The sequence below is a fragment of the Streptomyces achromogenes genome (assembly GCF_030816715.1).
Taxonomy (GTDB): Bacteria; Actinomycetota; Actinomycetes; order Streptomycetales; family Streptomycetaceae; genus Streptomyces; species Streptomyces achromogenes_A.
Genome location: NZ_JAUSYH010000001.1, coordinates 3,949,079 through 4,006,749, shown reverse-complemented (window position 1 = coordinate 4,006,749; position 57,671 = coordinate 3,949,079). Strand labels below are relative to the sequence as shown.

General features: G+C 73.8%; 44 protein-coding genes and 3 pseudogenes (2 of these 47 running past the window's edge). 32 read left to right on the top strand and 15 right to left on the bottom strand.

From position 1 onward, the window contains the following. The 12 genes and pseudogenes from QF032_RS17835 to QF032_RS17780 form a co-directional block, all read left to right on the top strand. On the top strand, nucleotides 1-2,830 hold the 3' portion of the coding sequence (locus QF032_RS17835) for an FAD-binding and (Fe-S)-binding domain-containing protein (RefSeq protein WP_307056546.1). It extends 182 nt beyond the left edge of the window; the window shows 2,830 of its 3,012 coding nt (coding positions 183-3,012); its start codon lies off the left edge, out of view; it ends in the stop codon at nucleotides 2,828-2,830. Between the two features lie 119 nt (nucleotides 2,831-2,949). Then, entirely contained in the window at nucleotides 2,950-4,074 is a 1,125-nt protein-coding gene (locus tag QF032_RS17830; RefSeq protein WP_307056543.1) for a lipid II:glycine glycyltransferase FemX, read from the top strand. Nucleotides 4,075-4,228: 154 nt separating this feature from the next. Further along, nucleotides 4,229-5,197: an EamA family transporter gene (locus QF032_RS17825; RefSeq protein ID WP_307056541.1), complete on the top strand. Its 969-nt coding sequence runs from the start codon at nucleotides 4,229-4,231 to the stop codon at nucleotides 5,195-5,197. Between the two features lie 112 nt (nucleotides 5,198-5,309). Further along, nucleotides 5,310-5,750 carry a hypothetical protein gene (locus QF032_RS17820; protein WP_307056539.1) on the top strand — a complete coding sequence of 147 codons (441 nt, stop codon included), beginning with the start codon at nucleotides 5,310-5,312 and terminating at the stop codon, nucleotides 5,748-5,750. A 114-nt stretch (nucleotides 5,751-5,864) separates the two neighbouring features. After that, the gene (locus tag QF032_RS17815; protein WP_307043893.1) at nucleotides 5,865-6,659 is read left to right on the top strand and encodes a TIGR03084 family metal-binding protein; all 795 of its coding nucleotides are present in this window, start codon (nucleotides 5,865-5,867) and stop codon (nucleotides 6,657-6,659) included. Beyond that, on the top strand, nucleotides 6,656-8,350 hold the full coding sequence (locus tag QF032_RS17810) for an acyclic terpene utilization AtuA family protein (RefSeq protein ID WP_307056538.1): 1,695 nt from the start codon (nucleotides 6,656-6,658) through the stop codon (nucleotides 8,348-8,350). The genes QF032_RS17815 and QF032_RS17810 overlap by 4 nt, the downstream gene beginning before the upstream one ends. Next, nucleotides 8,347-9,946: pseudogene (locus QF032_RS17805) on the top strand (acyl-CoA carboxylase subunit beta). Before QF032_RS17810 ends, QF032_RS17805 begins: the two are co-directional and overlap by 4 nt. Before the next feature lie 5 nt (nucleotides 9,947-9,951). Then, the gene (locus QF032_RS17800; protein ID WP_307056536.1) at nucleotides 9,952-11,799 is read left to right on the top strand and encodes an acetyl/propionyl/methylcrotonyl-CoA carboxylase subunit alpha; all 1,848 of its coding nucleotides are present in this window, start codon (nucleotides 9,952-9,954) and stop codon (nucleotides 11,797-11,799) included. Nucleotides 11,800-11,853: 54 nt separating this feature from the next. Continuing rightward, nucleotides 11,854-12,993, top strand: a complete 1,140-nt coding sequence (locus tag QF032_RS17795) for an acyl-CoA dehydrogenase family protein (protein ID WP_307043884.1) — start codon at nucleotides 11,854-11,856, stop codon at nucleotides 12,991-12,993. Nucleotides 12,994-13,067: 74 nt separating this feature from the next. Continuing rightward, nucleotides 13,068-14,636: a 4-coumarate--CoA ligase family protein gene (locus QF032_RS17790; RefSeq protein ID WP_307043882.1), complete on the top strand. Its 1,569-nt coding sequence runs from the start codon at nucleotides 13,068-13,070 to the stop codon at nucleotides 14,634-14,636. Continuing rightward, a complete protein-coding gene (locus tag QF032_RS17785; protein ID WP_307056535.1) occupies nucleotides 14,633-15,382 on the top strand; it encodes an enoyl-CoA hydratase family protein in 750 nt (249 codons plus the stop codon). Before QF032_RS17790 ends, QF032_RS17785 begins: the two co-directional genes overlap by 4 nt. Continuing rightward, complete coding sequence (locus QF032_RS17780) at nucleotides 15,370-15,978, top strand: TetR/AcrR family transcriptional regulator (RefSeq protein ID WP_307043879.1); 609 nt, start codon at nucleotides 15,370-15,372, stop codon at nucleotides 15,976-15,978. Before QF032_RS17785 ends, QF032_RS17780 begins: the two co-directional genes overlap by 13 nt. Before the next feature lie 73 nt (nucleotides 15,979-16,051). On the opposite strand, the gene pdxH is transcribed toward QF032_RS17780, so the two are convergent. Next, the gene (gene pdxH / locus QF032_RS17775; protein ID WP_307050159.1) at nucleotides 16,052-16,681 is read right to left on the bottom strand and encodes a pyridoxamine 5'-phosphate oxidase; all 630 of its coding nucleotides are present in this window, start codon (nucleotides 16,679-16,681) and stop codon (nucleotides 16,052-16,054) included. 337 nt (nucleotides 16,682-17,018) lie between these two features. On the opposite strand from pdxH, the gene QF032_RS17770 reads away from it, so the two are divergent. Beyond that, complete coding sequence (locus tag QF032_RS17770; protein ID WP_306951241.1) at nucleotides 17,019-18,119, top strand: citrate synthase 2; 1,101 nt, start codon at nucleotides 17,019-17,021, stop codon at nucleotides 18,117-18,119. Between the two features lie 65 nt (nucleotides 18,120-18,184). Here the strand turns inward: QF032_RS17770 and QF032_RS17765 are convergent, their stop codons facing one another. Then, complete coding sequence (locus QF032_RS17765; protein ID WP_307043877.1) at nucleotides 18,185-19,237, bottom strand: isopenicillin N synthase family dioxygenase; 1,053 nt, start codon at nucleotides 19,235-19,237, stop codon at nucleotides 18,185-18,187. Between the two features lie 835 nt (nucleotides 19,238-20,072). On the opposite strand from QF032_RS17765, the gene QF032_RS17760 reads away from it, so the two are divergent. Further along, a complete protein-coding gene (locus tag QF032_RS17760; protein ID WP_307056533.1) occupies nucleotides 20,073-21,569 on the top strand; it encodes a PAS domain-containing protein in 1,497 nt (498 codons plus the stop codon). Between the two features lie 59 nt (nucleotides 21,570-21,628). On the opposite strand, the gene QF032_RS17755 is transcribed toward QF032_RS17760, so the two are convergent. Then, nucleotides 21,629-22,375 carry an SIS domain-containing protein gene (locus QF032_RS17755; RefSeq protein ID WP_307043873.1) on the bottom strand — a complete coding sequence of 249 codons (747 nt, stop codon included), beginning with the start codon at nucleotides 22,373-22,375 and terminating at the stop codon, nucleotides 21,629-21,631. A 316-nt stretch (nucleotides 22,376-22,691) separates the two neighbouring features. Here QF032_RS17755 and QF032_RS17750 point away from each other — a divergent pair, with 316 nt between their 5' ends. After that, nucleotides 22,692-23,384: a metal-dependent transcriptional regulator gene (locus QF032_RS17750; protein WP_057579021.1), complete on the top strand. Its 693-nt coding sequence runs from the start codon at nucleotides 22,692-22,694 to the stop codon at nucleotides 23,382-23,384. A 507-nt stretch (nucleotides 23,385-23,891) separates the two neighbouring features. Then, a complete protein-coding gene (locus QF032_RS17745; protein WP_307056531.1) occupies nucleotides 23,892-24,794 on the top strand; it encodes an alpha/beta fold hydrolase in 903 nt (300 codons plus the stop codon). Nucleotides 24,795-24,941: 147 nt separating this feature from the next. On the opposite strand, the gene QF032_RS17740 is transcribed toward QF032_RS17745, so the two are convergent. The 3 genes from QF032_RS17740 to QF032_RS17730 all read right to left on the bottom strand — a co-directional run bounded on the left by QF032_RS17740 (nucleotide 24,942) and on the right by QF032_RS17730 (nucleotide 28,133). Then, nucleotides 24,942-26,519: a transporter gene (locus QF032_RS17740; RefSeq protein WP_307050157.1), complete on the bottom strand. Its 1,578-nt coding sequence runs from the start codon at nucleotides 26,517-26,519 to the stop codon at nucleotides 24,942-24,944. A 113-nt stretch (nucleotides 26,520-26,632) separates the two neighbouring features. Beyond that, nucleotides 26,633-27,403, bottom strand: a complete 771-nt coding sequence (locus tag QF032_RS17735) for an ABC transporter ATP-binding protein (protein WP_306951251.1) — start codon at nucleotides 27,401-27,403, stop codon at nucleotides 26,633-26,635. Nucleotides 27,404-27,470: 67 nt separating this feature from the next. After that, on the bottom strand, nucleotides 27,471-28,133 hold the full coding sequence (locus QF032_RS17730) for a bifunctional DNA primase/polymerase (protein WP_306951252.1): 663 nt from the start codon (nucleotides 28,131-28,133) through the stop codon (nucleotides 27,471-27,473). 332 nt (nucleotides 28,134-28,465) lie between these two features. Between QF032_RS17730 and QF032_RS17725 the strand changes: the two genes are divergently transcribed. Continuing rightward, nucleotides 28,466-29,851, top strand: coding sequence for a transcriptional regulator (locus QF032_RS17725; RefSeq protein ID WP_307056529.1), 1,386 nt, complete (start codon nucleotides 28,466-28,468; stop codon nucleotides 29,849-29,851). 224 nt (nucleotides 29,852-30,075) lie between these two features. Continuing rightward, a complete protein-coding gene (locus QF032_RS17720) occupies nucleotides 30,076-31,965 on the top strand; it encodes a hypothetical protein (protein ID WP_307056527.1) in 1,890 nt (629 codons plus the stop codon). Nucleotides 31,966-32,074: 109 nt separating this feature from the next. On the opposite strand, the gene QF032_RS17715 is transcribed toward QF032_RS17720, so the two are convergent. After that, nucleotides 32,075-33,409 (bottom strand): ABC transporter substrate-binding protein, encoded by a 1,335-nt coding sequence (locus tag QF032_RS17715; protein ID WP_307056525.1) that lies wholly within the window; start codon nucleotides 33,407-33,409, stop codon nucleotides 32,075-32,077. Between the two features lie 118 nt (nucleotides 33,410-33,527). On the opposite strand from QF032_RS17715, the gene QF032_RS17710 reads away from it, so the two are divergent. Both QF032_RS17710 and purU read left to right on the top strand, forming a co-directional pair. Continuing rightward, nucleotides 33,528-34,028: an SCO4402 family protein gene (locus QF032_RS17710; protein ID WP_306951259.1), complete on the top strand. Its 501-nt coding sequence runs from the start codon at nucleotides 33,528-33,530 to the stop codon at nucleotides 34,026-34,028. Nucleotides 34,029-34,123: 95 nt separating this feature from the next. Next, the gene (purU, locus tag QF032_RS17705; protein ID WP_307056523.1) at nucleotides 34,124-35,008 is read left to right on the top strand and encodes a formyltetrahydrofolate deformylase; all 885 of its coding nucleotides are present in this window, start codon (nucleotides 34,124-34,126) and stop codon (nucleotides 35,006-35,008) included. A gap of 59 nt (nucleotides 35,009-35,067) precedes the next feature. Here purU and QF032_RS17700 read toward each other — a convergent pair whose 3' ends face one another. Next, the gene (locus tag QF032_RS17700) at nucleotides 35,068-36,600 is read right to left on the bottom strand and encodes a zf-HC2 domain-containing protein (RefSeq protein ID WP_307056521.1); all 1,533 of its coding nucleotides are present in this window, start codon (nucleotides 36,598-36,600) and stop codon (nucleotides 35,068-35,070) included. Further along, entirely contained in the window at nucleotides 36,597-37,187 is a 591-nt protein-coding gene (locus tag QF032_RS17695; protein ID WP_306951265.1) for an RNA polymerase sigma factor, read from the bottom strand. Before QF032_RS17695 ends, QF032_RS17700 begins: the two co-directional genes overlap by 4 nt. A gap of 343 nt (nucleotides 37,188-37,530) precedes the next feature. Between QF032_RS17695 and QF032_RS17690 the strand changes: the two genes are divergently transcribed. Both QF032_RS17690 and QF032_RS17685 read left to right on the top strand, forming a co-directional pair. Then, a complete protein-coding gene (locus tag QF032_RS17690; RefSeq protein WP_306951267.1) occupies nucleotides 37,531-37,911 on the top strand; it encodes an STAS domain-containing protein in 381 nt (126 codons plus the stop codon). Between the two features lie 177 nt (nucleotides 37,912-38,088). Then, a complete protein-coding gene (locus QF032_RS17685; RefSeq protein ID WP_306951268.1) occupies nucleotides 38,089-38,601 on the top strand; it encodes an EF-hand domain-containing protein in 513 nt (170 codons plus the stop codon). Here QF032_RS17685 and QF032_RS17680 read toward each other — a convergent pair. Beyond that, nucleotides 38,580-40,121: a class I adenylate-forming enzyme family protein gene (locus tag QF032_RS17680; protein ID WP_307056519.1), complete on the bottom strand. Its 1,542-nt coding sequence runs from the start codon at nucleotides 40,119-40,121 to the stop codon at nucleotides 38,580-38,582. The two genes, QF032_RS17685 and QF032_RS17680, sit on opposite strands and share 22 nt — an antisense overlap. Before the next feature lie 185 nt (nucleotides 40,122-40,306). Between QF032_RS17680 and QF032_RS17675 the strand changes: the two genes are divergently transcribed. The 4 genes from QF032_RS17675 (at nucleotide 40,307) to QF032_RS17660 (ending at nucleotide 44,612) form a co-directional block, all read left to right on the top strand. Further along, nucleotides 40,307-41,503: an amidohydrolase family protein gene (locus QF032_RS17675; protein ID WP_307043861.1), complete on the top strand. Its 1,197-nt coding sequence runs from the start codon at nucleotides 40,307-40,309 to the stop codon at nucleotides 41,501-41,503. A 33-nt stretch (nucleotides 41,504-41,536) separates the two neighbouring features. After that, nucleotides 41,537-42,673 carry an acyl-CoA dehydrogenase family protein gene (locus tag QF032_RS17670; protein ID WP_306951273.1) on the top strand — a complete coding sequence of 379 codons (1,137 nt, stop codon included), beginning with the start codon at nucleotides 41,537-41,539 and terminating at the stop codon, nucleotides 42,671-42,673. A gap of 10 nt (nucleotides 42,674-42,683) precedes the next feature. Continuing rightward, nucleotides 42,684-43,565, top strand: a complete 882-nt coding sequence (locus QF032_RS17665) for an acyl-CoA dehydrogenase family protein (protein ID WP_306951274.1) — start codon at nucleotides 42,684-42,686, stop codon at nucleotides 43,563-43,565. Nucleotides 43,566-44,117: 552 nt separating this feature from the next. Beyond that, on the top strand, nucleotides 44,118-44,612 hold the full coding sequence (locus QF032_RS17660; RefSeq protein ID WP_307050153.1) for an ATP-binding protein: 495 nt from the start codon (nucleotides 44,118-44,120) through the stop codon (nucleotides 44,610-44,612). A 505-nt stretch (nucleotides 44,613-45,117) separates the two neighbouring features. Here QF032_RS17660 and QF032_RS17655 read toward each other — a convergent pair. Beyond that, a complete protein-coding gene (locus QF032_RS17655) occupies nucleotides 45,118-46,044 on the bottom strand; it encodes a cyclase family protein (RefSeq protein ID WP_306951275.1) in 927 nt (308 codons plus the stop codon). Between the two features lie 102 nt (nucleotides 46,045-46,146). On the opposite strand from QF032_RS17655, the pseudogene QF032_RS17650 reads away from it, so the two are divergent. The 4 genes and pseudogenes from QF032_RS17650 (at nucleotide 46,147) to QF032_RS17635 (ending at nucleotide 50,807) form a co-directional block, all read left to right on the top strand. After that, nucleotides 46,147-47,062: pseudogene (locus QF032_RS17650) on the top strand (SDR family oxidoreductase). Between the two features lie 98 nt (nucleotides 47,063-47,160). Further along, complete coding sequence (locus QF032_RS17645; protein ID WP_307056517.1) at nucleotides 47,161-48,309, top strand: acyl-CoA dehydrogenase family protein; 1,149 nt, start codon at nucleotides 47,161-47,163, stop codon at nucleotides 48,307-48,309. A gap of 19 nt (nucleotides 48,310-48,328) precedes the next feature. Beyond that, nucleotides 48,329-49,378 (top strand): Zn-dependent alcohol dehydrogenase, encoded by a 1,050-nt coding sequence (locus QF032_RS17640; protein WP_306951280.1) that lies wholly within the window; start codon nucleotides 48,329-48,331, stop codon nucleotides 49,376-49,378. A gap of 121 nt (nucleotides 49,379-49,499) precedes the next feature. Then, nucleotides 49,500-50,807 carry an MFS transporter gene (locus tag QF032_RS17635; protein ID WP_307056515.1) on the top strand — a complete coding sequence of 436 codons (1,308 nt, stop codon included), beginning with the start codon at nucleotides 49,500-49,502 and terminating at the stop codon, nucleotides 50,805-50,807. Nucleotides 50,808-50,863: 56 nt separating this feature from the next. Here the strand turns inward: QF032_RS17635 and QF032_RS17630 are convergent, their stop codons facing one another. Continuing rightward, complete coding sequence (locus tag QF032_RS17630; RefSeq protein WP_307056513.1) at nucleotides 50,864-51,880, bottom strand: GlxA family transcriptional regulator; 1,017 nt, start codon at nucleotides 51,878-51,880, stop codon at nucleotides 50,864-50,866. A 119-nt stretch (nucleotides 51,881-51,999) separates the two neighbouring features. On the opposite strand from QF032_RS17630, the gene QF032_RS17625 reads away from it, so the two are divergent. Then, nucleotides 52,000-53,310, top strand: a complete 1,311-nt coding sequence (locus QF032_RS17625; RefSeq protein ID WP_373430475.1) for an MFS transporter — start codon at nucleotides 52,000-52,002, stop codon at nucleotides 53,308-53,310. Nucleotides 53,311-53,485: 175 nt separating this feature from the next. Further along, nucleotides 53,486-55,078 carry a multicopper oxidase family protein gene (locus tag QF032_RS17620; RefSeq protein WP_307056509.1) on the top strand — a complete coding sequence of 531 codons (1,593 nt, stop codon included), beginning with the start codon at nucleotides 53,486-53,488 and terminating at the stop codon, nucleotides 55,076-55,078. A 20-nt stretch (nucleotides 55,079-55,098) separates the two neighbouring features. Here the strand turns inward: QF032_RS17620 and QF032_RS17615 are convergent, their stop codons facing one another. The 3 genes and pseudogenes from QF032_RS17615 to QF032_RS17605 all read right to left on the bottom strand — a co-directional run. Then, a complete protein-coding gene (locus QF032_RS17615) occupies nucleotides 55,099-55,707 on the bottom strand; it encodes a flavin reductase family protein (RefSeq protein WP_307043847.1) in 609 nt (202 codons plus the stop codon). 61 nt (nucleotides 55,708-55,768) lie between these two features. Further along, nucleotides 55,769-56,623, bottom strand: coding sequence for an enoyl-CoA hydratase/isomerase family protein (locus QF032_RS17610; RefSeq protein ID WP_307056508.1), 855 nt, complete (start codon nucleotides 56,621-56,623; stop codon nucleotides 55,769-55,771). 91 nt (nucleotides 56,624-56,714) lie between these two features. Further along, a pseudogene (locus QF032_RS17605) lies at nucleotides 56,715-57,671 on the bottom strand (acetate--CoA ligase family protein); it runs 1,270 nt beyond the window's last position.

Here is a 57,671-nt window from a genome sequence, read left to right as displayed (position 1 = left end):
GTGCCGGTCGCACGCGGTGCCGGTCGTCGCGCGCGGCGGGGGCACGTCCATCGCGGGCCAGGCGACCGGGACGGGCGTGGTGCTGGACTTCACGCGCCACATGAACCGGCTGGTGTCGCTGGACGCGGGGGCGCGCACGGCCGTCGTGCAGCCGGGGCTGGTGCTCGACCGGTTGCAGGAGGCCGCGGCGCCGCACGGGCTGCGCTTCGGCCCCGACCCGTCCACGCACAGCCGGTGCACGCTCGGCGGGATGATCGGCAACAACGCGTGCGGGTCCCGTTCGGTGGCCTGGGGGACCACGGCGGACAGTGTGCGCGAGCTGTCGGTGCTCACCGCGCGCGGGGACCGGCTGCGGCTCGGACGGGGGTGGGCCGGGGCGCCGGACGGGCTGCGGGCGCTGGTGGAGGGGGACCTCGCGCGGCTGCGGACCGGTTTCCCGGACCTGCCCCGCCGTATCTCCGGGTACGCCCTGGACGCGCTGCTGCCGGAGCGCGGCGCGGACGTCGCCCGCTCGTTCTGCGGTTCCGAAGGCACCTTGGGCGTGCTGACGGAGGCGGTCGTCGCGCTCGTCGAGGCGCCACGCGCGCGTGCTCTCGCGGTGCTCGGGTACGCCGACGAGGGCGCCGCCGCCGAGGCCGCGGCCGGGCTGCTGCCGTACGGGCCGTTCACGGTGGAGGGCATGGCGGCCGACCTGGTGCCGCCCGCCACGGCGGTCGCCCTGCCGCGGGGCGGCGCCTGGCTGTTCGTGGAGACCGGCGGCGGTTCGGTGGACGAGGCACACGCGCGTGCGCGGACGATCGTGCGCGCGGCGGACGCCCTGGACGCGCGGGTGGTGACGGACCCCGCCGGGCAGCGGCTGCTGTGGCGGGTGCGGGAGGACGCCGCCGGCACGGCGACCCGGATGCCCGGGGGCGGCGGTGAGGCGTGGCCCGGCTGGGAGGACTGCGCGGTGCCGCCCGCCCGGCTCGGCGGCTATCTGCGCGACTTCCGCGGGCTGCTCGCGCGCCACGGCCTGCGCGGCACGCCGTACGGGCACTTCGGGGACGGCTGCATCCACGTCCGCATCGATTTCGATCTGCTGTCGGAGGCCGGTGTCGCCCGGTTCCGGCGTTTCTCGGAGGAACTGGCGGACCTGGTCGTGTCGCACGGCGGCTCGCTCTCCGGCGAGCACGGGGACGGGCAGGCGCGGGCCGAACTGCTGCCCCGGATGTACGGGGCGGAGCTCGTCGCGCTGTTCGAGCGGGCGAAGGGCGTGTGGGACCCGGACGACCTGCTCAACCCGGGGATGCTGGTGCGCCCCGCGCCCCTCGACGCCGACCTGCGCTTCTCGGTCCTGCCCCGCGAGCCGGTGGACGTGGCCTTCGGGTACCCGTCCGACGGCGGCGACTTCGCGGCGGCGGTACGCCGGTGCGTGGGGGTCGCGAAGTGCCGTACGACGGCGGGGGCGACGGGACCTGCAGGGGCTGCGGGTGGGGCGGACGCGGCGGGGGTGATGTGCCCGTCGTTCCGGGTCACGGGCCGCGAGGAGCACTCCACGCGCGGCCGGGCCCGACTGCTGCACGAGATGCTGGCCGGCGAGCTGGTGACGGACGGCTGGCGCTCCACGGAGGTCCGGGACGCGCTGGACCTGTGCCTGTCCTGCAAGGGCTGCCGCTCGGACTGCCCGGTCGAGGTCGACATGGCCACCTACAAGGCGGAGTTCCTGCACCACCACTACGCGGGCCGGCGGCGTCCGGCCGCGCACTACAGCATGGGGCGGCTGCCGGTGTGGCTGCGGTGGGCGGCGCGGTTGCGGGCGGCGGCGGCCGTGAACGCGCTGGCGTCCGTGGGACCGCTGGCCCGGCTCGCGAAGCGGGCGGCCGGCATCGCGCCGGAGCGGGCGCTCCCGAGGCTGGCGCGGGAGTCGTTCAGCGCGTGGTGGCGGGGGAGGGAGACGGGGAGCGGGACGGGGGCCGGGTCCGCCCCCGGGTGCGGGTCCGGTGATCCGGGCGACCTGGTCGTCCTGTGGCCCGACACCTTCACCGAGCACCTCTCCCCGTCCGTGGGCCGGGCGGCCGTGCGGGTACTGGAGGCGGCGGGGCTGCGGGTGGCGCTGCCGCCGACGCTGCGGATGCGGGGGCGGCCGGTGGGCGACGGCCGTTCGAGGAGCGCGGCCGCGCTGCTGACCGCCCGCCGGGGCCGGGTCTGCTGCGGGCTGACGTACGTCTCGACCGGCCAGCTCGACCACGCGCGCGTGGTGCTGCGCCGCACGCTCGACCTGATGGAACCGGTGCTGGAGACGGCCGTCCCGGTCGTCGTCCTGGAGCCGAGCTGTGCGGCCGCCCTGCGCACCGACCTGCCCGAGCTGCTGCACGACGACCCGCGCGCGGCCCGCCTGGCCGCCCGCGTCCTCACGTTCGCGGAGGCCCTGGAACGGCACGCCCCCACCTGGACCCCGCCCCGCCTGGACCGTCCGGCGGTCGGCCAGACCCACTGCCACCAGCACGCGGTCCTCGGCGACGCGGCCGACCGGCGGCTGCGCGCGGCAGCGGGTCTCACCGGCGACCTGAGCGGCGGCTGCTGCGGCCTGGCGGGCGACTTCGGCTTCACGGCCGGCCACTTCGAGGTGTCGGCGGCCTGCGCGGAGGAGCAGCTCCTGCCGTCCGTGCGGACCGCTCCGGAGGACGCGCGGGTCCTGGCCGACGGCTACTCCTGCCGCACCCAGCTGGAGCAGCTGGCGGGGGTGCGGGGGAGGCACCTGGCGGAAGTACTGGCGGAGGCTCTGCCGGAGACGCCGACGGGGGAGCCTACGGAGGGTTCCGGCGACGCGGGTGCACCCAAGCGCGCGTAGCGCACGGGGACACGCGGACGCGGGCGGCGTCAGGGCCGCAGGAGCGCGGTGCCGCAATCCTAGGGTGGCCGCAGCGGTCGTACGGCCTGCTGAACGGTCCCTCCCAAGGAGCTCCGCGTATGAGCCTGCGTGTCCAGCCCATCAGCCGTGACGAGCACCTGGCGTTCGTCGCGGGACGCCCCTCCGTCAGCCATATGCAGATCCCCTCGTGGGGCGATGTGAAGCCGGACTGGCGGGCCGAGAGCCTGGGCTGGTTCGACGGGACGGGTGCGCTCGTGGGGGCCGGGCTGGTGCTGCTGCGACCGGTGCCGAGGCTGCGCAGGTACCTGGCGTACCTGCCCGAGGGGCCGGTCGTCGACTGGCAGGCGCCGGATCTCGTCGAGCGCTGGCTGGCGCCGATGCTCGCGCACCTGAAGGGGCGGGGGGCGTTCTCGGTGAAGATGGGCCCGCCCGTCGTCGTACGGCGCTGGAGCGCGGCCGCCGTCAAGGCGGCGATCGCCGCCCCGGACGCCCACCGGCTGGGGGACGTCGAGCCGACCTCGTACGAGCAGGGCGCCCAGGACGTCGCCGACCGGCTGCGCCGGGCCGGCTGGCGGCCGGCCGCGCGGGGCGGCGAGGAGGGTTTCGCGGCGGGCCAGCCGCGCCACGTCTTCCAGGTGCCGTTCGCGGGGCGGTCGCTGGACGACGTCCACAGCGGCCTGAACCAGCAGTGGCGGCGCAACATCAAGAAGGCGGAGAACGCGGGCGTGAAGGTGGTCCGGGGCGGGGTCGAGGACCTGCCGGCGTTCTACGGGCTGTACCTCGAGACGGCCGAGCGCGACCGTTTCGTCCCGCGCCCGCTGTCCTACTTCCAGCGGATGTGGGACGCGCTGAACGCCGAGCATCCCGACCGCATGCGGCTCTACCTCGCGCACCACGACGGCGAGGTCCTCGCCGCGGCCACCATGCTGACCGTCGGCGAGCACGTCTGGTACTCCTACGGCGCCTCCACCGGGCGCAGACGCGAGGTCCAGCCCGGCAACGCCCTGCAGTGGCGCATGATGGCGGACGCCCACGAGCTGGGTGCGGCCGTCTACGACCTGCGGGGGATCACCGACACGCTGGACGAGTCCCATCACCTGCTCGGCCTGCTCCGCTTCAAGGTGGGCACGGGCGGCGAGGCGGTCGAGTACCTGGGCGAGTGGGACTTCCCCCTCAACAAGCTGCTGCACGCGGCACTGAGCCTGTACCTGGCCCGCCGCTGACGGCTTCCCCGTCCACTTGACGGCTTCCCGCCGCCCGGCCGTCTCAGAGCCCGAGACAGTGGCATAAAGGGTTCACACGCCTGACCTGGTCCATTACTCTGAACTCGACAGTGCATCGTGATGAACGAGCCCGAGCCGACCACCAGGACCGCCCGTGACGACCCCCGACACCGCCCCCGCGACCGCGAGCACCGCGGCTCCCCGGCTTCCTGGAGAGGCCCCGGGCCGGTTCGGCTCCCTCGGCCCCGTGGGACTGGTGCTCGCCGGCGGGATCTCGGTTCAGTTCGGCGGCGCGCTCGCGGTGACGCTGATGCCGAGGGCGGGGGCCCTGGGCGTGGTGGCGCTGCGGCTGCTGGTGGCCGCCGTGGTGCTGCTGGTCGTCTGCCGGCCGCGGCTGCGCGGCCACTCGCGCGCCGACTGGGGCACGGTCGTCGTCTTCGGCGTCACGATGGCCGCGATGAACGGCCTGTTCTACCAGGCGCTGGACCGCATCCCACTGGGCCCGGCGGTGACGCTGGAGGTCCTCGGCCCGCTGGCACTATCGGTCGTCGCCTCGCGCCGCGCGCTGAACCTGGTGTGGGCCGCACTGGCCCTCGCGGGCGTGTTCCTGCTCAGCGGCGGGGGCGGCGGTGGCGGTCACGGCGAGGGCGGCGGAGGCTTCGGCGCGCTCGACCCGGCGGGCGTCGCGTTCGCGCTGGGCGCCGGCGCGATGTGGGCGGCGTACATCGTCTTCAGCGCCCGCACCGGCCGGCGGTTCCCGCAGGCGGACGGGCTCGCCCTGGCGATGGCGGTGGGCGCGCTGCTCTTCCTCCCGCTGGGGCTCGTGGAGTCGGGCGCGAAGCTCGCCGACCCGGTGACGCTGGGCCTGGGCGCGGCGGTGGCGATGCTGTCCTCGGTCCTGCCCTACACCCTCGAACTGCTCGCCCTGCGCCGGCTGCCCGCGTCCACCTTCGCGATCCTGATGAGCCTGGAGCCGGCCATCGCCGCCGCCGCGGGCTTCCTCATCCTCGACCAGGCCCTGACCACGGTCCAGGCGGCCGCGATCGCCCTGGTCGTGGCGGCGAGCATGGGCGCGGTGCGGACCCAGGTCGGGCGGCGGAAGCGGGCGGTCCCGGAGGCCTGAGCGGCACCCGCGGGCTGCGGGCGAACGGCACGGGCGGGCGTTGGACGAGGCTTGACGGCGGCTTGACGCCGGCCTGGTGGGGGCCTTCGGCGGGCGGTGACAGCATGCGCCCATGAGCACGTTCTACGAATATTTCAGCGCCCCCGACGATGAGGCGGCGTTCACCGACCTGTTCTGGCGGCAGGTGGAGGAGCGCCCCCTGTCACCCCTGTCCGTGAAGGGCCTCGGCCCCTACGTCGAACTGGGCCAGGGCCAGAGCCTGCTCACCGGTGTGCCCTACGACGAGATCATCCGGCTGCCGCGCTTCTGCCGGTTCCTCACCGACGAGGCGTCGGAGCAGGCGCTGGTGACCGTGACCGACGAGCTGCGGGACGCCGTCGCGACGAGCACGCCCGACCGTTTCCGCGAGGTGGCCGAGCCCTGGTCGCGCATCGAGGAGTTCTCGCCCGGCTGGGACCCGGAATCCCTGGTCAAGTTCCTGACGGATCTGGCGGAGGTGGCCGTCCCGGCGCGCGCGGCGGGGCACCATCTCTACTGCGAGTTCTCCATGTGACGTCACTGCGCGTTCCTCCTGTGACGCCGTCACGGGGTGGCCGGGGCGCGGCCGGCCCATAAATTCATGCAAGCATGCTTGATTGTTTTTTGCGCCGCTGCCATGCTCCACCCCATGGCCGACCCCACCCCCGTACTCGACGACCTCCGTGCCGAAAGCGACGAACTCGACGGCCTGGTGGCCGAATTGGGAGCGGAGCAGTGGGCGCTGCCGACACCCGCGCCCGGCTGGACCGTCGCGCACCAGATCGCGCATCTCGCCTGGACCGACCGTTCCTCCGTGCTGGCCGTGACCGACGGGGACGCCTTCGCCCGTGAGGTCGAGAAGGCGCTGGCCGCGCCCGGCGACTTCGTGGACAACGGCGCCGAGGAGGGGGCCGCGCGGCCGCCCGGGCAGCTCCTCGCGGACTGGCGCGCCGGGCGCGACGCCCTGCAAGCGGCGTTGCGCGCCGCGCCCGCAGGAGCGCGCTTCCCCTGGTACGGCCCGCCGATGGCCGCCGCCTCGATGGCCACCGCACGGCTCATGGAGACCTGGGCCCACGGCCTGGACGTGGCGGACGCGCTGGGGGCGGAGCCCGTGCCCACCGACCGGCTCCGGCACATCGTGCGTCTCGGTGTCCGCACCCGTGACTTCGCGTTCGGCGTGCACGGGCTGCCCACGCCGTTCGAGGAGTTCCGCGTGGAACTGCGCAGCCCCTCGGGGCAGTTGTGGGCGTACGGTCCCGAGGACGCCGACGACCGGGTCACCGGCTCCGCCGTCGACTTCTGCCTCCTGGTGACCCAGCGCGCCCACCGCGCCGACCTCGGCCTGCGCGCCGAGGGCGCCGACGCCGACCGCTGGCTGGACGTCGCCCAGGCCTTCGCGGGGCCGCCCGGCGGCGGCCGTCCGCCGAAGGGGACGGCCGCGTGAGCGTGCTGCGCGTGGGCAACGCCTCCGGCTTCTACGGCGACCGCTTCGACGCACTGCGCGAAATGCTCACCGGCGGCGAGCTGGACGTCGTCACCGGCGACTACCTCGCCGAGCTGACCATGCTGATCCTGGGCCGCGACCGGCTGAAGGACCCCGCCGCCGGCTACGCCCGCACCTTCCTGCGGCAGCTCGAGGAGTGCCTCGGCCTCGCCCACGAACGCGGGGTGCGGATCGTCGCCAACGCCGGCGGCCTCAACCCGGGCGGGCTCGCCGACGCCGTACGGGAATTGGCGGACCGGATCGGCATCCCGGTGCGCGTCGCGCACGTCGAGGGCGACGACGTCGGCCCCCGGTGGCCCGGCAGCCTCACCGCCCACGCCTACCTCGGCGGTTTCGGCATCGCCGCCTGTCTGCGCGAGGGCGCGGACGTCGTCGTCACCGGGCGGGTCACCGACGCGGCCCTGGTCACCGGGCCCGCCGCCGCCCACTTCGGCTGGAGGCCTCGGGAGTACGACCGTCTCGCGGGCGCGGTCGTCGCCGGACACGTCCTGGAGTGCGGGACGCAGGCGACGGGCGGCAACTACGCGTTCTTCGCCGACGGCGGCGCCGGCCGTGACCTGCGCCGGCCCGGCTTCCCGCTCGCCGAGATCCACGAGGACGGCAGCTGCGTCATCACCAAGCACCCCGGCACGGGCGGCTTCGTCGACGTCGGCACGGTGACCGCCCAGCTGCTGTACGAGACGGGCGGCGCCCGGTACGCGGGCCCCGACGTCACGGCCCGGCTGGACACCGTCCGGCTCACCCAGGACGGCCCGGACCGGGTGCGGATCGACGGCGTGCGCGGCGAGGCCCCGCCACCGGCCCTCAAGGTCGGCCGCACCCGCCTCGGCGGCTTCCGCAACGAGGTCGTCTTCGTGCTCACCGGCCTCGACATCGAGGCCAAGGCGGCGCTGGTGCGCGAGCAGATGACCGATGCGCTCGCCAAGTCGCCTCCAGCACAGGTCCGTTGGGAGCTCGTCCGCACCGACCGGCCCGACGCCGACACCGAGGAGACCGCCGGCGCGCTGCTCCGACTCGTCGTACGCGACCCCGAACAGGCCGTCGTCGGGCGGGCGTTGAGCGGGGCGGCCGTCGAGCTGGCGCTGGCCAGTTACCCCGGCTTCCATCTGCTCGCACCCCCCGGCAAGGGCTCCCCGTACGGCGTGTTCGAGGCCTCGTCCGTCCCGCAGGGGGACGTCGAGCACGTCGCCGTCCTGCACGACGGCCGCCGCCTGACCGTCCCCGCGCCGCCCGCCGACGGCACCCGCCCGCTCGAGGCGGCGCCGGAACCCGGCCTGCCCGAGCCGCTGCCGCCCGGCCCCGTGCGGCGCGCGCCCCTCGGGCTGGTCGCCGGCGCCCGCAGCGGCGACAAGGGCGGCGACGCCAACGTCGGCGTCTGGGCGCGGACGGACGAGGCCTGGCGCTGGCTCGCCCACGAGCTGACGACCGACCGACTGCGCGAACTCCTCCCCGAGTGCCGCACCCTGACCGTCACCCGGCACGTCCTGCCCCGGCTGCGGGCCCTGAACTTCGTCGTCGAGGGCGTCCTCGGCGAAGGCGTGGCCGCCCGACACCGCTTCGACCCGCAGGCCAAGGCGCTCGGCGAATGGCTGCGCTCCCGCTGTCTGGACATCCCGGAGGCCCTCCTTTGACGGTCATCACGTCCGCCCTGGACACCCACGGCCCCGACTACCGCGCCCACCGCGACGCCATGCTCGGCAAGCTGGCCGGTCTCGACGCCGAGCACGCGAAGGCGCTGGCCGGCGGCGGCGAGAAGTACGTCGCCCGGCACCGCGCGCGCGGCAAGCTCCTCGCCCGCGAGCGCGTCGAGCTGCTCCTCGATCCCGACACGCCGTTCCTGGAACTGTCGTCGCTGGCCGCCTGGGGCAGCGATCACACCGTCGGCGCGTCCCTCGTGACCGGCATCGGCGTCGTCGAGGGCGTGGAGTGCCTGATCACCGCCAACGACCCCACCGTGCGGGGCGGCGCCAGCAACCCCTGGTCGCTGAAGAAGGCCCTGCGGGCCAACGACATCGCGCTCGCCAACCGGCTGCCCTGCATCAGCCTCGTCGAGTCGGGCGGCGCCGACCTGCCGTCCCAGAAGGAGATCTTCATTCCGGGCGGGGCCGTCTTCCGCGACCTGACCCGGCTCTCCGCCGCCGGTATCCCGACCGTCGCCGTGGTCTTCGGCAACTCGACCGCGGGCGGCGCCTACGTCCCCGGCATGTCCGACCACGTGATCATGGTCAAGGAGCGGGCGAAGGTGTTCCTCGGCGGGCCGCCGCTGGTGAAGATGGCCACCGGGGAGGAGAGCGACGACGAGTCCCTGGGCGGCGCGGAGATGCACGCGCGCGTGTCCGGCCTCGCCGACCACTTCGCCGTCGACGAGCGGGACGCGCTGCGCCAGGCGCGCCGCGTGGTGGCCCGCCTCAACCACCGCAAGGCGTACCCGGACCCGGGCCCGGCCGTCCCTCCGAAGTATGACGAGGAAGAGCTCCTGGGCATCGTCCCCGGGGACCTGCGCACCCCCTTCGACCCGCGCGAGGTGATCGCCCGGATCGTCGACGCCTCCGACTTCGACGAGTTCAAGCCCCTCTACGGGACGAGCCTCGTCACCGGCTGGGCGACCCTGCACGGCTACCCGGTCGGCATCCTGGCCAACGCCCAGGGCGTCCTGTTCAGCGCCGAGTCGCAGAAGGCCGCCCAGTTCATCCAGCTCGCCAACCAGCGCGACATCCCACTGCTCTTCCTGCACAACACCACCGGATACATGGTCGGCCGGGAGTACGAGCAGGGCGGCATCATCAAGCACGGCGCCATGATGATCAACGCCGTGTCCAACTCGAGGGTCCCGCACCTGTCGGTGCTCATGGGCGCGTCGTACGGCGCCGGCCACTACGGCATGTGCGGACGCGCCTACGACCCCCGCTTCCTGTTCGCCTGGCCGAGCGCGAAGTCGGCGGTGATGGGCCCGCAGCAGCTCGCCGGCGTCCTGTCGATCGTCGCCCGCCAGTCGGCGGCCGCGAAGGGCCACCCCTACGACGAGGACGCGCGACGCCGCCCTGCGCGCCATGGTGGAGCAGCAGATCGAGTCCGAGTCGCTGCCCATGTTCCTGTCGGGGCGGCTGTACGACGACGGCGTCATCGACCCGCGCGACACCCGCACCGTCCTCGGACTGTGCCTGTCGGCCGTGCACACGGCCCCGTACGAGGGCGCCCGCGGCGGCTTCGGCGTCTTCCGGATGTGAGGCTCATGATTACTTCCGTTCTGGTGGCCAACCGCGGCGAGATCGCCTGCCGCGTCTTCCGCACCTGCCGCGAGGCGGGCGTGCGCACCGTCGCCGTCCACTCGGACGCCGACGCCGGAGCGCTCCACACGCGGGTGGCCGACACGGCCGTACGGCTGCCCGGCAGCTCGCCCGCGGACACCTATCTGCGCGCCGACCTCGTGGTGAAGGCCGCCGTCGCCGCGGGCGCGGACGCCGTGCACCCCGGCTACGGCTTCCTGTCCGAGAACGCCGACTTCGCGCGCGCCGTCCTGGACGCGGGCCTCGTCTGGATCGGGCCGCCGCCCCAGGCGATCGAGGCCATGGCGTCCAAGACGCGCGCCAAACAGCTCATGGGCCTCACCCCCCTGGCCGCGGACGCGGTGACGGAGGCCGACCTGCCCGTGCTGGTGAAGGCGGCGGCGGGAGGCGGCGGGCGCGGCATGCGCGTGGTGCGCCGCCTGACGGAGCTGGGCCCCGCGCTGGAGGGCGCGCGCGCCGAGGCCGCGAGCGCCTTCGGCGACGGCGAGGTGTTCGTCGAGCCGTACGTGGAGAACGGCCGCCATGTCGAGGTGCAGATCCTCGCCGACACGCACGGCACGGTGTGGGCGCTCGGCACCCGCGACTGCTCGCTGCAGCGCCGCCACCAGAAGGTGATCGAGGAGGCGCCGGCGCCGGGCCTCGCCGAGCCCCTGGCGGAGGAACTGCGCGCGCTGGCCGTGCGCGCCGCACGGGCCGTCTCCTACGTCGGCGCCGGCACCGTCGAGTTCCTCGTCGCGGACGGCCGCCCGCACTTCCTGGAGATGAACACCCGCCTCCAGGTCGAACACCCCGTCACGGAGGCCGTCTTCGGGCTCGACCTGGTGGCCGAGCAGATCCGGGTCGCGGAGGGCGCCGCCCTCGCCCCCGAGCCGCCGCCCGCGCGCGGTCACGCCGTCGAGGCCCGCCTCTACGCCGAGGACCCGGCGGCCGACTGGACCCCGCAGACCGGCGTCCTGCACCGCCTGTCCGTCCCCGGGGGCGTCCGGCTCGACACCGGCTACGGCGACGGCGACGACATCGGCGTCCACTACGACCCGATGCTCGCCAAGGTCGTCGCCCACGCCCCCACGCGGGCGGAGGCGATCCGCCGGCTCGCGGGCGCCCTGGAACGCACGGTCCTGCACGGGCCGGTCACCAACCGCGACCTGCTGGTCCGCTCCCTGCGGCACCCGGAGTTCACGTCCGCCCGCATGGACACCGGCTTCTACGACCGGCACCTCGGCGAGCTGACCGCCCCGGCGTCCGACCCGTACGCCCCGCTGGCCGCCGCCCTCGCCGACGCCGGCACCCGCTCACCGTTCGGCGGCTGGCGCAACGTGCCGTCCCAGCCGCAGACGAAGCGGTACGCGGTGGGCGGCGAGGAGATCGAGGTGGCGTACGAACACGGCCGGTCCGGACTCATGGCCGAGGGCGTCCAGATCGTCCACGCGACGCCGTCCCTGGTCGTCCTGGAGTCCGACGGTGTGCGCCGCCGCTACGAGATCGCCCGCTACGGCGACCAGGTCCACGTCAACGGTGAGACCCTCACGTCTCTCCCGCGCTTCCCGGCCCCGCAGGCCCAGCACGCCCCCGGCTCCCTCCTGGCCCCGATGCCGGGCACGGTCGTCAAGCTCGCGCCCGGTCTCATCACCGGATCGAGTGTCGAAGCGGGTGAACCGCTGGTGTGGCTCGAAGCGATGAAGATGCAACACGTCATCCCCGCCCCGGCGACGGGGACGGTGACGGCGGTCCGGGTGAGGGAAGGACAGCAGGTCCAGGTCGGCGCCCTGCTGGCCGTAGTGCAGGACACCTAGGGGCGCGGGGACTCCGCGACCGGCCACGACGAACCCGCAGCCAAAGGAGCCACAGTGACGACCCTGATCGAGTCCGACGAACACAAGGCACTCCGCAAGGCGGTCTCGTCCTTCGCCAGGAGCCACGCCCACGCCACCCAGGACGACGGGCTCTGGCAGGCCGCCGCCAAGCTCGGCTACATCGGCGTCAACCTCCCCGAGGCCTACGGAGGCGGAGGCGGCGGCATCACCGAACTCTCCCTCGTCCTCGAAGAGATGGGCGCCGCGGGCAACCCGCTCCTCATGATGATCGTCTCCCCGGCGATCTGCGGCACGGTCATCGCCCGTTTCGGCACCGAGGCCCAGAAGCAGGAGTGGCTCCCCGCGCTGGCCGACGGCAGCCGGCTCATGGCGTTCGGCATCACCGAACCCGACGCCGGCTCCAACAGCCACCGCATCACCACCACCGCCCGCCGCGACCCCGCGAGCGGCGACTGGCTGCTGACCGGCCGCAAGGTCTTCGTCTCCGGCGTGGACATCGCCGACGCCACACTGATCGTCGGCCGCACCGAGGACGCCCGCACGGGCCGCCTCAAGCCCTGCCTGTTCATCGTCCCGCGCGACGCGCCCGGCTTCACCCGCCGCCGGATCGACATGGAACTGGACAGCGTGGAGAAGCAGTTCGAACTCGTCCTGGACGATGTGCGGCTCCCGGCGCGGGCCCTCGTCGGCGAGGAGGACGCGGGCCTGCTCCAGCTCTTCGCCGGACTCAACCCCGAACGCGTCATGACGGCCGCCTTCGCGATCGGCATGGGCCGCCACGCGCTCTCCCGCGCCGTCGAGTACGCGCGCGAACGCACCGTCTGGGACACCCCCATCGGCGCCCACCAGGCCATCGCGCACCCCCTCGCACAGGCCCACATCGACCTCGAACTGGCCCGCCTGATGATGCAGAAGGCGGCCCTCCTGTACGACGCGGGCGACGACGCGGGCGCGGGCGAGGCCGCCAACATGGCCAAGTACGCGGCGGGAGAGGCCTGTGTGAAGGCGGTCGACCAGGCCGTGCACACTCTCGGCGGCAACGGCCTCACGCGCGAGTTCGGCCTCGCCCGGTTGATAACGGCCTCCCGCGTGGCTCGTATCGCCCCGGTGAGCCGGGAGATGATCCTCAACTACGTCTCCCACCAGACCCTGGGCCTGCCCAGGTCGTACTGAACCGGCTCGACGGCCACACCGGCCCGAAGCGCCCGAACCGGCACACCCGCGTGCCCGGCGCCCGAGGAGGAACCATGTTCCGCAGCGAGTACGCAGACGTCCCGCCCATAGAACTCCCCATCCACGACGCCGTGCTGGGCCGCGCCGCCGAGTTCGGGGAGCTGCCCGCCCTCGTCGACGGCACGGACGGCACCACCCTCACGTACGACCAGCTGGACCGCTTCCACCGGCGGGTCGCCGCGGCCCTCGCCGAGGCCGGGGTCGTCAAGGGCGACGTGCTGGCCCTGCACAGCCCCAACACCGTCGCGTTCCCGATCGCCTTCTACGCGGCCACCCGCGCGGGCGCCACCGTCACCACGGTGCATCCGCTCGCCACCGCCGAGGAGTTCGCCAAACAGCTCGGCGACTCGGCCGCCCGCTGGATCGTCACCGTCTCGCCACTGCTGCAGACGGCCCGCCGGGCCGCCGAACTCGCGGGCGGCGTCGAGGAGATCTTCGTCTGCGACAGCGCCCCCGGACACCGCTCGCTGGTCGACATGCTCGGCTCGACGGCCTCCGAGCCGCAGGTCGCCATCGACCCGGTGGCGGACGTCGCGGCCCTGCCGTACTCCTCCGGCACCACCGGCGTCCCCAAGGGCGTCATGCTCACCCACCGGCAGATCGCCACCAACCTCGCCCAGCTCGAACCGGCGATCTCCGCCGGCCCCGGCGACCGCATCCTCGCCGTGCTGCCCTTCTTCCACATCTACGGCCTCACCGCCCTGATGAACGCCCCGCTGCGGCACGGCGCCACCGTCGTCGTCCTGCCCCGCTTCGACCTCGAGACGTTCCTCGCCGCCATCCAGAAGCACCGGATCACCGGCCTGTACGTGGCGCCGCCCATCGTCCTCGCCCTCGCCAAGCACCCGGCGGTCGCCGCCTACGACCTGACGTCACTGAAGTACGTGATCAGCGCCGCCGCACCACTGGACGCCGACCTCGCCGCCGCCTGCGCCGAGCGCCTGAACCTCCCGCCCGTGGGCCAGGCCTACGGCATGACGGAACTGTCGCCGGGCACCCACGTCGTCCCGCTGTCCGCCATGCGCGAGGCGCCCGGCGGCACCGTCGGCCGCCTCATCGCCGGCACCGAGATGCGGATCGTCTCCCTCGACGATCCCGGCAAGGATCTCGGCGTCGGCGAAGCCGGCGAGATCCTCATCCGCGGCCCGCAGATCATGAAGGGCTACCTCGGCCGCCCCGACGCCACCGCCGACATGATCGACGACGCCGGCTGGCTGCACACCGGCGACGTCGGGCGGGTCGACGAGGACGGTTGGCTGTTCGTCGTCGACCGCGTCAAGGAACTCATCAAGTACAAGGGCTTCCAGGTCGCCCCCGCCGAACTCGAGGCGCTGCTGCTCACCCACCCGCAGATCGCGGACGCGGCCGTCATCGGCGTCTACGACGACGACGGCAACGAGGTCCCGCACGCCTTCGTGGTCCGCAGGCCCACCGCCCCCGAACTCGCCGCGGGCGAGGTCGCGATGTACGTCGCCGAACGGGTCGCCCCCTACAAGCGCGTCCGCCACGTCACCTTCGTCGACGCCGTCCCCAGAGCCGCCTCGGGCAAGATCCTCCGCCGAAAGCTGCGGGAGCGCGCATGACGACGGCCACGGCGCCCTTGATCGGACGCACCCGCGCGCGCGGCGTCGAGACGCTCAGCCTCGACGCGCCAGCCACCCGCAACGCCCTCTCCTCGGCGCTCGTCGGCGCCCTCGCCGGCGCCCTCGCGGACTGTGCCGAGGACTCCGGCGTCCGCGCGGTCGTCCTCACCCACACCGGCGGCACCTTCTGCGCCGGCGCCGACCTGCGCGACCCGCCCCACCCGGACGCGTTCGTCGGCCTGCTGCGCCGGATCGTCGCCCTGCCCAAACCGGTCGTCGCCCGCGTCACCGGGCACGTACGCGCCGGCGGACTCGGCCTGCTCGCCGCCTGCGACGTCACCGCCGCCGCCACCGCGTCCACCTTCGCCTTCACGGAGGTGCGGATCGGCGTGGCGCCGGCGGTGATCTCCCTGCCGCTGCTCCCGCGCACCGACCCGCGGGCCGTCGCCCGCTACTACCTCACCGGCGAGCGCTTCGACGCCCCCGAGGCCGCCCGGATCGGCCTGCTGACCGCGGCCGGCGACGACGTCGACGCCGTCCTCACCCCCGTCCTGGAGGGACTCCGCAGATCCGCCCCGCAGGCCCTCGCCGAGACGAAACGGCTGCTCACGGCTAGGGTGCTGGAGGCATTCGACCGGGATGCCGCCGATCTCACCGCACTCTCGGCCCGGTTGTTCTCCACCGCCGAGGCCCGCGAGGGGATGACGGCCTTCCTCGAACGACGGGATCCCGCATGGGCACTGTGAGCGCGGTGGACCGCGACCGTGTCCCCAAGCAGGACCGCAGCCGGGCCACCCGGCAGCGGCTGCTGGAGGCTGCCGTGGCCTGCCTCGGCGAGCACGGCTGGGCGGGCTCCACGGTCTCCGTCGTCGCCGAACGCGCGGGCGTCTCCCGCGGCGCCGCCCAGCACCACTTCCCCACCCGCGAGGACCTGTTCACCGCCGCCGTCGAGTACGTCGCCGAGGAACGCTCGACGGCGTTGCGCGCCCTGTTCCCGCAGGGCGCGGCCGGCGACCGGCGCGCGGTCGTCGCCGCCCTCGTCGACCTCTACACCGGCCCCCTCTTCCGGGCCGCCCTTCACCTGTGGGTGGCCGCCTCCAACGAGGAGCAGCTGCGCCCGCGGGTCACCGAGCTGGAGGCCCGGGTGGGCCGCGAGACCCACCGCATAGCCGTGGAGCTCCTCGGCGCCGACGAGTCCGTGCCCGGGGTCCGCGAGAGGGTCCAGGGACTCCTCGACATGGCTCGCGGCCTCGGCCTCGCCAACCTCCTCACCGACGACGGGCCGCGCCGCGACCGGGTGGTGGCGCAGTGGGCGGCGCTGCTGGACGAGGCGCTCGGCTGAAGGCGGTGCCGAGCGTGCCGCGCCCCCTCGGAAGGCTGAACAGCCCCGGTCTCAGGAGCTGGGCCGCGCCGTCTCACGGGCTGAGTCGCTCCACGCGCCAGCTGCCGTCCGGCTCCGCCACGTACCGCAGGCGGTCGTGCAGGCGGTTCAGCCGGCCCTGCCAGAACTCCACGGACTGCGGCGCCACCCGGAACCCGCCCCAGTGCGGCGGCACCGGCACCTGCTCGCCCTCCGGGTAGCGGGCCGCCAGCTCGGCGTAGGAGGCGTCGAGACCGTCGCGCGAGGCGATCACCGAGGACTGGGCGCTGGCCCAGGCGCCGAGCTGGGAGCCGTGCGGCCGGGTGCGGAAGTACGCCGCCGTCTCGTCGCGCCCGGTGCGCCGCGCCACGCCCCGCACGATGACCTGCCGGGCCATCGGATGCCACGGGAAGAGCAGCGAGACGTGCGGGTTCGCGGCCAGGTCGCGGGCCTTGCGGGAGTCGTAGTTGGTGTAGAAGACGAAGCCCTTCTCGTCGAACTGCTTCAGCAGCACCGTGCGGGAGCTCGGCCGGCCCTCCGCGTCCGCGGTGGAGACCACCATGGCGTTCGGCTCGAAGAGGCGGGCCTCCACGGCCGCGTCCTTGAACCAGCGGGCGAACTGCTCCACGGGCGTCGCGGCCAGCTCGGCCTCGGTGATTCCCTCGACCCGGTACTGCTTGCGCATGGCGGCGGGGTCGAGCGCGGGACCGGGACCGGCACCGGGGCCCGGTCCGGGGGAGGCGGCGTCTGCGTCGGTCACACGGTCATCCTGCCGTATGGCCCGCCGAGGCGGACGACCCGCCCGGCCCGCACCGAATGGCACTGAGTGCCGCTGACACTCCCCAAAGGTGGCACTCGCGGATAGGGTGAGATGCCACCCCGGTCGGGTGACCGCCAGCCCTACGGGGCAACACTGGGGAGAGCGCCAGGACCGCGAGTCCCCGCACGTCGACCCGGCTCGACGCGTCCCGGACCGCGGATCCGCCGGCGCCATCCGTCGCACACTCACGAGGAGCCGCCTGATGTCCGACTTCGTACCCGGACTCGAAGGAGTCGTCGCGTTCGAGACGGAGATCGCCGAACCCGACAAGGAGGGCGGCGCCCTGCGGTACCGGGGCGTCGACATCGAGGACCTGGTCGGCCATGTCTCCTTCGGCAACGTCTGGGGCCTGCTCGTGGACGGCGCCTTCAACCCCGGCCTGCCGCCCGCCGAGCCGTTCCCGATCCCCGTCCACTCCGGTGACATCCGCGTCGACGTCCAGTCCGCGCTCGCCATGCTCGCGCCCGTCTGGGGCCTCAAGCCCCTCCTCGACATCGACGCCGAGCAGGCCCGCGAGGACCTCGCCCGCGCCGCCGTCATGGCCCTGTCCTACGTCGCCCAGTCGGCGCGCGGCCAGGGCACGCCCATGGTCCCCCAGCGGGAGATCGACAAGGCCCGCTCCGTCGTCGAACGGTTCATGATCCGCTGGCGCGGCGAGCCCGACCCCAAGCACGTCAAGGCGGTCGACGCCTACTGGACGTCCGCGGCCGAACACGGCATGAACGCGTCCACCTTCACCGCCCGGGTGATCGCCTCCACCGGCGCCGACGTCGCCGCCGCGCTCTCCGGTGCCGTGGGCGCCATGTCCGGCCCGCTGCACGGCGGCGCCCCGTCCCGCGTCCTCGGCATGATCGAGGAGATCGAGCGCACCGGGGACGCCGACGCCTACGTCCGGCAGGCCCTCGACAGGGGCGAGCGCCTGATGGGCTTCGGCCACCGCGTCTACCGCGCCGAGGACCCCCGCGCGCGCGTGCTGCGCCGCACCGCCCGCGAGCTCGGCGCGCCCCGCTTCGAGATCGCCGAAGCCCTGGAGAAGGCCGCCCTCGCCGAGCTGCACGCCCGCCGCCCGGACCGGGTCCTCGCGACGAACGTCGAGTTCTGGGCGGCCATCGTGCTGGACTTCGCCGAGGTCCCGGCGCACATGTTCACCTCCATGTTCACCTGCGCTCGCACGGCCGGCTGGTCGGCGCACATCCTGGAGCAGAAGCGCACCGGCCGCCTGGTCCGCCCGTCGGCCCGCTACATCGGCCCCGGCTCCCGCAACCCCCGGGAGATCGAGGGCTACGGCGACATCGCGAACTGAGCCGAACCGCGGGGATCACCCGGGATCACCCGGGATCAACCGGGATCACCCGGGATCACCCGGGATCACGCGGGGCTGAGCAGCTCCGCGTGATGCCGCTCGGCCACCAGCGGGTGGGCGCGCAGCTTTCCCTTCAGCTCGTTGAAGCCGTACTCGGCGAAGAGCGGGTTGGCGGGGTCGTCGGTCACCCCGGGCGCGGCGGAGGCGTGCGGGAAGGGCAGCGGCTCGATGCGGGCGTCCAGGCGCGGGTTGTAGAAGAACGGCACGGAGTACCGCTCCACCGCGCTCGGCGGTGACACCACCCGGTGGTTGGTGGCCAGGAGATACCCGTTCGTCGCCACCTCCAGCAGCTCTCCGAGGTTCACCACGAAGGCGCCGTCCAGCGGCGGAACGTCGTGGAAGCGCCCGTCCTCGCGCTGCACCTGGAGCCCGCCCACCCGGTCCTGGAGGAGCAGCGTCAGGAACCCGTAGTCCTTGTGGGCCCCCACCCCCTGACCGGTCCCGTCCCCCGCGCTCCCGGGATACCGCACCAGCTTCAGGTGCGGGTGGGCCCGCTCCCCGAAGACCGGGTCGTAGAAGTCCGCGGGCGCCCCGACGGCGGCGAGCAACTCGTGCAACAGCTTCTCGGCGACGGCGCTCAGCCGCTCGATCCAGGCGAGTGCCGCGGTGCGCAGCGCGGGCAGGCCGCCGGGCCACTGGTTGGGCCCCTGGAGCCACCAGTACGCGGGTTCGTCCGGTCCCGGTGTCCGCGCGGGCCGCTCCGCCCCGATGTCGAGCTGGTCCCGCCAGTCCTGCCGGCCGCCGGTCCGCTCGTCGCCGGTCCGCGTGTATCCGCGGAAGTGCGGCGAGTTCACGTTGTCGATCGCGAGCCGCTCGGCCTCGGGCAGCGCGAAGAAGGCCCGCATGGCGGTCAGCAGGTCCTCGGTCTCGCGCCGGCCGATCCCGTGGCCGACCAGCTGGAAGAAGCCCACGTCGTGCGCGGCGCCATGCAGCCGCTCGTGCAGCAGTTTCCGCGCCCGGGGTCCGCGGTCTGCGTCGGAGAGATCGATGACCGGCAGTTGCCGGTAGGACGGTTCGGCCTGGTCGGCGCGGTGCGGGAGGGGGGTCACGCTCGTCATGGTGCGTCCGTGGGTGTACGGGGCCCGCGGCCGGCGTGGGGTGGGCCGGCCCATGGGTGCCAGGTGGGCAGAGACGGGGAAACGCCGGAACGCGGACAACCGCGGAAAACTCCGGAGAAGCGCGGAGAAACAGCGGGAACCGCGGAGAAACAGCGAGAAGCGCGGGAACGCGGGCGCGGTGAGAACCGCGAGGGGGCCGGAAGGCTCAGAGGGAGCGTCGACAGCCCATGCTCGTGACGCGGACGTAGTCCACATGGCGGCGTCGTACGAGCGAAAGCATGCCGCCAGAGTACTGCGCGACGGGAAAACCGTGCGTGGCGGGGATCACACGCCGAAGGAATCACGGGAACGGGGCCGGAGGGCGCCGTCCCGCTCCGAACGGAGCGTGAACGCAGGCGACCCGCGAGTCTGGTCCTCTCCGAGGAGGGGCCGGCCGGACGTACCGGCGACTCGCGGGTCGGGTGACTGCGTGGGTCTGGCCGGCTGCGTGCATCGCGCACACGCGGGTCCGGCGCCGAACCGAGTACGACGACGGGCTGCTAGCCCGCAGTCACCTCTTCCGTCCGGTATCCATACATCTGCCGAACCACCTCCTTTCCGAAGTGCAGCCACTCTAAGAAGCCCGCCCGGCGGGCTCAACCCTTTTTCCGGGACGACGGCGACGGCGCGGGCGACGGTGCCGGTCGGCGGGCGGAATGGGCGGGCCTGCGGCTCCTGCCCCGAGGTGACCGGGCGGCGGTGCGACGATTCCCCGGCAATCTTGCGGGAATCATATGTGGGCTGCGTCACGTTCCAGTTGAATGAGGGCAAGTGAGCGAACCTGCAGGGGGTCCAGGTGAGTGCTTCCCGGCGTAGTGGGACCACCGACGAGCTGGGGCCGGACGAGCCCGAGCAGCCCGGGCGGTCGGGTGACGACGGCCCGACGACCCCGGACGGCACGGCGGCGGGGGCCGTCCCGGTCGGCCCGGACGGCGCCGACCTGCTCGCCGCACTGCTGGACGGCATGGACGCGGCGCTGTGCGCCTTCGACGGCGACGGGGTCGTCACCCACTGGAACCGCGAGGCCGAACGCATCCTCGGCTGGAGCTCGGCCGAGGCGGTCGGCCGGCACGGCTTCGCCGGCTGGGCCGTGCGCGAGGCCGACGCCGCCGACATCGAGGGCCGGCTGATGTCCGCCATGCACGCGCCGGGCCGTCAGGTGCACGAGTTCGCCCTGGTGACGAAGGACGGCGGCCGGGTCCTCGTGCGCACCCAGTCCGCCGCCGTGCACGGCCCCGACGGCAAGGCCGCCGGGCTGTACTGCGCCTTCAGCGAGGTGCACGCCCAGATCGACCTGGAACGCTCCATCGCCCTCAGCGAGGCCCTCTTCGAGGACGCCTCCTGGGGCGTCGTCCTGGTCGACGCCGACCTGCGCCCCGCCGTCGTCAACGTGCACGCCGCCCGCGCGCTCGGCGCCGGCCGCACCGCGGTCCTCGGCCGCCCGCTCGGCGAACTCCTCACCCGGGGCGCGGAGGAGCTGGAGAACGCGCTGACGCACGTCCTCGCCGAAGGCGCCCCGCCCGCGCCCGCCGAGCTGTGGGTCGGGGTGCGCACCCCGGACGGCGAGAAACGGCGCTGCTGGCGCAGCGGCTTCCTCCGGCTGGCCTCCCCGCTCGCCGAGGAGCCGGTGCCGCTCGGGGTGGGCTGGATCTTCCAGGACGTCACGGAGGCCAAGCAGGGCGAGCAGGAGGCCTCGCTGCTGCGTTTCCGCGCCAACCAGCTGCACCGGGCGGCCCGCGCGGCCGCCGAGTGCGAGGACCCGTCCGAGGCGGCCACCGTCCATCTCGACTTCGCGCTGGCCGGGTTCGCCGACCACGCGCTGGTGGACCGGCTGATGGGCGGTGCGTCCGCCGACCCGGAGGCCGCCGGGCGGCCTCGGCTGATGCGGGTCGCGGCCACCCCGACGGGCGGCCCCGGTCCCAGTGTGCTCACCGGGCACGCCGGCCTGCCGCTGCGCTACGCCGGGGGCCATCCGGCGCTGCAGTGCGTCGCCCGGGCCGGCTCGGTGCGGGCCGGCGCGGGTTCGGCGCCGGCCGACGAGGTGCGGGAGTGGGCCAGGGACCGTCAGTGGCCGGAGGGCACGGTGCACGCCCTGTGCGCGGTGCTGCGCAGCCGCGGCCGCACCCTGGGCGTCGTGACGTTCCTGCGCGGCGCCGGCCGCTCCGCGTTCGAGCGCTCGGACGCGACGTACGCCGAGGACGTCGCCGGCCGGATGGCGGCGGCCCTGGACCTGGCGGACCTGGCCGCAGACGCGGCCGAGGCGGCGGGCCGGGGCGACACCGCCGGCGACTGAGCCACGCGCGCGTGCGCAGCCGTGTGGCGTCCGCAGCCGTGGGGAGTCCGCGGGGCCCGTCAGCGGCCGTAGAAGATCCGGTCCCGGTACTCCTCCATGATCCGGGCGTTCCAGTCGAGGCCGCCGTCGACGTTGCCGGAACGCAGCAGGGGCGGCTCGATGCCCCGCTCGGCGAGGGCGCCGGCCGCGGTGGCCATGACGGCCTGCAGGAGCGCCGAGGTGACGACGGTGGAGGCGGGGGCGAAGGGCGCGGGCACGGTGTCCAGGGTGAGCTCGGAGTCGCCGACCGCGATCTTCGAGTCCAGGACGACGTCGCAGTGGTCCTTCAGGAACGTCCCGGAGGCGTTCCGGGACCCCGTCTGCGAGGCGTAGGCGACCGATGTCACGCCGATGACCTTCACCCCCAGGGCGCGGGCCCTGCGGGCCATCTCCACCGGCATCGCGTTGCGGCCGGACAGCGAGACGACGACGAGGGCGTCGCCCGCGCGCAGGGGCGAGGTGTCCAGGACGGCGCCGGCGAGGCCGTCGACCCGCTCCAGGGTGGAGCCGAGCGGGCCGGACGCGACCTCGACGCCGGGCACCGCGAGGAGGTTCATCAGGGCGAGGCCGCCGGCGCGGTAGACGACGTCCTGGGCGGCCAGCGACGAGTGGCCGGCGCCGAAGGCGAAGAGCCGGCCGCCGGCGGCCACGGTGTCGGCGAGCAGCGTGCCGGCCGCCTCGACGGCGTCGGCCTCTTCGTCGCGGGCCCGCTGCAGCAGGGCGATCGCGGCGTCGAAGAACTGGGCGGCGAGCTTGCGGTCGCTCATCCGAGGGGCCCCTTTGCCGTGTCGGTGTCCGGGCGGAAGTCCAGGTGGACGTCCGGTGGGTGTCCGGTGGGTGTCCGTGCCGCGGATCACGGTGCGGTCTGGACCAGTGCGGTGTCAATACGGCGGGTGACGGCGGGTGACGGCGGCCCGCGGGGGCGCCGTGCCCGGCTCTCTCCGGTGTCGCACGTCGTGGGGCAACCGTCCGGTTTCGACGGCCCGGCACGCTTGTCAGTGGTATCCGGCAGAATTGGGTTCAGGGCCAGCGCACGCGCCGGTGTGCCGTCGAGCCTTCGGCAGAGCTAATCGAGGGGCATCAATGTCCGGACTGATCGACACCACGGAGATGTATCTCCGCACCATCCTCGAGCTGGAAGAGGAAGGTGTGGTCCCCATGCGTGCCCGGATCGCCGAGCGCCTCGACCAGAGCGGGCCGACGGTCAGCCAGACGGTGGCGCGCATGGAGCGCGACGGCCTGGTCTCGGTCGCCAGCGACCGGCACCTGGAGCTCACGGACGAGGGCCGGCGGCTCGCCACGCGCGTGATGCGCAAGCACCGCCTCGCCGAGTGTCTGCTCGTCGACGTGATCGGTCTGGAGTGGGAGCAGGTGCACGCGGAGGCCTGCCGCTGGGAGCACGTGATGAGCGAGGCCGTCGAGCGGCGCGTGCTGGAGCTGCTGCGGCATCCGACCGAGTCGCCGTACGGCAACCCGATCCCGGGCCTGGAGGAGCTGGGCGAGAAGGACGGCGCCGACCCGTTCCTGGACGCGGGCATGGTCTCGCTGGCCGACCTCGACCCGGGCGCGGAGGGCAAGACGGTCGTCGTCCGCCGCATCGGCGAGCCGATCCAGACGGACGCGCAGCTGATGTACACGCTGCGCCGTGCGGGCGTGCAGCCCGGCTCGGTGGTGAGCGTGACGGAGTCGGCGGGCGGGGTGCTGGTCGGCAGCGGCGGCGAGGCGGCCGAGCTGCAGGCGGAGGTCGCGTCCCACGTGTTCGTCGCCAAGCGCTGAGCCGAGCGCCGCGGTCGCAGGGGCGGCCGGTGATCGTCGCGGAAACGGTGGGCTTTGGCCAACTCCTGAGACGCGTGGGGCAGTTGTGGCGTGGAGTCGATCTCGTCGAATCGGAGATCGCCTGTGTCGAATCGCAGCGCTCCGACACATCCCGTGCCAGGCTGTCGCGTGAGGCATGTGACCTGAGGGGGGCGGGATGATGTGCCGCGGAGCAGTGGAGGGCCCCGGCGCCGTACGGCGCCGGGGCCTGTCCTCCCCTGTGCTGACCCGGAGCCCCGAGCTCCCAGGGTCATTCCCCTCGGACCGTTTTCCCCGAGCGGTCCGCCTCCCGGTGAGAATCTCCCCTCGGCGGCGGGGATCATTCCCTGAGGATGGTCACTCGAACGAGCGGTGTTGTGTGCGGAGAGTGCCATTCTCGAAAGGGCATTCGATAGCCTGAGGTGATTGAAGGCAGTACGAAGGCATCGGCAGCGCAGCGGTACGACGGCTAGGGGGGTGCCAGGACCTATGGGGCGACGCATCGACGTGACCGGGGCGGGCGGCGTACGTCTGGCGGCTTGGGAGTTCGGCGACCCGCCCAAGGGGATCCCGTCGCAGTCCACCGGCGGGCGGGAGGAGCGGGCCGAGTCCGAGCAGACCTCGGGCGTGCTGTTACTGCACGGCCTGATGGGCCGGGCCTCGCACTGGGCGTCCACCGCCCGCTGGCTCTCCGAACGGCACCGCGCGGTCGCCCTGGACCAGCGCGGCCACGGGCAGAGCGAGAAGCCGCCGCAGGCCGCCTTCACCCGCGAGGCCTACGTCGAGGACGCGGAGGCGGCCCTCGAGCAGCTCGGGCTCGCCCCGGCCGTCCTCGTCGGGCACGCCATGGGCGCGCTCACCGGATGGCAGCTCGCCGCCAAGCGCCCGGACCTGGTGCGCGGCCTGGTCGTCTGCGACATGCGGGCCTCCGCGCTCGGTGCGGCCTCACAGCGCGAGTGGGGCGACTGGTTCGCCTCCTGGCCCGTCCCCTTCGCCACGCTCGCCGACGTCCGCAAGTGGTTCGGCGAGGACGACCCCTGGGTGGAGCGCCCGAACCCCTCCAGGGGCGAGTTCTACGCCGAGGTGATGCAGGAGTCGTCCGACGGCTGGCGTCCCGTCTTCGAGCCCGAGCAGATGCTCAAGTCCCGCGAGACCTGGGTCTACGACGCGCACTGGGAGGAACTGACGCAGGTCCGCTGCCCGGTGCTGGTCGTGCGCGGCCTCGACGGCGAGCTCGGCCGGGCAGAGGCCCAGGAGATGGTCCGGGTGCTGCCCCGCGGCGAGTACGCCGAGGTGCCCGACGCGGGGCACCTGGTCCACTACGACCAGCCGGAGGGGTGGCGCGCGGCCATCGAACCGTTCCTGGACGCCGTGCTCGCCGAGTCGGCCTGACGCGCCACCGCCCACGCATGCCGTCCGCCCGGCCCACGCGTGCCACCGCCCACCCGCGCCGCTCGACGCGTGCCACCGCTGACCCGCGCGCGCCATCGCCGCCGGCCCTACGGACGGCCGGCGGAGCGAGCGTGGCGCGCGCCGCCGTCAGCCCTTGCTCACCGCCGTCAGGATCTCCGGCAGGCGGGACGCGGTGCGCGGCGCCGCCAGCCGCAGGCCCAGCAGGGTGACGGCCGCGCCGTAGGCCGTACCGCCCGGCAGCAGCAGCCAGGTCCATGCCCCGCCGCCCTCGGTGACGTGCAGCCAGATCGTCACCGCGATGACCGGCGCGCACAGCAGGGCGGCCGAGACCATCCCGCCGAAGATCGCGATCCAGGCGAGACCGGCCTGGCCGGGGACGACGTTCTTGTGACCCTCCTGGGGGATCGAGTAGGGGAAGCGCGCCGAGGTCCAGGCGCCCGTCGCCAGCATCGCGCCGAGCAGCGCGAAGGACAGTCCGAGCACCTCGGGAAGCTTCGGCCAGTCACCGAGCATCGCCGTGGTCAGCACGGTCACCAGCGTCGCGTAGGGCAGCGTGATCGCCAGCAGGGCCAACGCCCGCGCGCGCAGCTCGGCATAGGCGTCCCGGCGCGAGGAGATGGTCAGCGCGACCATCCAGAACGCGGAGGTGTCCTGCCCGAACTGGTTGTACATCTGGATGCCGAGCATCCCCGCGGCGAAGCAGGCGAAGTAGATCGAGCCGGTGCCCTGCAGCGCGTTGAAGACGGGCACGATCAGCCCGATCGCCAGCGAGGTCACCCACGCGGCCTTCGTCTTCGGGTCGCGCCAGATGTAGCGCAGGGCGCGTTCCATCACCGTGCCGGTGCGCCCGCCCGGCAGCAGCCTCGCCAGGCCCGCCGAGTTCCGCCGCTCGCGTGCGGCCGGCTCGGCGGCCTGCAGGGTGGAGCCGTCGGGCGCGGTCATCAGCCGCGTCAGGGTGCGCGACCACCCCGCCACCAGCAGCACCAGCGCCGCGCCGCTGACGGCGAACTGCGCGACGGCGACCCCGTACGCGCCCTCGCTCACCGAGTCGACCGCGCCGAGCGCCGAGGCGGGCGGCAGCCAGCGCAGCACGTCCCCGACCGGTTCCAGCTGTGCCAGCCCGGACGTGCCGAGCCGCTGCGCCCCGAAGTTGACGGCCTGCGCCCCGATCGCGATGACGAGGCCGCTCAGCACCGCCAGGTCGCGGCCCTTGCGGCTGCTCAGCAGCCGGATGTTGGCGGCGGCCACGGCCCGCGCGAACGCCACGCACACCAGCAGCGCCAGGGCGACGGCGAGCACCCCCACCGTCCAGGCGGCCGCGCCGTGCGCCAGCGAGATCATCGACCCCACCAGCAGCAGCAGCGTGAACAGCGGTCCGATGCCCACCAGCGAGGCCGCCAGCAGCGCCCGCACCAGCGGCCGGGGCCGCAGCGGCAGCATCACCAGCCGGGTCGGGTCCAGGGTCTCGTCGCCGCTGGGGAAGAACAGCGGCATCACCGCCCACCCCAGCCCCAGCACCGCCACCAGCAGCACGACCAGGGAGACGGCGTGGTCGTGCCCCCGCAACGCGATCAGCCCGAGCAGTTGCAACGCGGCGAACAGCAGGGTGACGACGGCGGAGGCGACGTACGCGGCCCGCCGTCCGCCCGACTGCCGCAGCCCGTTGCGCAGCAGCGACAGCTTCAGCCGTACGACGGTGGCCACGAGGTCCGCAGGGGACGCCGACGCGGCCGGGGCCGAGGCGGCCGCGCGGGAGGCCGGAGCCGGAAAAGTGGGGGAGGCCGGAGCGGGGGAGGCCGGCTCGGGGGGCAGCTCGCTCACCGGCCCGCCCCGCCGCCCAGCCAGTCGAGGTCGGAGCCGGTGTCCCGGCCCTGCGCCCCGACGAGTTCGAGGAACGCCTGCTGGAGCGAGGGCGCCGACCCGCGCACCTCCTCCAGCGTCCCGTGCGCCCGGATCCGTCCCGCCGCCATCACCGCCACCCAGTCGCACAGCGACTCCACGAGCTCCATGACGTGCGAGGAGAAGACGACCGTCGCCCCGGACGCCGTGTACCGCTCCAGCACGCCCCGGATGATCTGTGCGGAGACCGGATCGACGCCCTCGAACGGCTCGTCGAGGAAGAGCACTTCGGGGTTGTGGAGCAGGGCGGCGGCGAGGCCGATCTTCTTGCGCATGCCGGTCGAGTAGTCGACCACGAGCTTGTGCTGGGACCCGGCCAGATCGAGGACGTCGAGCAGCTGGGTGGCCCGCTTGTCGACCTCGGCGCCCGGCAGCCCCCGCAAGCGCCCGCTGTAACCGAGCAGTTCACGTCCCGACAGCCGCTCGAACAGCCGCAGACCTTCCGGCAGCACCCCGATCCGGGCCTTCACCTCGACCGGGTCCCGCCACACGTCGTGCCCGACGATCTCGACGGAACCCTGGTCGGGCCGCAGCAGTCCGGTCACCATGGACAGCGTCGTCGTCTTCCCCGCCCCGTTGGGGCCGACGAGGCCGATGAACTTCCCCGAGGGCAGGTCGAGATCGATCCCGGCGACGGCGACTTGCTGGCCGAACCGCTTCCAGAGGTTACGCACGCGTACGGACGTCATGCCCCGAACCCTACGGTGGGCGGGGGCGGCTGGGGCGGGGCGGCCGGTACGGGCGGGAGGCGGCGGGCTACCGGTCCCGTCCGCAGGCGTAGGCGAGTGGCGAGATCAGCTCCTCCGCGTCCGGCAGCCAGCGGTTCGCGGCGGTCGGCCGGCAGGCCCACTGCACGGCCCCGCGGGACCCGTACCGGGTGGGCGGCGCGGCGACGTACGTGCCCTCGCCGAGCGTCACCAGATCGAGGGCGGCCGGTGACCAGCCCAGCTTGCGCACCAGGTCCGGCACCTTCGCCGAGGCGCCCGGCAGCACGAAGAAGTGCATCCGGCGATCCGGCGTCAACGTGACCGGACCGAGCGTCAGTTCCATCCGCTCCATCCGCGCCAGCGCGAGGAAACCGGCCGTCTCCGGCACGGAGATCGCGTCGAACGTCCGCCCGGTCGGCAGCAGGATCGAGGCGGTCGGCTGTTTCTGCCACATCCGCCGCGCGACGGTCGCGCTGCCGGTGGCCTGTGTCGCCCAGTCGGGCCGAGTGGGGTGCGCGCCGGGAACCTCGCAGGCCGCTTCGCCGCAGGAGCAGCGCTGCATCCCGTCGACGGCTTCCAGCCAGGCGCCCGGGAACACGTCCCAATGACGTTCCTCGGCGTAGCGAACAGCGGTCTCGAGCAGCGATTCCCCGCGCTGCTTCGGGATTTGAGTGGCGTCGGCGCCCGCGATGGTCTCTTCCACGATGAACACAACTCTAGCGGTCACCAGGGGTTACGCCCGCCCGAATGCGCGGGGGAGGAGCATCGATTCCGCGTCCGGGGCGCATGGGTGCATGGGCGGGGGCGCGCGGGAGGAACGGGCGCGGGAACGGGTAACCAGGGTGAGGGGGCGGCTCCCGCCGATAACCCGGCATTTCCCGTATTGCTCGGTAAACATCAGCAATCCGCTCATGCCTCGCATTTTCGGTGCGACCGTGGGGCATCGATCTTCTCGGCCGGAACTTTTCGGTGGAAGACACGTCAACTCGGTGTGTGGGCAGGCACCCGCCGCCCCGGTCACCGCAGCCACAGGGGGTAGTGCCCATGGCCGCAAGGCCGCTAGTCGCGCGGCAGCCGAACGAACGGCTGCAGGCGCTCATCCAGGAGGCGGGGTGCTCGAACGCCGGGCTCGCCCGCCGCGTCAACATGTGCGGCGCCGAACACGGCCTCGACCTGCGCTACGACAAGACGTCCGTGGCGCGCTGGCTGCGCGGACAGCAGCCGCGGGGGCGCGCCCCGGCGATCATCGCGGAGGCGCTGGGCCGCAAGCTCGGCCGTACGGTCACGATCGACGAGATCGGCATGGCCAACGGCAAGAACCTCGCCTCGGGCGTGGGTCTGCAGTTCTCGCCGACGGTGCTGGGGGCCATCGAGCAGGTCTGCGAGCTGTGGCGCAGCGACGTGGGCCGGCGGGACTTCCTGTCCGGCTCGTCCGTGGCCGCCTCGGCGCTGGTCGAGCCGAGCCGCGACTGGCTCATCTCGTCGCCCGACGCACAGGTCGCGCGGTCCGCGGGACCCCGGGTGGGGCGGTCCGACGTGGCGGCCGTCAAGGCCATGACGCGGGCGCTGGTCGACCTCGACCACCAGCACGGCAGCGGGCATGTGCGCCCGGTCGTCGTGCACTACCTCAACAGCGTCGTCTCGGGCCTCCTCGCCGGTTCCTACCGGGAGGCCGTGGGCCGCGAACTCTTCGCCGCCGTCGCGAGGCTGACGGAGCTCGCCGGGTACATGGCCGTCGACACCGGCCAACCCGGCCTCGCCCAGCGCTACTACATCCAGGCGCTGCGGCTGGCCCAGGCGGCGGGCGACCGGGGATACGGCGGATACGTGCTGGCCGCCTCCATGAGCCATCTCGCGGCACAGCTCGGGAACCCGCGCGAGATCGCGCAGTTGGCGCGGGCCGCGCAGGAGGGTGCGCGGGGCCGGGTGACACCGCGCGCGGAGGCGATGTTCCTCGCCGCGGAGGCGCGCGGACACGCCCTGATGGGCGACGCCCGCGGCACCCAGGCGGCGGCCGGACGGGCGGTGTCCGCGCTGGACGCCGCCGATCCGTCCGCAGGAGACGACCCGACGTGGATCGCGCACTTCGACGAGGCCTATCTCGCAGACGAGTTGGCGCACTGTCACCGCGACCTGGGCCAGGCCGAGGCGGCGGCGCGCTGCGCCCAGGAGTCCCTGGCCGGGCATCCGCCGGGCCGCGCGCGCCGGCGCGCGATCGGCTATGTGCTCCTCGCCACCGCGCAGGTGCAGCAACGCGAGATCGAGCAGGCCTGCAACACCGGTATGAAAGCGGTCGAGTTGCTCCAGACGCTGCGCTCCAACCGGGGCGCGGAGTACCTCGACGACCTCCAGCAGCGGCTGGAACCGTTCCGCGACGAGTCGGTGGTAAGGGAGTTCGGAGCGCGGCTGGAGTTGCAGACGGCGGCGTGAGCCGTGGCGTGCACGCGGGCGCGCCGCCGCGTGCACGTACGGGAAAAGACGAGGTCCACGCGGGGGGCGACGAACCCGGCGCGCGGCGCTCCGGATCTGTTACGTACGTCACCGGCGATCCCGGTGGGAGGGAGATCACGTTCTTGAGCTGCGTGGCACGGGGTTCCGGGGACCCGGTAGCGTGAACCGACGATTCCGAAGGTCCCCCATTCGTAGGAGTCCCGGTGACGCAGAGTGGACAGGGCGAGGAGCCCTCGGCGCAGCCCGCGCGCGAAGGCATCGTGCTGCCCTCCGACGGCGGGGAGCCCCTGCTGCCGGGAACGACGCCGGACGTGCGGCGCCCGCCGGCCCGGCCGCAGCCACAGCCGGGCACCGCGCCGGAGCCCTACCCCGGCGGGTACGACGGCGGCCAGTACGGACAGCAGCCGACAGGGCAGCAGCCGTACGGACAGCAGGCGACAGGGCAGCAGCCGTACGGACAGCAGGCGGGGCAGCAGGCCTACGGTGAGCAGCCGTACGGGCAGCAGGCCCAGGGTCAGCAGCCTTACGGACAGCCTGACGGTCAGCAGGCGTACGGACCGCGGGACTACGGGCAGCAGGCGGAGTACGGGCAGCCGGCGGCGGCCGGTGGACAGACCTGGGGGCAGCCCTGGGGTCCGGACCAGCAGCCGCCGGCCCCGCAGCAGCCGGACCAGAGCTGGCCGCTTCCCCCCGACCAGGCACATCGCCGGCACCAGCCCGAGCAGCAGGACCAGTGGGGCGCATCGCCGCAGGATCCGTGGAACGGCGGCCGGCAGACCGGAGCCGGCCCGCTCCCGCCCGAGGGCGCACCGGCCCCGGCCGCCCCGGCGTACGGCCAGGGCAGACCGGGCACGCCCCTGCCGCCGGTCGCGACCCCGTCCGCCTCCGTCGACGAGGGCGCCACGCAGTACATACCGCCGGTCCCCGCGGCACCCGGCGACGAGGGCGCCACCCAGTACCTGCCGCCGATACCGGCGGCCCCGGCCGACGAGGGCGCGACGCAGTACCTGCCGCCCGTCGGGCCGGGCGCGCTGCCGCCCGAGGCCCCGGCCGAGTCGACCCACTTCCTCGGCCGCACGCCGCAGAACCCGGGCCCACGGCACCCGCAGGGCACCCCCGGCGCGATACCGGGCGGGCATCCCGACGCCGAGGCCACCCAGTACATACCGCCGGTCGCCGCACCGGCCGGCGGCGACCGGCAGCAGCCGCCCGCCGGGTTCGAGGGCCTCTTCCGCGACGAGCCGGCCGGCGACGGCCCGGCCGGATCGACCCAGTTGCTGCCGCGCTTCGACGAGCCGGACGCCCCCGCACCCGGCGGCCGGCCGGGCCGCGGCGGCGGTCCCGCCGCCCGCCCCGCCCAGGCCGGCTACGCCCGGCCCGCCCACATCCCGCCCGGCGACCCGTCGGCCGCAGGCCGGCGCGGTGCGCGGGACGACGACGGCGGCCGCGGCCGGGGCGACCGCACCGGCTCACGGCTGCCGTTGTTCGCGGCGATCGGCGTCGCCCTCGTGGTCGTCGGCGTCGGCGCGGGCGCGATGCTCGGCGGCGGGGGCTCGGACAAGGGCGACGACAACAAGACGGTGGCCGCGTCGGCGCCGGCGACCGGGCAGTCCGGGTCGGCGTCCTCGGACGGGGCCCGGGAACAGGCCGCGGAACTGGACAAGCTGCTGGCGGACAGCGGCAGCAGCCGGGCCAGCGTGATCAGCGCGGTCGCCGACGTCAAGGCGTGCGGCGACCTCGCCCGGGCGGCCACGGATCTGCGGGACGCGGCGAAGCAGCGCACCGGTCTGGTCACCCGGCTGTCCGGGCTGAAGGTCGACCGGCTCCCGGACCACACCGCGCTGACCACCGCGCTCACCAAGGCGTGGCAGGCGTCCGCGTCCGCCGACGACCACTACGCGGCCTGGGCCGACCAGGTCGCCGCCGACAAGAAGAAGAACTGCAAGAGGGGATCGGCCCGCACCACCGAAGAGACCCAGGCCGGCAACCGTGCGAGCGGCACCGCGAGCGGCCAGAAGGCGCAGGCCGCGAAGCTGTGGAACGCGATCGCCCGGAAGTACGGGCTGACCGAGCGCCGGCCCACCCAGCTGTGACCGCGCGTGCCGGACCGCGCGGACGTCACCCGACGCGGGACCCGGCGGCGGTCGCCGGCGACGACCGGCGGCAGGCGACCGACCGGCCGACGGCAGACGACCGGCCCGGTCAGTCGACGTCCGCCTTCTCCAGGGTTCCCGTCACGTCGACGAAGCCCCGCTCGGCGGCCACCAGGCGGCCCTTGCGCACGGTCTGGAGGGTGACGTCGGCGTTGACCAGGCGGGGGAAGCCGATGGAGGCGAGGCGGTCGGTGAACCGCCAGCGCAGGGGCGGTGTGAGCCCGCCCGTGTCGATCCGCAGTCCGCCGTCCAGCGCGTGCCGCACGGTGTCGGCGGTCACCGGGCCGCCGTCCAGCGACTCCACGGCCTGCCGGAGCACGTTGTAGGCGATCCAGGTCGTCTGCACGCCCGTGTCGGCCGGGTCGATGCGGGTGTCGGAGAACGCCTTCTCGCTGATCACCTTCTTCATCGGAGCCCAGGCGGGGTCGCTCGCCACCGGGTACCAGCCGGTGACGTACGCCCCCTCGAAGGGGCCCGAAGCGGCGCCGGCGGCGTTGATCACCGTCTGGTCGACGCTGCCGAGGATGGTGGCGGTGCGCACGCCGGGGTAGTCGTCGCGGCTGCGCCGGAAGGAGTCCATGAAGGTGCCGGTGCGGTCCCCGAGCGCGGTCACCACGCACCCCCGGCCCTTCCTCGACCGGCCCTCGCCCTTGGTCGCCGTCCGCAGGGCGTCCTCGGCCTGGTCCGTGTACTCGGTGGCGTCCTCCGGGGCCGGCTGGTCCGAGGACGCGTCGTGGCCGCCCGCCGTCAGCCCGGCGTCGAGCATCACGGGCAGGGAGTCGCCCGCGATGGTGTCGGGGCGGACGAGGGAGACCCGGCCGCACTGCGGGGCCAGTTCCTTGCCGAGGCCGGCCAGGAGGCTGGACCGGCCTCCGTTGACGGGGTAGGACAGCGGGCTGGTGAACTCGGCGTTCGTCACGCCGAAGCCCCCGATGTACGGGATGCCGGCGCCCTCCAGATGCGGGAAGAAGGCGTCGGAGTGCTGGCTGTAGGAGCCGACGACGGCGACCGCGCCCTCCTTGACGGCCCGCCGGGCGCACTGTGCGGCGGCGACGGTGTCGTCGCGGTCGTTGCAGGTCAGCACCTTGAGGTCACGGCCGCCCAGGCCGCCGTTGGCGTTGAGCCAGCGGGCGTAGGCGCGGGCGAAGGCGGGCATGCCGGGTTTGTTGGTCGCGGACGTCCCTTCGGGAGCCCAGGTCATCACCACGATCGGGCCGTCCCCGGAGCCCCCCGCGGTGCCGGGGACCACCCCGCAGGCGACGGCGAGCGACGCGCAGGCGGCGAGGGCCCCCGCGGAGAGGGCGGTCGCTCTGACGGACCTGGAGAAGCGGAACGATCGGGGGAGGGAGGTGCTTCGCGTGGACGTGCGTCGCCTGCCGGTCATGGACATGCACGATTCCGCCACATGGCCAACCTCGGAGTGACCCTCGTTCAACGCTGGGTGACCGGAAGGTGAATTGCGGGGGTCCGTGCCGCTCGCGAGGCGCGGAAACGTACGATCGGTGACCGTGCAAGGTTCGGAGAACTCTTCCCGTCGCGGCCGTCGCTCCCCCACCATGGGCGGCATGCCACTCAACGACATGCCGTGGTGGCGCTGGCGCAGCAATGTGCGCTCCGCGCTGCACATGCTCTCCGATCCGGCGTTCCAGCAGAACGTCTGGCTGGCCGGCGTCGAGGGATACGGGGACGTCACCGACGCCGTGTACCGCCTCGTCGAGGACACCTGGCTCGACAACTGGTCCGCCGAGAAGTACGTCGGCACGATCTTCCGCGACTCGCAGGAGGCGGCCCTCGTCGACACCGCCGTGCTGCGGGTGCTGCGGATCATGCACCAGGTCGGGCCGGACGCCCCGGTCTCCGCGTACATCGACAACCAGGGCTGGCCGGACGCGGTGCGGGCGGCGCGGGACGCGCACGTGCGGATGGCGGCGAGCGACGGGGACGACCCGGACGCCCCGCCCCGCACCCTCGAGGTGCTCCGGATCATGACGCGCGCCGCGTAGACGGCGGGCGGGGGCCGGGAGAGCGGGGCGGACGTCGTGTTCCGGCCTGCGGGACGATTGCCCACGGCGGTGGCCGGTGTGCGACCCTGTCGGGCATGAACGCGCAGCCCACCCGAGCCGCGGCGACCGCCGCCGACCAGTACGTCCTCACCCTTTCCTGCCCCGACAAGCAGGGCATCGTGCACGCCGTGTCGAGTTATCTCTTCATGACCGGCTGCAACATCGAGGACAGCCAGCAGTTCGGCGACCACGACACGGGTCTGTTCTTCCTGCGCGTCCACTTCTCGGCCGAGTCCCCGGTGACGGTGGACAAGCTGCGGGCCAGCTTCGCGGCGATCGGCGACTCGTTCCACATGGACTGGCAGATCAACCGGGCCGACGAGAAGATGCGCATCGTCCTCATGGTCAGCAGGTTCGGGCACTGCCTGAACGACCTGTTGTTCCGCGCCAGCATCGGCGCGCTGCCGGTGGAGATCGCGGCGGTGGTGTCCAACCACACCGACTTCGCCGAGCTGGTGGGCTCGTACAACATTCCCTTCCACCACATTCCGGTGACGAGGGAGAACAAGCAGCAGGCCGAGGCGCAGCTGCTGGAGCTGGTCCGGGAGCGGGACGTCGAACTGGTCGTCCTGGCGCGCTACATGCAGGTCCTCTCCGACGACCTGTGCAAGCAGCTCAGCGGGCGGATCATCAACATCCATCACTCGTTCCTGCCGAGCTTCAAGGGCGCGAAGCCGTACCACCAGGCGCACGCTCGGGGCGTGAAGCTGATCGGGGCGACGGCGCACTATGTGACCGCCGATCTCGACGAGGGGCCGATCATCGAGCAGGAGGTCGAGCGGGTCGGGCACGGCGTCACGCCGGACCAGCTGGTCGCGATCGGACGGGACGTGGAGTGCCAGGCGCTGGCGCGAGCCGTCAAGTGGCACGCGGAGCGCCGGATCCTGCTCAACGGGCGGCGGACGGTCGTCTTCCCCTAGCTAGGGCGTGTCCGCACCCTGGAGAAGGCGGGCCGGAGGCGGGATCCGCCCCGCCCGCGCTACATCCGGCTGAGGCTCGCCGCCGCGAACAGCACGTCCCGGATAGCGTCCCGGTCGCCGACCTGGCCCGCGGCCGCCTCCTCCGGGGACACGTGGCCGGCGGCCAGCCGGCAGAACTCCACGTCGTCCATGGCCACATGGGCCACCTCGTCCTCGGCGGGGTCCGCCGTGCCGCGGGGGTCCCCGGTCCCGGGCCGAACCGGCTGCGCGGGAGAGTCCAGCGGGATCAGCCACTGGCCGCCGCCCGAGCCCTCGATCTCCAGGCGCAGGCTGCGGCCGGGCCGGCCGGCGGTCACCGGACGCCGGGTCCGTGCGGGCGAGGCGAGTCCGGCGCGACGGCGGGCGGCGAGCGTCTCCGGCAGCATCCGCGCAGCCAGGTCGATCATGCCGTGGAGGTGGCGCGGCGCGGGCGGCGCGTAGGGGTAGTCGACCGCTTCCGCGATGTCCTCGGCGTGCACCCAGCACTCGAAGGCCCGGTCCAGCATCGCGTCCCGCAGGGGGAGTTCGAAGCCGCCGTACGACACCGGCATGCCGCCGGGGCCTCCTCCGGCGAAGGACACCGTGCGCACCAGGGCGTGGGTCTGCTCGCGCCACGGGCCGCGCACCGAGCGGGTCGGCGGGAAGTGCGCGCCCGCCCAGAACGCCTCGGTGCGCTCGGCCGGCGTCCGCGTCCCGCTCTTCGGCCGGCCCGCCGCGTCCGGCGGCTCCGTCGCTTCGCCCGCGCCCGCGTTCGCGTCCAGGGGGTCCTCCAGGCCCAGGGCGACGGCGATCAGGCCGTCCACCGCCAGCAGATGGGCGATGACCCCGGCGACGGTGGTCCGGCGGCTCGTCGCGCTCTCGCCGCGGAACCAGCGCAGCCGCACGGGCGCGTGCCACTCGGCGTCCCCGAAGTCCTGGAGCAGGGCGTCCAGTCGCGCGGTCTCGGCGTCGTACGACGCCGCCCAGGCGGGCACCGGGACGCGCGGCGGACGCCGCTCCAGGCAGCCGTCGAGGACACGGGTGCGCAGGGCGGGGTCGAGGTCGAGGGACTCCGAGCGGTGCAGCAGTCCGACGGCCTCGCGCAGTCGCCGTGCCTCGTCCGCGCACGCGCCGCAGTCGCCGAGATGCATCTCGACGGCGTCCGTCTCCTCGGCCGAGCACGCCGCCAACGCCCACGCGCCGAGCAGCGACTTGAGGATCGGATGCTCGAGCCTGACCGGTTCCGGTCCGGCGGGCTCCTGCGGGGCGGGCAGCGGCAGCCCGCCGTCCTCCACGGAGACACGGGGGAGGGGGATGCGGGGGACGGGGGCGGGCGCGTCCCCGGCCGCCTCGCCGGCGTTCCCCGAGCCGCCCGCGCTCTCCGCGTCCGGTGCGCTGCCCACGTCCTGCGTACTCCCCTTGCCCGTTCCCGTTCCCGTGCCCGTAGCCGTCCCCTCCGTGCCTTCCGCGTCCCTGCTCCTGCCCTTGCCCTCGTTCCCGTTCTTGTCCCTGTCCTCGTCCGTGTCCTTCTCGTCCTCGCCGGCGCGCGGCGCGAAGTCGTCCGCGTCGCTCACGCCGCACCTCCGTAGCCGGGGGGCGCTCCGGGGGCCGCGGTGTCGTGGGCGGTGGAGAGCAGTTGCAGGCCGAGGCGGAGCCGGCGGCGGGCCTCGTCCTCGGTGACGCCGAGGTCGGCCGCGGTCTGGCGGTAGTCGCGGCGCTGGAAGTAGGCCAGCTCCAGGGCGGCGCGCAGCGGGGCCGGCATGGCCTGGACGATGTAGTCGGCGCGGGCGGCGACGGAGGCGTGCCGCACCCTGAGCTCGAGTTCCTCGGTCGCCTCGGCGGAGCCGTGGCCGGTCTCGGCCAGCGCGGCGGTCTCGGTGGCGCGCAGCCGCTGCACGGCGAGCCGGTGGGTCACCGCGGCGACCCAGGTGCGCAGCGGGCCCTGCCCGGGGTCGTAGGCGTCCGGGTGTTCCCAGACGTGGGCGAAGACCTCGCGGGTGACACCGTCCGCCGCCCGTTCGTCTCCGAGCACGCGGTGGGCAAGACCGTGCACGAGCGAAGCGAACCGGTCGTACAGTTCGCCGAGGGCGGCCGCCTCACCGCGCGCGAGCCGCTGTTGCATCTTGCGGTCCCAGCGGGGCGGTGCGTCCCTCTTCGCCATGCGTCCCCCTCACCCGTGTGCGTCCCGTACCTGCGTGTCCGTGTCCGTGTTCGTGTTCAGCGTGCGTCCACCGTCACCTCGAATGTAGTCGGCACGTACGACGACGCACGCCCCTTTGTTCCAATGTGCGCCCCCTGATCGCGGCGGAGTGGTATGGGCCCGCGCCTACCCGACACACCTGGATCGAACCGGACTGCATATGACAGAAACAAGCCTCTTTCTCTCGGTTTCTGTTTTTGCTTCGGAGTTTCGGGGCACGGCCGCTGGGCAGCCGCGCTGCAAGGAAGCGAAGGGACAGCTTCCGTTCACTGCGAGCTACGGCTGGCAACAGCGAGCGAAAGGCGTGGTGGTGGCCTTCAAAGTGACCGGCGGCGAGCAGGGTGGATGGGCCGTGCTGCGGGTGTCGGGCGAGCTGGACCTGGTGACGTCGCCGGTGCTGCGGCAGCGGGTGCACGACGAGGTGGCCGAGGGCCGCCACAGTCTCGTCCTGGACCTCTCCGACGTGTACTTCTGCGATTCCAGCGGAGTGGGCGTGCTCATCGCGTCCCGCCGCCTCATCCGCTCCTGCCGGGGACGGCTGCGCCTGATCCTCCCCGCGCGCGGTGCGGCCGAGGGCTCCCACGTCAACAGGGTGCTGGGCGCGCTCGGCGTGCGCCGCCTCTTCGACGTGTACGCCGATCTCGCGGACGCCCTGGACGACGGGACGGAACCGCTGTCGGCGTGACGCCGTCGTTTCGCCACACGCTCGTCCCGAATCGCCCCCGGTCCGGGCACAGGCGTCCCCTTCGCGCTGCCCGGACGCCGTCCGCGTCGTACGCTCCCTGCCGGAAGCACTCTTCGCAGCGCTTCCACCGCATCTCCCCCAGCACCTCCGCGACGACGTAAGGCGGCCCGAGAAGACATGGTCAACAGCGAGTACGAACGCAGGATCGCCGCCCGGTTCGCCACCTTCGACCAGGACGGCAACGGCTACATCGACCGCGCGGACTTCGCCGCCGCGGCCAAGGCGGTGCTCGCCGAGTTCGGCGTCGCCGCGCGCTCGGACAAGGGGCAGGCCGTCTACGGGGGAGCCGAGGCGTTCTGGCAGGGCATGGCCGGCATCGCCGACCGCGACGGCGACCAGCGCATCACCCGCGAGGAGTTCGTGACCGGCGCGGTCAAGCGCCTGCGCGACAACCCGGGGCGGTTCGCCGAGATCGCCCGCCCCTTCCTGCACGCGGCACTCGACGTGGCCGACGCCGACGGTGACGGCCGGGCGACGGTCGAGGACACCGTGCGGGTGCTCCGCGCCCTCGGCGCGCCCGAGGAGGTCGCCCGGGGAGCCGCCGCGGTGCTGGACGCCGATGCCGACGGCAAGGTCGGCGAGGCCGAGATCGTCCCGGCGTTCGCCCGCTACTTCACCGTGCCCGAGTAGCGTTCGCGCAGCTTGTACTTGAGGACCTTGCGGAGCGTGTCGTTGCGCGGCAGGGCGTCCACCAGCTCCAGTTGCTCGGGCAGCTTGTGCGTGGCGAGTCCCGCCGCGCGCAGATACGACGTGACCGCCTCCAGGGTCAGCGCCCGCGCCCCGGGCGGCTGCTCGACGACCGCGCACACCCGCTCCCCGCGCTCGGCGTCGGGCAGGCCGATCACGGCGACGTCCCCGACGCCGGGGTGGGCGGCCAGCAGGTCCTCGATCTCCTTGGCGGAGACGTTCTCCCCCTTGCGGATGATGACGTCCTTCAGCCGCCCGGTGAGCACCAGGTGCCCGCTCTCGGTCAGCCGCCCGAGGTCGCCGGTGCGCAGGAATCCGTCCGCGTCGAACGCCTCGGCGCTCTGGCCGGGGTCCAGGTAGCCCCGGCACACGGCCTCGCCGCGCAGCCGCACCTCCCCGTCCCCGGCGACGCGTATCTCCATGCCCTCGGGCGGCCGCCCCTCCGTCGTCGCGAGGTTCTCCGCCGTGTCGTCCGGCGCGCCCATGGTGATCATCGGCACCTCGGTCATCCCATAGCCGTGGGTGAGCTGCACACCCATCTCGCGCACGACGGCGTGGTACACCTCCGGCGGCTTGGGCGCGCCGCCGCCCGCGAGCAGCCGCAGCGTGGGGATCACGGGGACGCCCGGCTGCTTGCGCTGCTCGGCGAGGAACATCGAGTAGAACGCCGTCGACCCGCCCGCCACCGTCACGCCGTGCCGCCGGTACTCCGCCAGCGCGTCCGGCAGCGCGAAGTGCTCGAACATCACCGCCGGGAAGCCGTAGAGCAGGAGCATGACGGTGTAGTCGGGGCCGGCGATGTGGGCGTACGGGAACGCCATGGAGCCGATGTCGTCCGCCGTGAGGCGCAGCGCGTGGGCGAGGCAGGAGCCGCCCGCGATCAGCGAGCGGTCGGTGTGCAGGACGCCCTTGGGGTCGGACGTGGTGCCCGACGTCCAGTAGATCCAGCGGACCGAGCCGCCCTCGGCGGGCGGGGCGGGGAGGATCGCGGGGTCGCCGTCGGGCAGGTCGTCGTACGCCTCGAAGACGCCCTTCGCGCCGAGCCGCCGGGCCATCTCGGTGTGGTCGAAGCCGCGCCAGACGCCCGGCGTCGCGAAGAACTCCGCCTTCGACTCGCGCAGCGCGAAGCCGACCTCGCGGTCGCGGTAGAAGGGGATGACGGGGGTCTGCACGGCCCCGAGGCGGGCCAGGGCGAAGGACAGCACGGCGGTCTCGAGGCGGGTCGGCAGCTGCCAGGCGACGACGGTGCCGGGGCGTACGCCCATGTCGTGCAGTCCGGCCGCCGTCCGCTCGGCGCGCTCGCGCAGCCCGCCGAAGGTGAGGGCGCGGTCGCCCTGGAGGAGGACCCGGCGGCCGGGGGTGAGGTCGGCGCGGCGGGCGAGCAGCTCCCAGAGGGTGCGGGAGGCGCTCAGCTCGTGGGCGGCGGCGGCGGTGGCGGCGGTGGCGGCGGCGGTGTCGTTCACGTCGGCTCCCGGCTCCCTGGCGTAACTGACGGACAGTCAGATCTGGGCAGAGCGTAGGGCCGGTCGCCTTGTCGGTCCAGGGGGTGCGGGCTAGCCTGCAGGGGAGACCAGATCTGACGACCCATCAGATGACGCGCCGGGCCGTCCACCGGACCACCGGCGTTCCGCCAGGCGGAGGGGAAGCCATGAGCACCGAACTGCCGCGCATCGTCAGCGTGGACGATCACGTGATCGAGCCCGCGCACCTCTTCTCGACCTGGCTGCCGAAGAAGTACCGGGACCGGGGACCGCAGCCCCTCACCGCCGGCATCGGCGAGCTCGCCTACGTCGCCGGGAAGTACCAGATCACGATGGACCCGGACGGCCCGCCCACCGACTGGTGGATCTACGAGGACCTGAAGTTCCCGTACAAGCGCAACATCGCCGCCGTCGGCTTCGACCGCGACGAGATGACCCTCGAGGGCATCACCCGCGAGGAGATGCGGCGCGGTTGCTGGGACCCGAAGGCCCGGCTGGCGGACATGGACCTCAACCACGTCGAGGCCTCGCTGTGCTTCCCGTCCTTCCCGCGCTTCTGCGGGCAGACCTTCGCCGAGGCGCACGACAAGGAGGTCGCGCTGGCCTGCGTGCGCGCCTACAACGACTGGATGGTCGAGGAGTGGTGCGGCGGCAGCGGCGGGCGGCTGATCCCGCTGTGCCTGATCCCCCTGTGGGACATCGGCCTGGCGGTCGCCGAGATCCGGCGCAACGCGGCCCGCGGGGTGCGCGCCGTGACCTTCTCCGAGATCCCCAGCCACCTCGGGCTGCCGTCGATCCACTCGGGCTACTGGGACCCCTTCTTCGCGGTGTGCGAGGAGACGGGCACGGTCGTCAACATGCACATCGGCTCGTCCTCGCAGATGCCGGCCGCCTCACCCGACGCGCCCCCGGCCGTCCAGGCGTCCCTGTCGTTCAACAACGCGATGGCGTCGATGATGGACTACCTCTTCAGCGGCGTCCTGGTGCGGTTCCCACGCCTCAAGCTGGCCTACTCCGAGGGGCAGATGGGCTGGATCCCGTACGCCCTGGAGCGCGCCGACGACGTCTGGGAGGAGCACCGCGCCTGGGGCGGCGTCCGCGACCTGATCCCCGAACCGCCGTCGACCTACTACTACCGGCAGATCTTCTGCTGCTTCTTCCGCGACAAGCACGGCGTGGCGTCCCTGGACGCGGTGGGGCGCGACAACGCGACCTTCGAGACCGACTACCCGCACGTCGACTCCACCTTCCCGCACACCAAGGAGGTCGCCCTCGACCACGTCAAGGGCCTCGACGACGAGACGGTCTACAAGCTGATGCGCGGCAACGCGATCCGCATGCTCGACCTGGACCTCGACAAGTAGCCGGCGCGGCGGCCGAAGGAGGGGACGAGGACCATGGACCTCTCGGACAGCCCCGAGGACGCGGAGTTCCGGGCCCGGCTGCGGGAATGGCTGGGCAAGGTGCTGCCCACCCTCCCGCCGAAGCCCTCGCCGGACGACTGGCCGGGCCGCCGCGCCTACGACCTCGGCTGGCAGCGGGCCCTGCACGACGCCGGATACGCCGACGTGCACTGGCAGGCCCCGCCGGGCGTCCGCCTGATCTTCCTGGAGGAGACCGAGAAGGCGGGCGCGCCCTACGTCGGCGCGGGCTTCGTCGGGCTGCTGCACGCCGGCCCGACGATCGCCGCCGAGGGGACGCCCGAGCAGCGGGACCGCTGGCTGCCGCCCATCCTGCGCGGCGAGGAGGTGTGGTGCCAGGGCTTCAGCGAGCCCGACGCCGGGTCCGACCTCGCGGCCCTGCGCACGCGCGCGTGGCGCGACGGCGACGCCTACGTGGTGAGCGGATCCAAGATCTGGACCTCGCACGCGGAAGTCGCCGACTGGTGCGAGCTGTTGGTGCGCACCGATCCGGACGCGCCGAAACACCGGGGCATCAGCTGGCTGGCCATGCCCATGGACGCGCCGGGCGTCACGGTCCGCCCGCTGCGCACCCTCGCCGGGTCCGCCGAGTTCGCCGAGGTGTTCCTCGACGAGGTGCGGGTGCCGGTCGGCAACCGGGTGGGGGCGGAGAACGACGGCTGGCGCGTGACGATGGTGACGCTGTCCTTCGAGCGCGGCACGGCCTTCGTCGGCGAGGTCGTCGCCTGCCGGCGCGTGCTGGGCGAACTCGCGCGCCGGGCGCGGCGCACCGGACGCTGGGACGACCCCGTTCTGCGGCGCCGGCTGGGGTCCCTCAACGCCGAGTTCCGTGCGCTGTGGCGGCTGACGCAGTGGAACGTGAGCGCGGCGGAGGCCGCGCACGGCGGGGTGCCCGGCGTCGGCGGCTCGGTCTTCAAGCTCCGCTACTCGCAGGCGCGCCAGGAGCTGTACGACGCCGCCGCCGAGGTCCTGGGCGACGCGGCCCTCGACGCCGACCGGACGTGGACGGCCGACCGGCTCTCGTCGCTCTCGTACACCATCGCGGCAGGCACGTCGCAGATCCAGCGCGACATCGTGGCCGAGCGGATCCTGGGTCTGCCGAAGGGGAGGTGAACGGTCCGTCATGCGTTTTCTTCTGACGGAGGACCAGCGGGCGCTCCGCGGCGGGGTGCGGGAGCTGCTCGCGCGCCGGTTCGACCGGGCGGCGCTGCGGGCCGCCGTGGACCGGCCGGGGGTGCTGGACCGGTCCCTGTGGCGGGAACTGGGCACGGCCGGATTCTTCGCGCTGCGGCTGCCGGAGGCGGACGGCGGGGTCGGACTCGGGCTGCCCGAGGCGGTGCTGGTCTTCGAGGAGGCGGGCCGGGTGCTGCTGCCGGGCCCCCTGGTGGCCACGCACCTCGCGGCCGGGCACGTGCCGGGCGCGGCCGAGGGCGAGACGGTCGTGGCGGCCGCCGACGGCGGCGGGCTGGTGGAGTGGCTGGCGCAGGCGGACGTCGTACGCGGGGACGCCGACGGGGCCGTGCCGCTGCGGTCGGTGGACCCGCTGACGCCGCTGCACGCCGTCCCCGCGCGCGGGACGGCCGATCCCGCCGCCGTCCTCCTCACCGCGGCGGAGCAACTCGGCACCGCCACACGCGCGTGCGAACTGGCCGTGCAACACGCCCGGGCGCGTGAGCAGTTCGGTCGGCCGATCGGGGCCTTCCAGGCCGTCAAACACCTCTGCGCGGAGCTGCTCGTGCGGGTCGAGACGGCCCGTGCGGCGGTCTACGCGGCCGCCGTCACCGCCGACCCGGCCGACATCGCGGCGGCCCGGATCCTGGCCGACGAGGCCGCAGTGCGCGGCGCGCGCGACTGTCTCCAGGTGCACGGCGGCATGGGGTTCACCTGGGAGGCGGACGTTCATCTGCTGCTGAAACGGGCCTGGGTGCGCACACGACGTGCGGGTGGAGTCACGGAGAGTGAGGAGCTGCTCGCGGCCGACCTGCTGGCCGGGGCGGACCGTTAGCGGTCCCCGCCTGCGCGGACGGCGGACGTGGCGGACGGGCGGCCGCTCGGGTGTCGCGGATTGTGGCACACCGTAAATCACGGAGCGTTGATATCGGGTTGTGTCCGATGCGTGACCCGTCACGGCCCGGAGTCGGCGGGCGGCTCCGGTACCTTCTGTGGGATGCGAGCGGTTCCGAGCATGAGCCATGCCGGCGGTGCCCCTGGGGTGATGCCGGATCCGGCGGTGCGCGCCGCCACTCGCTGGGCGGACGGGCATATGGCCCCCGCCTGTTCGACTCCCCGCGACGAGCGTCGCACAGTATGCCGCACGGGTACTCCTTCGCGCTGGAATATGCCCGAAGCGCTTGTTGAGGTGACTGTACGTCAACCAAGCTGTCTCGTAAGGGATTCACGTTCCGTCACCCTGCCTCTGACCGTTGTTCTGGTCATGCAGAAAATGGCTACGATCGTGGCCCCCGTCGTCATGGTGCACACGCGGCTAGCGTGGCTGGCGTGGCGTACGGCCATGTGTCCGCCGGTTCGGATGGTGTGAGCGGTGCAGGTGCTTCAAGTGCAGCTGGAGATCCGGCCCGACCCCGCTGAGGTGGGGCGCGCCCGCAGGTGGGCCCGTTCGCGCCTCGTCGGGTCCGGGATAGGGGACGAGGAGCCGCTCGCCGAGACGTTGATCCTGCTCGTCTCCGAGCTGGTCACCAACGCCGTGGTGCACACCGGCTGTCCGGCCGTGCTGCGGCTCTCCCTGCCGGGCGGGGCGGCCGAGCCGTCCATCGTCCGGCTGGAGGTGGCCGACTCCAGCGACCGGGCCCCGGTGCCCCGCTGTGCGGGCGACGAGGCGACCGGCGGACGCGGCCTGGCCCTCGTCGACGGCCTCGCGGACCGCTGGGGGTGGAGCGTCGAGGGCGCCGGCAAGCGCATCTGGTGCGAACTGGACCGCTGTGCGGCCCCGGCCGAGGCGGCGGTGGACCGTGGCGGCGCGGCCGAGTGCGCGGGCGGCGTCCGCAAGGAGCCCCGGCCGGCGTACGGCGGACTGGCCTACGGGGCGGTCTGACGGGCCCGCGGCGGCGCGCGGTGTACCCACGGGCCCGGATTGTCCCGGCAGCCCGGCAGCCGTGGGGCGTGGGCGCAGAAAGCGCTGTCGGTCCGGGCCGGTCCTGGATCGGTGCGCCTGTCCGTGCTTCCGTGCGCGCCCATGATGAATGGGGCGTAAGTAATAAATCACCGTCCGGGTGTTGACGTCCGTTGTCCGTTTGATCACGCTTGTGGTCAGCGATTCGCCGTGAGGGGACGGCGAGGGCCTCGGTGACGGAGGTCCTTGCCGGGCGCGGATCGTGATTCGGCGTCGGTTCCCTCAGGGCCGAGTGGAGTCGACGGGGGTTTCTCCGCTCGGGTGCAGTCGGGGGCGGGGAGACACGCCGAAGTCGGATGGCGGTGCGCGGTGCCGTGCTCGGGGCGGGCAGCCGCGCGCCGTCGGCCGACGAGGCCGCCGGCCGGCGCGACCCGCGCCGTCCGGTCCTCCGGTCCTCAGGTCCTCAGGTCCTCAGGCCCTCGCGCCCTCAGAGAATCGCCACCGGGGCCACCGGCGTCCCCGTCCCGCCGACGAACGGCTCGGGCATCGCGGACAGCAGAAACGCGTAGCGGCCTGTTTCTCCACAGGCTGTGGACAACTCTTCGAGATTCCAGTTCTGGCCCTGCAGCATCCCCATTTCCACGAGATCGAGCGCGTGCACGGGGAGCCACAGATCGTCGATCTCCGGCGGGAAGACCTCGAACGTGAGGGTGTCGTTGGCGACGGCCGCCACGTCGCGCGCGTGGAACCACTCCGGCGTGCGCACCGACAGCCCCGGCGAGGGGAACCCGTACCCCTGCCTGTCGCCCGCCAGATAGACCTGGACCTGCCCGGTCCGCACCAGCACGATGTCGCCGGCGCGCACACGCACGCCGGCGAGCTCCTCGGCCGCCTCCAGGTCCTCCGGCGTCACCGCGTGGCCGCCCGCCAGCCGGTCGACGCCACGCGCGCGTGCCACGTCGAGCAGCACCCCGCGCGAGACGACGTGCCGCGCCTTGTCGATGCCGCTGAACTCGGCTCCGCCGTGCGCGGTGACGCTGCCCGCCGGGCGGCCGTTGTAGAGCCTCCCCGAGTGCGAGACGTGGGTCAGCGCGTCCCAGTGCGTGCCCGCCTGCAGGCCCATCGTCACGGCGTCGTCGCTGCACGCCACCGTCCCCGGGCCGAAGATCTCCTGGTTGATCTGCACCATGGTGTGCAGCGGGTTGATCCGGCCCGGGATCAGGCCGGTCTGCACCCCGTCCTCCCGCAGCGGGAGGGCGAGCGGGACGCGACGCCCCGAGCGGATCTCGGCGGCCGCCGCGCGGACCACCTCGTCGGTGACGAGGTTCAGCGTGCCGATCTCGTCGGCCGCCCCCCACCGCCCCCAGTTGTTGACGCGCTTCGCGATGTCGTGGAACTCGGCCGGCAGTGTCATTCCGTGCCTCCCCGGGGCTTGTCCCCGACTGTCCGACAGGTCAATCTGGTCCTCGCAGCCAAAATCTAACGGACCGTCAGAAACTGCGGGAGGGGGCTGGGCATGGGGAACTTCCTGGCCGGCAGGAGCATCGCCGTCACGGGCGCGGGGCGGGGCATCGGGCGGGCGGTGGCGCTCGCCGCCGCCGCGGAGGGCGCACGCGTCGTCGTCAACGACTACGGCGTGGCGGTGGACGGTGCCGCGCCCACGAGCGAGGTCGCCGAGGCCGTCGTCAAGGAGATCGAGGCGGCCGGCGGAGAGGCCGTCGCCGTCGCCGACGACATCTCCACGATGGCCGGCGGCCGACGGCTCGTCGACGTGGCCGTGGAGTCGTACGGGCGGCTCGACGGGGTCGTGTGCGTGGCCGGCATCCTCCGCGAGCGGATGCTGTTCAACATGTCCGAGGAGGAGTGGGACCCGGTCGTGGCCACCCATCTGAAGGGCACCTTCACCGTGTTCCGGGCCGCCTCGGCGGTGATGCGCGAACAGCGCGGCGGCACGCTGATCGGCTTCACCAGCGGCAACCACCAGGGGTCCGTGTCGCAGGCCAACTACAGCGCGGCCAAGGGCGGGATCATCTCGCTGGTGCGCAGCGCCGCGCTCGGTCTGCACAAGTACGGGGTGACCGCCAACGCGGTGGCCCCCGTGGCGCGTACGCGCATGTCGGGCCGGGGTGCCGACGGAGCTGTCGGAGATCGGCGAACCGGAGGACGTGGCCGCGTTCGTGGTCTATCTGCTGTCGGACCGGGCGCGGGACGCCGGGATCACCGGGCAGGTGTACACCGTCGCCGGGCCGAAGATCGCGGTGTGGGCGCAGCCGAGGGAACTCCGTTCGGTCTACGCGGAGGGTGGTTCCTGGACGCCGGAACGGATCGCGGAAGCCCTGCCGGGCTCGGTGGGGATCGACCCGATGCCGATGCTGGCGCGGCTCGAGGAGATGGCGCGGGCCGCTCGCGCGGGGGCGCGGCCCAACGGGTGAGCTGGTGTGCGTATGCGCGTGCGCGTGCGTCGTGGCTGGGTGCGCGGTTCCCCGCGCCCCTTATGTCGGTCAGCTCGCCCCCAACGTGAGGTGGTGTCGTGGATTTCGGATTCAGTTCCGTGGACGACGAGTTCCGCGTCGAAGTACGCGACTGGTTGGCCGCACACGCGCCGCAGGCCTGCGACCGGCGGTCCTGGGAACGGGCTCTCGGGGCGGCCGGGTGGATCGGGCTCGGCTGGCCGGAGGGCGGGTACGGCAACCGGACCGGGAGCCTCACCCAGCAGGTCGCCTGGGCCGAGGAGTACGCCAGGTCGGGCGCACCGCCGCGCTCCGGGCACATCGGGGAGAACCTGCTCGCGCCCACCCTGCTCGCGCACGGCACGGACGAGCAGAAGGCGCGCTTTCTGCCGCCGGTCGCCGCCGGCGACGAGCTGTGGTGCCAGGGGTACAGCGAGCCCGGAGCCGGGTCCGACCTCGCCGGCGTCCGCACGCGTGCCGAACCCGACCCCGACGGACGGTCGTACCGTGTCACCGGCCAGAAGATCTGGACCTCCCTCGCCCACGAGGCCGACTGGTGCTTCGTCCTCGCGCGCACCGACCCGCACTCGCGCCGGCACCACGGCCTGACGTTCCTCCTCGTGCCCATGGACCAGCCGGGCCGGATCGAGGTGCGGCCGATCCGGCAGCTGACCGGCACCAGCGACTTCAACGAGGTCTTCTTCGACGGGGCGCACGCGCGCGTGGAGCACGTCGTCGGCGCGCCGGGAGAGGGCTGGCGGGTCGCGATGAGCCTGCTCGGCTTCGAGCGCGGGGTGTCGACCCTCGCCCAGCAGATCGGCTTCGCCCAGGAGTTGGGGCGGGTCGTGCACGCCGCCGTGGAGACGGGCGCGGCCGGCGATCCCGTCGTGCGCGAGCGACTGGTGCGGCTGTGGGCGGAGTTGCGGACCATGCGGTGGAACGCGCTGCGGACGCTGGGCGGCACGGGCGGCCCCGGCGCGCCGAGCGTGGCCAAGCTGCTGTGGGCGGGCTGGCACCAGCGGCTGGGCGAGGTCGCCGTGCAGGTGCGGGGGGCGGCGGCGAGCGTCGGGCCGTACGACTGGACGCCCGCCGCGCCGTACGAACTCGACGACGCGCAACACCTGTTCCTGTTCTCCCGGGCCGACACGATCTACGGCGGCTCGGACCAGATCCAGCGCACGATCATCGCCGAGCGGGTGCTCGGCCTGCCCAGGCAGCCCAAGGGATGAGGCAGAGGGGAGCAGCGTGATGCGAGGCGTGGTGTTCGACGGGAAGCGGGTCGAGGTCGTCGACGACCTGGAAGTGCGCGATCCGGGAGCGGGCGAGGTGCTCGTCGCCGTCTCGGCGGCCGGGCTGTGCCACAGCGACCTGTCGGTCGTCGACGGGACGATCCCCTTCCCCGCGCCGGTCGTCCTCGGTCACGAGGGCGCGGGGGTCGTGGCAGCGGTCGGCCCCGGGGTCACGCATGTCGTGCCCGGCGACCATGTCGCGCTGTCCACGCTCGCCAACTGCGGCGCCTGCGCGGAGTGCGACCGCGGCCGGCCCACTATGTGCCGGCGGGCCATCGGGCGTCCCGGGAAGCCGTTCACGCGCGCAGGGCGGCCCCTGTTCCAGTTCGCGTCCAACTCCGCCTTCGCCGAGCGGACGGTGGTCAAGGCCGTGCAGGCGGTGCCGATCCCGAAGGACGTCCCGCTGACCTCGGCCGCGCTGATCGGGTGCGGGGTGCTGACCGGCGTCGGGGCCGTGCTGAACCGCGCGCGAGTCGGGTACGGCGAGAGCGTCGTCGTCATCGGGACGGGCGGGATCGGGCTGAACGTGGTGCAGGGGGCGCGGATCGCGGGCGCGTCGCGGATCGTCGCGGTGGACGCCAACCCGGCGAAGGAGGCGGTGGCCCGGCAGTTCGGCGCGACCGACTTCCTCACCTCGGCGGACGCGGTGCGGGAGGTGCTGCCGACGGGCGCGGACCACGTCTTCGAGTGCGTGGGCCGGGTCGAGCTGATCCGGCAGGCGGTCGACCTGCTGGACCGGCACGGTCAGGCCGTGCTCCTGGGGGTCCCGCCGGCCACCGCCGAGGCGTCCTTCCTGGTCTCCTCGATGTACCTGGACAAGTCGATCCTGGGCTGCCGCTACGGCTCGTCGCGCCCCCAGCGGGACGTCGCCCTGTACGCGGAGCTGTACCGCGAGGGCCGGCTGCTGCTCGACGAACTCGTCACCCGGACCTACCCGGTCGAGGACTTCGAGAAGGCGGCGGCGGACGCCGAGGAGGGGCGGGTGGCACGGGGCGTGCTGACGTTCTAGCGGCCCGGCGGTCTGCTGGCCCGGCGGTTCCTGCCGGCCGGGCGGGTCCGGGCCCCGGGTTGTCCACAGGCTGCGGAAAACTTCTGGGGCGGTGTCGGTGCCGCCCCCTACGGTCGTTGTCATGAGCTACCGCGACGTCGCCTCCCGACAGGTCCTGATCTGGGCCTGCACCGCCGTCGGCGCCCGCATGCCGGTGGCCATGGCACCGCTGGCCCTGGTGTTCCTGGTGCGCGAACGCCCCGGCGGGTACTCGCTGGGCGCTGCCCTCGCGGCGGCCTACGTCATCGGCGAGATCATGGGCGCTCCGGTCCTCGGGCTGCGTCTGCGCCCCGCCCGGGCCCGCCTGCACCTGACCGGGGGGCTGGCCTGCGGGGCCGTCGGGTTCGCGGGCCTTGGTCTTCTGCCGGACACGCCTTCGGCGGTCCTGTGCGGGTTCGCGCTCGTCGCCGGGGCCGCCCCCGCCGCCGCCACCGGCGGCCTGCGCACGCTGCTCACCGCGCTGGTGCCGGAACGGGCGGCCGCCCAGGCGCTGTCGGTGGAGTCGATGCTGACGGCCGGGGTCTGGGCCGTCTCCCCGGCCGCCGTCGCCGGTCTGGCGCTCGGCGTCGCACCGCGCGTCCCGCTGCTGCTGGCCGCCGCGTCGATGGCGTCGTCGATCGCGGGTCTGTGGCTGCTTCCGGCCGCCTGGGGCGGGGACGACGGCACGGGCAGCGGCGCTCGCGCGGGCGGGGCCTCACTGCTGAAGGTGCTGACCGGCGTCTGGCCGGTGTACGTCACGGGCGCGGCGAGCCTCGCGCTGCTCGGGCTGGCCGAACTCGTACTGCCCGCCCTGCTCGAGCAGCGCGGCATCGGCGTGGGCTGGTCCGGCCCGCTGCTGACCGGGATGGCGGTGGGCGGGGGGCTCGGCGGCTTCGCCTACGGCCTGCGCGCCTGGCCGGGCCGGCTGCGCACCCGCAGTGTGCTGCTGATGGCCGGGGTGTCGGTCTGCGTGACGGCGGCCGCGCTGTCGCCCTCCGCGGCGGTGATCGCCGCGGCGCTGGTGGTGGGCGGCACCCTCCAGTCGGGAGCCATGCTCACCCGCAACCTGTCGCTGCGCGAAGCCCTCCCTTCCGACCTGCTTGCCGCCGGATACTCCGTCATGTACGCGGCTGCGGGCGCGGGTTACGCGGCGACGGGCTCGCTGGCGGGCGCGCTGCTCCGGGAGGTCGCGCCGTCCACGGCGATACTGGCGGGAGTGGGGCTCACCCTGGCGCTCACCGCGGTCGGCTGGTGGGGTGAGGTCCGTGTGGCCGCACGTCCGCAGCGGGACGCCGATGGGGCCGCGGCCTCCGCCGCGGCGGGGGGCACGGCACCCGCGCCGGGTCCCGCCGGCGGTGTGGAGGGCAGTGTGGAGGGCATGGGGGCGCGGGGAGCCGAGGGCTGTGGGTAGCTCGCGGCGCGGGAGCGGCGCAGGCGGAGGCCGGGGGCGGGTGTGCGGGCCCGGGGTCAGTGCACGGCGTCGGCTGGGGTGCCGTCGCCGGTGCGGAAGGTGCGGCGGTAGGCGGTGGGGGTGACGCCGAGCGCCGTCTGCAGGTGCTGGCGCATCGACTGGGCGGTGCCGAAACCGGTGTCCCGGGCGATCCGGTCGACGGACAGGCCGCTGGACTCCAGCAGGTGCCGGGCCCGTTCGACCCGCTGCTGGGTGAGCCACTGGCCGGGGCTGATGCCGACCTCCTCGCGGAAGCGGCGGGTGAACGTGCGTACCGACATGGCCTCCCGTTCGGCCATGTCGCGCAACTGGATCGGCTCGTGCAGGCGGCCGAGCGCCCAGGCGCGGGCGGCGGTCGTGGTCGCCTGCTGCGGGTCGGGCACCGGTCGTGCGATGTACTGGGCCTGACCGCCGTCCCGGTGCGGCGGCACGACGGTGCGGCGGGCCACGTCGTTGGCGACGGCGGTGCCGTGGTCGCGGCGGACCATGTGCAGGCACAGGTCGACGCCGGCGGCGACGCCGGCCGAGGTGAGCACGTCGCCGTCGTCGACGAACAGCACGTCCGGGTCGACCCTGATCTGCGGGAAGAGCCGCTGGAGGTGCTCGGCGTCGGCCCAGTGCGTGGTCGCGGGACGGCCGTCGAGGAAGCCGGCCGCGGCCAGCACGTACACGCCGGTGCAGATGGAGGCGAGCCGGGCGCCGGGCCTGATGTGGGAGAGGGCGGCGGCGAGTTCAGCGGTCAGGACGCCCTCCTCGTAGAGCGGACCGAGCTCGTAGCTGGCCGGGACGATCACGGTGTCGGCGGTGGCCAGCGTCTCGGGACCGTTCTCGACCATGATCGCGAAGTCGGCGTCCGTCTCCACGGGGCCGGGCGGGCGCACGGAACAGGTGACGACCTCGTACAGCGGCCGTCCGTGGACGTCCTCGGGGCGGCCGAAGATGCGGTGCGGAATGCCCAGCTCGAAGGGGAGCAGGCCGTCCAGGGCGAGGACGACGACGCGATGGGGACGGGGGACGCGCTCGACAGGAGCCATGGCCCGATCCTAACGAACGATGTCCTCCGGGCCACTCGTCCGTCCCGTCCGGATGCCCGAAGCTCGGTGACGTGCATCAGAGGACCGAGACCCGGGAATCCGCCGGAGAACAGAAGTCCGTGGCCGACCGCGTCCCCGGCCGCGGGTCCGGTCGCGTGTCAGGCCGTCGCCGCGGCCGGATCCACCGCGCCTGGTTCGTCGCCGCCGTCACCTTCGTCACGATCATCGGCGCGGCGGCCTTCCGCTCGCTGCCCGGCCTGCTCATCGACCCCCTGCACGCGGAGTTCGGCTGGTCTCGGGGCACGATCGGCGCGGCGGTCTCGGTCAACCTGGCGCTGTACGGCCTCACCGCTCCGTTCGCCGCCGCCCTGATGGACCGGTTCGGCATCCGCCGGGTGGTCGCCGTGGCACTGACCGTGATCTCGGCGGGCTCGCTGCTGACGGTGTGGATGACGGCGGCCTGGCAACTGCTGCTGTACTGGGGTCTGCTGGTCGGCCTCGGCTCGGGCTCCATGGCGCTGGCCTTCGCCGCGACCGTGACCAACCGCTGGTTCACCGAGCGCCGGGGACTGGTCACCGGCATCCTGACCGCCGCCTCAGCCTCCGGCCAGCTGATCTTCCTGCCGGTGCTGTCCTGGACGGTCACCCGCTACGAGTGGCGCCCGGCGGCCGTCACGGTCGCGCTGGCCGCGCTCACCGTCGTCCCCTTCGTGTGGCTGCTGCTGCGCGACCATCCGGCGGACGTGGGCCAGAAGCCGTACGGCGCACAGGAGTTCACGCCGAAGCCGCCGCCGGTGCGGGGCGCGGCCCGGCGCACGCTGCGGGTCCTGTTCTCGGCGGTGCGCACCGGCCCGTTCTGGCTGCTGGCCGGCACCTTCGCGATCTGCGGCGCCTCGACGAACGGCCTGGTGCAGACCCACTTCGTGCCCGCGGCGCACGACCACGGCATGCCGGTGACGGCGGCCGCCTCCCTGCTGGCCGTGATCGGTGTCTTCGACGTGGTCGGCACGATCACCTCCGGCTGGTTCACGGACCGCTTCGAACCGCGCCGGCTGCTGGCGGTGTACTACGCGCTGCGCGGCCTGTCGCTGCTGTTCCTCCCGGTGCTGCTGGCCCCGTCCGTACACCCGCCGATGGTCTTCTTCATCGTCTTCTACGGGCTCGACTGGGTCGCCACGGTGCCGCCCACCCTCGCCCTGTGCCGCGAGCACTACGGCGAGGACAGCGCGATCGTCTTCGGCTGGGTGCTGGCCTCCCACCAGCTGGGCGCGGCCCTGGTCGCCTTCCTGGGCGGCGTGGCGCGGGACGCGTTCGGTTCGTACGACGTCGTCTGGTACGGCTCGGGCGCGCTGTGCGCGGCGGCGGCGCTGATGGCCCTCGTGATCCGTCGCCGGCCGGTCACGGCGGCCCTCGCACCGGCGACGGCCTGAGCGGACGGCCGACGGGCGACGGCCTGAGCGGGCGCACGTGGGCCTGGGGCGGGTGGGGTGTGCGCTGCGGTACCGGTCACGGGCGGCTACTCCGCGTACTGTGTGGCTACATGCAGTGACGGGTGGTCGGGCTGTCGAGCGCTGTCCCGCCGTCCGCTGTCCGTGGAGGCGATTGATGACGTCGTTGGCCCGTCGTGACGTGCTGAAGTGCCTGCCGGTCGTCGCCGGCGCGGCCGTGACCGGGGCGGTCGGGAGTGGGGCGGTCGGGAGTGGGGCGGCGGTCGCCGCGCCCGGGGTCGCCGTGGATGCGGGCGCTTCGCGTGCCGCCCTGCGGGCGGTGGGCGGTGCCGGGTTCCCGCAGCCGGAGACGCGGCGGGCGGATCCGGACACGGGGCGACTGGTCACCCGGTTGACCGTCGCGTTCACCGAGCTGGCGGTGCCCGGGGTGGGCCGTGTGCTCACCCGCACCTACGAGGGGTCGGTCCCGGGGCCGACGCTGCGGGTGCGGCCGACGGAGACCCTGGAGATCACGCAGGTCAACGCGCTGCCGCCGGACACGGCGACGACGCATCACGAGGACGTCAACGTCCCGCACCACTTCAACACCTTCAACCTGCACACGCACGGGCTGCACGTCGACCCCGAGGGCGAGTCGGACAACGTCTTCCGCTCCTTCGAGCCCGCCGGCGCGCCGGGGGAGACGACCACGTACCGCAGCACCGTCGACATCCCGGAGGGCCATCCGGCCGGCACCTTCTGGTACCACCCCCACCACCACGGGTCCACCTCCACCCAGGTGCTGAACGGCATGGCCGGCGTGATCGTCGTCGAGGGCGACGTCGACGACGTGCCGGAGATCGCAGCGGCCAGGGAGGTCGTCCTGTGCGTCAGCGAGCTCAAGCTGTCCGGCGAGCGGGTGCCGGACCTGACCTCGCACGGCATCTGGGACGGCATCACCTCGACGTTCCTGGTCAACGGGGCGAAGAACCCCGTTCTGACCATCGCCCCGGGGGAGATCCAGCGCTGGCGGATCGTCAACGCCGGAGCCCTCACCGCTCACTTCCTGAGCCTGGGCGGCGTGGAGATGCACCAGATCGCCTGTGACGGCGTCACCTTCATGAAACCCGTCGTCACCACCGGCGTGACGCTGCCCATGGGCGGTCGGGTGGACCTGCTGGTCCGCGGCGGCAGGCCCGGCACCTACAGGCTGACCGGCGGGGGGCCCTCCCAGCACCTGCTGACGCTCGTCGTCACCGGTGCCGCCCGCTCGATGTCGCTGCCTGACGCCCTTCCCGGCCGGCCCACCGAACTGCCCGAGCCGACCCGCACCCGGAGGCTGATCTTCCGCAGCAACGAGAACGTCTTCTCCGGCGCCTTCCCGAACGCCTACCAGATCCTCGGCGACGGTGAGACGCCGCCCGCCGACCCTCGGGCCGGCCGCGGCGACCTCGCCTGGGGCCGCCTCTGCGCCGACTACGTCAACCAGCGCGTCCGGCTGGGCGAGGTCGAGGAGTGGACCATCGTCAACGACTCCCACGCCCACAGCCATCACCCCTTCCACCTGCACACCAACCACTTCCTCCTCACCGCCGTCGACAACCGGAAGCTGGCCACGCCGGTCTGGCACGACACCGTCGCCGTCCCGCCGAACGGCTCGATCACCTTCCGGCTGCGCGCCGAGGACTTCACCGGACGCTCGATGCTGCACTGCCACCAGCTCCAGCACGGCGACGAGGGCATGATGCAGGTCGTCGAGTACGTGAACTGAGCGGCGAGCACCGCCGGGGGTCAGCGGAACCGGCCCCGGTGGAACAGCAGCGGCGGCTCGTCCGCGCCGCCGTCCATGCCGAGGGCGTTCACCCGGCCGACGACGATGAGGTGGTCGCCGCCCGTGTGGACCGCGTGGATCGTGCAGTCGATCCACGCGAGGGCGCCGGCCAGGCGGGGGGCGCCGGAGACCGGCGCCGGGTGGTGGTCGACGCCCGCGAACTTGTCGGTGCCGCTGGCGGCGAAGGCGCGGCACAGGTCCTGCTGGCCCGCGCCGAGGACGTTGACGCAGAAGACGCCCGCGCGGGCGATCCGCGGCCAGGTCGTGGACGTCCGGCCGACCATGAAGACGACCAGGGGCGGGTCGAGGGAGAGCGAGGAGAAGGACTGGCAGGCGAAGCCGGCGGGGGCGCCGTCCGCGTCGGCGCCGTCCGGGTCGGCGGCGGGCGCCGTCACGACCGTCACGCCCGAGGCGAAGCTCCCGAGCACCCGGCGGAACTCGCCCGCGTCCACCGGCGCCCGCTCGTCCTCCCGGACACAGCGCAGCTCGGGGCGCGGCAGGGGCTCGACCGGCCGGCCCTCCGCCCGCAGATACCGCACGGCCGCGGCCGCCATTCCCGCATGTCCCATCACCTCCCCATTGAAGCTGACGGTTCGTCAGATGGGAAGAGCCGTGCGGTTCCCCCGACCGTCAGCGGCCCGTGAAGGCCGCCGCGCGGCGTTCCGTGAAGCTCCGCACGCCCTCCTGGGCGTCCGCCGTCGTCATGTTGATCTCCTGGGCGGCGGCCTCGGCGGCGAAGGCGGTCGTGCGGTCGGCGTCGAGGGAGGCGTTGACGAGCTGCTTGGTCAGGGCCAGGGCGCGGGTCGGGCCGGCCGCCAGCCGGGCCGCCCACTCGCGGGCCGTCTTGTCCAGGTCGCAGTCCGGGACGACCCGGTTGACCAGGCCGAGGCGTTCCGCGTCGGCCGCGCCGAGCGCGTCGCCGAAGAACATCAGCTCCTTGGCCCGCTGGGGGCCCACCAGGCGGGGGAGCAGATAGGCGCCGCCGCCGTCGGGGACCAGGCCGCGGCGGACGAACACCTCGATGAAGCGGGCCGACTCGGCCGCCAGCACCAGATCGCAGGCGAACGCGAGGTGCGCGCCGAGGCCGGCCGCCGTGCCGTTCACGGCCGCGACGACCGGCTTCTCGCAGTCGAGGACCGCGGCGATCAGGCGCTGGGCCCCCACCCGGAGGGTGCGGGCCACGTCCCCGGCGATCCGCTCGCCCGCCGTCCTGCCCGGTTCGCCCGCCGTCCTGCCCGGTTCGCCTGTCGTGCCGTCCCGCGGGGCCGCCGCCGACCTGCCGCGCAGGTCCGCCCCCGCGCAGAAGCCCCGGCCCGTGCCGGTGAGGACCACCGCCCGCACCTCCGGGTCGGCGGACGCCTCCGCGAGCAGCGTGATCAGGCGGTCGCGCTGGTCCGGGACGAGGGCGTTGAGCGCCTCGGGGCGGTTGAGGGTGAGGCGGGTGACGTGGTCGTCCGTCGTGCTCAGGATCGAGGGGGCGGGCATACGTGTCCTCCGTTTCGGCAGGGGCGGACCGCCGGGAGACGGCCCCGCCCCGCAACTCGGCGTCGGCCCGGCCCCGGCCGGGCGGCGGAGCTCAGCGGCACACCGCGAGCGCGTCCAGCGCCACCCGCGCCCTGCCCGCTCGGCAGCACCACCAGCGGGTTGATGTCGAGCTCGGCGAGCTCGCCGCCCAGCTCCAGGGCCATGCGCTGCACCCGCAGCACGACCTCGACCAGCGCGTCCACGTCCGCCGGGGGACGGCCGCGGACGCCGTCCAGCAGCGCCCGACCGCGCAGGTCGTCGAGCATCGCGCGGGCCTGGTCCTCGCCGAACGGCGGCACCCGCACGGCGGCGTCCCGCAGGACCTCCACCAGCACCCCGCCCAGCCCGACCGTCACCGTCGGCCCGAACAGCTCGTCGTGGGTGACGCCGACCACCGTCTCCACGCCGCGCTCGACCATCTGGCACACCAGGACGCCGTCCAGCGAGACGCCCTCGTAGCGGGCGATGTCGGTCAGCTCGCGGTAGGCGTCGCGGACCTGACTCGCCGAGGTCAGGCCGATCTTCACCAGGCCCAGCTCGGTCTTGTGGGCGATCTGCGCGCCGGACGCCTTCATCACCACCGGGTAGCCCACCAGCCCCGCGGCCCGCACGGCCGCCGCCGCGCTGGTGACCAGCTGCTCGCGCGGGACCCGGATGCCGTACGCGCGCAGCAGCTGTTTCGCCGCGTGCTCGCTCAGCTGCTGCCCGGGCCGCATCAGCAGCTGCGCCTTGCGGTACGACGGCGACAGGGTGCGGGGGGCCTCGTCGAAGGGCGAGCGGTAGTCGCTCACGAAACGGTGGTGCCGCAGATGGGCGCGGACGGCCGAGACGCAGTTGGCAAGGGTGCGGAAGGTCGCCACCCGGGAGGAGCCCAGCAGCACGTCTCGGTAGGCCGGTTCGGTGCCCACCGGGGACCCCCAGACCACGCACACCAGCTTGTCGGTCTGCTCGGCCGCGTCCACCAGGTCCCGCACGAGACGGTCGCTCAGCGGCGGGAACGGGCCGGTGA

Excerpts from the sequence above, each read along its gene's own strand:
- QF032_RS17675 (WP_307043861.1), top strand. The coding sequence starts at position 40,307 with ATGAGCACCGAACTGCCGCGCATCGTCAGCGTGGACGATCACGTGATC.
- QF032_RS17610 (WP_307056508.1), bottom strand. The coding sequence starts at position 56,623 with ATGCCCGCCCCCTCGATCCTGAGCACGACGGACGACCACGTCACCCGC.
- QF032_RS17750 (WP_057579021.1), top strand. The coding sequence starts at position 22,692 with ATGTCCGGACTGATCGACACCACGGAGATGTATCTCCGCACCATCCTC.
- QF032_RS17800 (WP_307056536.1), top strand. The coding sequence starts at position 9,952 with ATGATTACTTCCGTTCTGGTGGCCAACCGCGGCGAGATCGCCTGCCGC.
- QF032_RS17655 (WP_306951275.1), bottom strand. The coding sequence starts at position 46,044 with ATGACACTGCCGGCCGAGTTCCACGACATCGCGAAGCGCGTCAACAAC.
- QF032_RS17745 (WP_307056531.1), top strand. The coding sequence starts at position 23,892 with ATGGGGCGACGCATCGACGTGACCGGGGCGGGCGGCGTACGTCTGGCG.
- pdxH (WP_307050159.1), bottom strand. The coding sequence starts at position 16,681 with ATGCGCAAGCAGTACCGGGTCGAGGGAATCACCGAGGCCGAGCTGGCC.
- QF032_RS17755 (WP_307043873.1), bottom strand. The coding sequence starts at position 22,375 with ATGAGCGACCGCAAGCTCGCCGCCCAGTTCTTCGACGCCGCGATCGCC.
- QF032_RS17815 (WP_307043893.1), top strand. The coding sequence starts at position 5,865 with ATGGCCGACCCCACCCCCGTACTCGACGACCTCCGTGCCGAAAGCGAC.
- QF032_RS17785 (WP_307056535.1), top strand. The coding sequence starts at position 14,633 with ATGACGACGGCCACGGCGCCCTTGATCGGACGCACCCGCGCGCGCGGC.
- QF032_RS17790 (WP_307043882.1), top strand. The coding sequence starts at position 13,068 with ATGTTCCGCAGCGAGTACGCAGACGTCCCGCCCATAGAACTCCCCATC.
- QF032_RS17780 (WP_307043879.1), top strand. The coding sequence starts at position 15,370 with ATGGGCACTGTGAGCGCGGTGGACCGCGACCGTGTCCCCAAGCAGGAC.
- QF032_RS17615 (WP_307043847.1), bottom strand. The coding sequence starts at position 55,707 with ATGGGACATGCGGGAATGGCGGCCGCGGCCGTGCGGTATCTGCGGGCG.
- QF032_RS17830 (WP_307056543.1), top strand. The coding sequence starts at position 2,950 with ATGAGCCTGCGTGTCCAGCCCATCAGCCGTGACGAGCACCTGGCGTTC.
- QF032_RS17765 (WP_307043877.1), bottom strand. The coding sequence starts at position 19,237 with ATGACGAGCGTGACCCCCCTCCCGCACCGCGCCGACCAGGCCGAACCG.
- QF032_RS17725 (WP_307056529.1), top strand. The coding sequence starts at position 28,466 with ATGGCCGCAAGGCCGCTAGTCGCGCGGCAGCCGAACGAACGGCTGCAG.
- purU (WP_307056523.1), top strand. The coding sequence starts at position 34,124 with ATGAACGCGCAGCCCACCCGAGCCGCGGCGACCGCCGCCGACCAGTAC.
- QF032_RS17620 (WP_307056509.1), top strand. The coding sequence starts at position 53,486 with ATGACGTCGTTGGCCCGTCGTGACGTGCTGAAGTGCCTGCCGGTCGTC.
- QF032_RS17735 (WP_306951251.1), bottom strand. The coding sequence starts at position 27,403 with ATGACGTCCGTACGCGTGCGTAACCTCTGGAAGCGGTTCGGCCAGCAA.
- QF032_RS17665 (WP_306951274.1), top strand. The coding sequence starts at position 42,684 with ATGCGTTTTCTTCTGACGGAGGACCAGCGGGCGCTCCGCGGCGGGGTG.
- QF032_RS17635 (WP_307056515.1), top strand. The coding sequence starts at position 49,500 with ATGAGCTACCGCGACGTCGCCTCCCGACAGGTCCTGATCTGGGCCTGC.
- QF032_RS17685 (WP_306951268.1), top strand. The coding sequence starts at position 38,089 with ATGGTCAACAGCGAGTACGAACGCAGGATCGCCGCCCGGTTCGCCACC.
- QF032_RS17640 (WP_306951280.1), top strand. The coding sequence starts at position 48,329 with ATGCGAGGCGTGGTGTTCGACGGGAAGCGGGTCGAGGTCGTCGACGAC.
- QF032_RS17820 (WP_307056539.1), top strand. The coding sequence starts at position 5,310 with ATGAGCACGTTCTACGAATATTTCAGCGCCCCCGACGATGAGGCGGCG.
- QF032_RS17715 (WP_307056525.1), bottom strand. The coding sequence starts at position 33,409 with ATGACCGGCAGGCGACGCACGTCCACGCGAAGCACCTCCCTCCCCCGA.
- QF032_RS17695 (WP_306951265.1), bottom strand. The coding sequence starts at position 37,187 with ATGGCGAAGAGGGACGCACCGCCCCGCTGGGACCGCAAGATGCAACAG.
- QF032_RS17670 (WP_306951273.1), top strand. The coding sequence starts at position 41,537 with ATGGACCTCTCGGACAGCCCCGAGGACGCGGAGTTCCGGGCCCGGCTG.
- QF032_RS17630 (WP_307056513.1), bottom strand. The coding sequence starts at position 51,880 with ATGGCTCCTGTCGAGCGCGTCCCCCGTCCCCATCGCGTCGTCGTCCTC.
- QF032_RS17770 (WP_306951241.1), top strand. The coding sequence starts at position 17,019 with ATGTCCGACTTCGTACCCGGACTCGAAGGAGTCGTCGCGTTCGAGACG.